General features: G+C 45.1%; 46 protein-coding genes (1 of these 46 cut by a window edge). 28 read left to right on the top strand and 18 right to left on the bottom strand.

Annotation, left to right across the window (positions count from 1 at the left end; translation table 11 throughout):
• Positions 1 to 249: 249 nt before the first annotated feature.
• On the bottom strand, positions 250 to 2223 hold the full coding sequence (locus tag KI743_RS07940) for a replication initiator protein RctB domain-containing protein (RefSeq protein ID WP_032553738.1): 1974 nt from the start codon (positions 2221 to 2223) through the stop codon (positions 250 to 252).
• A 1262-nt stretch (positions 2224 to 3485) separates the two neighbouring features.
• Here KI743_RS07940 and KI743_RS07935 point away from each other — a divergent pair.
• The 14 genes from KI743_RS07935 to KI743_RS07870 all read left to right on the top strand — a co-directional run bounded on the left by KI743_RS07935 (position 3486) and on the right by KI743_RS07870 (position 19663).
• The gene (locus tag KI743_RS07935) at positions 3486 to 4703 is read left to right on the top strand and encodes a ParA family protein (RefSeq protein ID WP_285465865.1); all 1218 of its coding nucleotides are present in this window, start codon (positions 3486 to 3488) and stop codon (positions 4701 to 4703) included.
• A 5-nt stretch (positions 4704 to 4708) separates the two neighbouring features.
• Positions 4709 to 5683 carry a ParB/RepB/Spo0J family partition protein gene (locus tag KI743_RS07930; RefSeq protein ID WP_285465864.1) on the top strand — a complete coding sequence of 325 codons (975 nt, stop codon included), beginning with the start codon at positions 4709 to 4711 and terminating at the stop codon, positions 5681 to 5683.
• Between the two features lie 87 nt (positions 5684 to 5770).
• Complete coding sequence (locus tag KI743_RS07925; RefSeq protein WP_285465863.1) at positions 5771 to 7837, top strand: tRNA(Met) cytidine acetyltransferase TmcA; 2067 nt, start codon at positions 5771 to 5773, stop codon at positions 7835 to 7837.
• Positions 7838 to 8098: 261 nt separating this feature from the next.
• Positions 8099 to 8374, top strand: a complete 276-nt coding sequence (locus KI743_RS07920; RefSeq protein WP_285465862.1) for a lipid asymmetry maintenance protein MlaB — start codon at positions 8099 to 8101, stop codon at positions 8372 to 8374.
• Between the two features lie 12 nt (positions 8375 to 8386).
• Complete coding sequence (locus KI743_RS07915) at positions 8387 to 8746, top strand: response regulator (protein ID WP_285465861.1); 360 nt, start codon at positions 8387 to 8389, stop codon at positions 8744 to 8746.
• A 55-nt stretch (positions 8747 to 8801) separates the two neighbouring features.
• Positions 8802 to 10952, top strand: coding sequence for a chemotaxis protein CheA (locus KI743_RS07910; protein ID WP_285465860.1), 2151 nt, complete (start codon positions 8802 to 8804; stop codon positions 10950 to 10952).
• Positions 10953 to 11119: 167 nt separating this feature from the next.
• The gene (locus KI743_RS07905; protein WP_285465880.1) at positions 11120 to 11584 is read left to right on the top strand and encodes a chemotaxis protein CheW; all 465 of its coding nucleotides are present in this window, start codon (positions 11120 to 11122) and stop codon (positions 11582 to 11584) included.
• Position 11585: 1 nt separating this feature from the next.
• A complete protein-coding gene (locus KI743_RS07900) occupies positions 11586 to 12050 on the top strand; it encodes a chemotaxis protein CheW (protein WP_285465859.1) in 465 nt (154 codons plus the stop codon).
• Positions 12051 to 12058: 8 nt separating this feature from the next.
• Complete coding sequence (locus KI743_RS07895; protein WP_285465858.1) at positions 12059 to 14095, top strand: methyl-accepting chemotaxis protein; 2037 nt, start codon at positions 12059 to 12061, stop codon at positions 14093 to 14095.
• Complete coding sequence (locus KI743_RS07890) at positions 14080 to 14937, top strand: protein-glutamate O-methyltransferase CheR (protein ID WP_285465857.1); 858 nt, start codon at positions 14080 to 14082, stop codon at positions 14935 to 14937. The genes KI743_RS07895 and KI743_RS07890 overlap by 16 nt, the downstream gene beginning before the upstream one ends.
• A gap of 27 nt (positions 14938 to 14964) precedes the next feature.
• Complete coding sequence (locus KI743_RS07885) at positions 14965 to 15585, top strand: chemotaxis protein CheD (protein WP_285465856.1); 621 nt, start codon at positions 14965 to 14967, stop codon at positions 15583 to 15585.
• Positions 15573 to 16613: a chemotaxis response regulator protein-glutamate methylesterase gene (locus KI743_RS07880; RefSeq protein WP_285465855.1), complete on the top strand. Its 1041-nt coding sequence runs from the start codon at positions 15573 to 15575 to the stop codon at positions 16611 to 16613. The genes KI743_RS07885 and KI743_RS07880 overlap by 13 nt, the downstream gene beginning before the upstream one ends.
• A gap of 47 nt (positions 16614 to 16660) precedes the next feature.
• Positions 16661 to 17824 (top strand): methyl-accepting chemotaxis protein, encoded by a 1164-nt coding sequence (locus tag KI743_RS07875; RefSeq protein ID WP_285465854.1) that lies wholly within the window; start codon positions 16661 to 16663, stop codon positions 17822 to 17824.
• Between the two features lie 162 nt (positions 17825 to 17986).
• Positions 17987 to 19663, top strand: coding sequence for a DUF342 domain-containing protein (locus tag KI743_RS07870; RefSeq protein ID WP_285465853.1), 1677 nt, complete (start codon positions 17987 to 17989; stop codon positions 19661 to 19663).
• A gap of 99 nt (positions 19664 to 19762) precedes the next feature.
• On the opposite strand, the gene KI743_RS07865 is transcribed toward KI743_RS07870, so the two are convergent.
• The 6 genes from KI743_RS07865 to KI743_RS07840 form a co-directional block, all read right to left on the bottom strand.
• Positions 19763 to 21877, bottom strand: a complete 2115-nt coding sequence (locus KI743_RS07865) for a type I secretion system permease/ATPase (protein WP_285465852.1) — start codon at positions 21875 to 21877, stop codon at positions 19763 to 19765.
• 15 nt (positions 21878 to 21892) lie between these two features.
• On the bottom strand, positions 21893 to 23803 hold the full coding sequence (locus KI743_RS07860) for an EAL domain-containing protein (RefSeq protein WP_032553746.1): 1911 nt from the start codon (positions 23801 to 23803) through the stop codon (positions 21893 to 21895).
• Positions 23804 to 23808: 5 nt separating this feature from the next.
• Positions 23809 to 24480 carry a transglutaminase-like cysteine peptidase gene (locus tag KI743_RS07855; protein ID WP_032553748.1) on the bottom strand — a complete coding sequence of 224 codons (672 nt, stop codon included), beginning with the start codon at positions 24478 to 24480 and terminating at the stop codon, positions 23809 to 23811.
• A gap of 62 nt (positions 24481 to 24542) precedes the next feature.
• Positions 24543 to 25934 (bottom strand): HlyD family type I secretion periplasmic adaptor subunit, encoded by a 1392-nt coding sequence (locus KI743_RS07850; protein WP_032553750.1) that lies wholly within the window; start codon positions 25932 to 25934, stop codon positions 24543 to 24545.
• 111 nt (positions 25935 to 26045) lie between these two features.
• On the bottom strand, positions 26046 to 27335 hold the full coding sequence (locus tag KI743_RS07845; protein ID WP_285465879.1) for a sigma-54 dependent transcriptional regulator: 1290 nt from the start codon (positions 27333 to 27335) through the stop codon (positions 26046 to 26048).
• Between the two features lie 48 nt (positions 27336 to 27383).
• Complete coding sequence (locus KI743_RS07840; RefSeq protein WP_285465851.1) at positions 27384 to 29201, bottom strand: ATP-binding protein; 1818 nt, start codon at positions 29199 to 29201, stop codon at positions 27384 to 27386.
• 167 nt (positions 29202 to 29368) lie between these two features.
• Here KI743_RS07840 and pdxH point away from each other — a divergent pair, with 167 nt between their 5' ends.
• Positions 29369 to 30004 carry a pyridoxamine 5'-phosphate oxidase gene (pdxH, locus tag KI743_RS07835; protein ID WP_032553753.1) on the top strand — a complete coding sequence of 212 codons (636 nt, stop codon included), beginning with the start codon at positions 29369 to 29371 and terminating at the stop codon, positions 30002 to 30004.
• A 166-nt stretch (positions 30005 to 30170) separates the two neighbouring features.
• On the opposite strand, the gene KI743_RS07830 is transcribed toward pdxH, so the two are convergent.
• Complete coding sequence (locus KI743_RS07830) at positions 30171 to 30905, bottom strand: PAS domain-containing protein (RefSeq protein ID WP_150896927.1); 735 nt, start codon at positions 30903 to 30905, stop codon at positions 30171 to 30173.
• Between the two features lie 443 nt (positions 30906 to 31348).
• On the bottom strand, positions 31349 to 33178 hold the full coding sequence (locus KI743_RS07825) for an SUMF1/EgtB/PvdO family nonheme iron enzyme (protein WP_285465850.1): 1830 nt from the start codon (positions 33176 to 33178) through the stop codon (positions 31349 to 31351).
• Here KI743_RS07825 and KI743_RS07820 point away from each other — a divergent pair.
• Positions 33069 to 33299 carry a hypothetical protein gene (locus tag KI743_RS07820; protein ID WP_172974273.1) on the top strand — a complete coding sequence of 77 codons (231 nt, stop codon included), beginning with the start codon at positions 33069 to 33071 and terminating at the stop codon, positions 33297 to 33299. The genes KI743_RS07825 and KI743_RS07820 overlap by 110 nt on opposite strands.
• A 22-nt stretch (positions 33300 to 33321) precedes the next feature.
• Here the strand turns inward: KI743_RS07820 and KI743_RS07815 are convergent, their stop codons facing one another.
• Entirely contained in the window at positions 33322 to 34425 is a 1104-nt protein-coding gene (locus tag KI743_RS07815) for a PEGA domain-containing protein (RefSeq protein ID WP_285465849.1), read from the bottom strand.
• A 469-nt stretch (positions 34426 to 34894) separates the two neighbouring features.
• Here KI743_RS07815 and KI743_RS07810 point away from each other — a divergent pair, with 469 nt between their 5' ends.
• The 5 genes from KI743_RS07810 (at position 34895) to KI743_RS07790 (ending at position 42345) form a co-directional block, all read left to right on the top strand.
• Positions 34895 to 35719, top strand: a complete 825-nt coding sequence (locus KI743_RS07810; RefSeq protein ID WP_285465848.1) for an AraC family transcriptional regulator — start codon at positions 34895 to 34897, stop codon at positions 35717 to 35719.
• Between the two features lie 185 nt (positions 35720 to 35904).
• On the top strand, positions 35905 to 39036 hold the full coding sequence (putA, locus tag KI743_RS07805; RefSeq protein WP_285465847.1) for a bifunctional proline dehydrogenase/L-glutamate gamma-semialdehyde dehydrogenase PutA: 3132 nt from the start codon (positions 35905 to 35907) through the stop codon (positions 39034 to 39036).
• A gap of 11 nt (positions 39037 to 39047) precedes the next feature.
• A complete protein-coding gene (locus KI743_RS07800; protein ID WP_285465846.1) occupies positions 39048 to 39752 on the top strand; it encodes a 1-pyrroline-5-carboxylate dehydrogenase in 705 nt (234 codons plus the stop codon).
• Between the two features lie 145 nt (positions 39753 to 39897).
• Entirely contained in the window at positions 39898 to 41388 is a 1491-nt protein-coding gene (gene putP / locus KI743_RS07795; RefSeq protein ID WP_150870339.1) for a sodium/proline symporter PutP, read from the top strand.
• A gap of 177 nt (positions 41389 to 41565) precedes the next feature.
• Positions 41566 to 42345, top strand: coding sequence for a hypothetical protein (locus KI743_RS07790; RefSeq protein WP_285465845.1), 780 nt, complete (start codon positions 41566 to 41568; stop codon positions 42343 to 42345).
• Positions 42346 to 42677: 332 nt separating this feature from the next.
• Here KI743_RS07790 and KI743_RS07785 read toward each other — a convergent pair whose 3' ends face one another.
• Positions 42678 to 44474: a hypothetical protein gene (locus KI743_RS07785; protein ID WP_285465844.1), complete on the bottom strand. Its 1797-nt coding sequence runs from the start codon at positions 44472 to 44474 to the stop codon at positions 42678 to 42680.
• A gap of 522 nt (positions 44475 to 44996) precedes the next feature.
• Here KI743_RS07785 and KI743_RS07780 point away from each other — a divergent pair.
• Positions 44997 to 45239 (top strand): hypothetical protein, encoded by a 243-nt coding sequence (locus tag KI743_RS07780; protein ID WP_032553764.1) that lies wholly within the window; start codon positions 44997 to 44999, stop codon positions 45237 to 45239.
• Positions 45240 to 45354: 115 nt separating this feature from the next.
• Here KI743_RS07780 and KI743_RS07775 read toward each other — a convergent pair whose 3' ends face one another.
• Complete coding sequence (locus tag KI743_RS07775; protein WP_167332363.1) at positions 45355 to 45525, bottom strand: hypothetical protein; 171 nt, start codon at positions 45523 to 45525, stop codon at positions 45355 to 45357.
• 283 nt (positions 45526 to 45808) lie between these two features.
• Here KI743_RS07775 and KI743_RS07770 point away from each other — a divergent pair, with 283 nt between their 5' ends.
• Entirely contained in the window at positions 45809 to 46297 is a 489-nt protein-coding gene (locus KI743_RS07770) for an Lrp/AsnC family transcriptional regulator (protein ID WP_032553765.1), read from the top strand.
• An 84-nt stretch (positions 46298 to 46381) separates the two neighbouring features.
• On the opposite strand, the gene KI743_RS07765 is transcribed toward KI743_RS07770, so the two are convergent.
• The gene (locus tag KI743_RS07765) at positions 46382 to 47089 is read right to left on the bottom strand and encodes a DUF445 domain-containing protein (protein ID WP_285465843.1); all 708 of its coding nucleotides are present in this window, start codon (positions 47087 to 47089) and stop codon (positions 46382 to 46384) included.
• 203 nt (positions 47090 to 47292) lie between these two features.
• Here KI743_RS07765 and dmeF point away from each other — a divergent pair, with 203 nt between their 5' ends.
• On the top strand, positions 47293 to 48189 hold the full coding sequence (gene dmeF / locus KI743_RS07760; RefSeq protein WP_285465842.1) for a CDF family Co(II)/Ni(II) efflux transporter DmeF: 897 nt from the start codon (positions 47293 to 47295) through the stop codon (positions 48187 to 48189).
• Positions 48190 to 48198: 9 nt separating this feature from the next.
• A complete protein-coding gene (locus KI743_RS07755) occupies positions 48199 to 48615 on the top strand; it encodes a MarR family winged helix-turn-helix transcriptional regulator (RefSeq protein ID WP_032553769.1) in 417 nt (138 codons plus the stop codon).
• 192 nt (positions 48616 to 48807) lie between these two features.
• Here KI743_RS07755 and KI743_RS07750 read toward each other — a convergent pair whose 3' ends face one another.
• Complete coding sequence (locus tag KI743_RS07750; RefSeq protein WP_150869802.1) at positions 48808 to 50658, bottom strand: ABC transporter ATP-binding protein; 1851 nt, start codon at positions 50656 to 50658, stop codon at positions 48808 to 48810.
• A 433-nt stretch (positions 50659 to 51091) separates the two neighbouring features.
• On the opposite strand from KI743_RS07750, the gene KI743_RS07745 reads away from it, so the two are divergent.
• Entirely contained in the window at positions 51092 to 52066 is a 975-nt protein-coding gene (locus KI743_RS07745; RefSeq protein ID WP_032553772.1) for an arginine deiminase-related protein, read from the top strand.
• A 58-nt stretch (positions 52067 to 52124) separates the two neighbouring features.
• Here the strand turns inward: KI743_RS07745 and KI743_RS07740 are convergent, their stop codons facing one another.
• Together KI743_RS07740 and KI743_RS07735 are read right to left on the bottom strand one after the other, a co-directional pair.
• Positions 52125 to 52748: a triacylglycerol lipase gene (locus tag KI743_RS07740; RefSeq protein ID WP_285465841.1), complete on the bottom strand. Its 624-nt coding sequence runs from the start codon at positions 52746 to 52748 to the stop codon at positions 52125 to 52127.
• Between the two features lie 140 nt (positions 52749 to 52888).
• On the bottom strand, positions 52889 to 53812 hold the full coding sequence (locus KI743_RS07735) for a LysR family transcriptional regulator (protein WP_150897399.1): 924 nt from the start codon (positions 53810 to 53812) through the stop codon (positions 52889 to 52891).
• Between the two features lie 114 nt (positions 53813 to 53926).
• Here KI743_RS07735 and KI743_RS07730 point away from each other — a divergent pair, with 114 nt between their 5' ends.
• The gene (locus KI743_RS07730; protein ID WP_285465840.1) at positions 53927 to 54868 is read left to right on the top strand and encodes an SDR family NAD(P)-dependent oxidoreductase; all 942 of its coding nucleotides are present in this window, start codon (positions 53927 to 53929) and stop codon (positions 54866 to 54868) included.
• A gap of 8 nt (positions 54869 to 54876) precedes the next feature.
• On the top strand, positions 54877 to 55260 hold the full coding sequence (locus KI743_RS07725; protein ID WP_285465839.1) for a DUF4345 family protein: 384 nt from the start codon (positions 54877 to 54879) through the stop codon (positions 55258 to 55260).
• An 81-nt stretch (positions 55261 to 55341) separates the two neighbouring features.
• Here KI743_RS07725 and KI743_RS07720 read toward each other — a convergent pair whose 3' ends face one another.
• Positions 55342 to 56817, bottom strand: a complete 1476-nt coding sequence (locus KI743_RS07720) for a Na+/H+ antiporter NhaC family protein (protein WP_150896917.1) — start codon at positions 56815 to 56817, stop codon at positions 55342 to 55344.
• A 17-nt stretch (positions 56818 to 56834) separates the two neighbouring features.
• Positions 56835 to 57671, bottom strand: the 3' portion of a protein-coding gene (locus tag KI743_RS07715; protein ID WP_032553783.1) for a glutamine synthetase family protein. The gene runs 507 nt beyond the window's last position; 837 of the gene's 1344 nt are visible here — the last part of the coding sequence; its start codon lies beyond the right edge, outside the window; its stop codon occupies positions 56835 to 56837.

Genomic DNA, 57671 nt, shown 5'->3' with positions numbered 1-57671 from the left:
AGTGGAACTCGCGAAAAATCTATTCAGTATGATGTAACAAAATATGAGCCAATCTATTAATCATAAGAAAGGACAAAAGGTTGTCTATTCGGGATAAATAATAACCAGCTTCCTCATGGCCAATGTCAGTGAATTGTCAGCGTTAGGTGGATTTACCATCAATATCCAATCAATTTCAGTGAACGATTCATTACGTCACTGTTTACTCAGCTCGTACTCTATCCATTCATGCCTGTTCCGCCCACAAATTTAGTGGCCGATAGCCATCTCATCCAGTGCTAAAAAGACGTTTTCGTCGAGGTGCCCTTCGTGGATCTGTTTACACACTTTGCGTCTTACCGCCAAACCAGAAATCAAACGTTCGATCGATAGATGTTTATTGGTATCACGATCGTTGTACAGCTCGATAGTACGACTCAGCGTTTCGTACGGAATCACTTCTTCCGCAACTCTCAACCAATCGAGCTTCTCTACGAGCTCTGAACACTCTTCTTTAATCGAGGCGTGTGAATGCCCTGTCATAGCGGAGAGAGCCGTTATACTGCGTTCTAGAGCCTCTGGAGAGGTATATTTTGAGAGAGTAATGGTAATTTCATCAGCATTGATCTCTACAGAGTGTTTACGCAGCTTAACTCGGCGCCCTAATTTACCACGAGGCGAAGGGGCTTTTCGTTGGATCGGTTCGAACTCACCATCGATGATCTCTGACAATTCTTCTAGTTTCTGTTTTGAAACCATTTCGTTACGCAGAGGGTTTGGTAGTGTCGGCGCCATATTACGTTTGCCCGCATTGGTGGTACGAGCGCGTGAATAGCGCAATACTTCTTCGACGTTACATTTAATATCCACCTGGTAATCGACGGTTTTGTCTTTTTCGATCATTGAGGTGATCGTTAAATGGTAACCCCATAAATTCACTAAGAAAGTATCGTCTTGATCGCTGACTTCACCCAGCTTTCTCAATTCTCGGATCAAATCCATCGAAAAACGACGCCAATCGATGTTTCTTGCGAGCTTCTGGTTAAGTTCGCTTAGCAACATACAATCTGAATGACGGCGTGCCATACGGCTTCTGAAGTAAGAGTAGAGCTGGAATACCAAGGTATGCTGCTTCAGGATCTCTGGTGGAAATAGGAAGAAGTAGTCTCGCGTGAGGAGTTCTTCGTAAAACGATGGCTCCCAAACAAGAATGTATAGATTCGGTTTAATACGGATTTCACCGTCAGCGCCTTCTGTCGGCGCTTCTTCCGATGCAGTGATTGTGCGTGCTAGGAAGCGGAATCGATCACTCTTGAAGCCCTCAGGCATATTTTCACTCAACCAACGGCCTGTCAGTTCATGCAATTGGAAATCGGTAAATTCGATACGATCAATACTATCGCGAATAGAATCGCGAGCAGGACCACTGTCCTTCTTACCGCGTAAAGAAAGAATGTCGGTAATGTATAACGGCGTCTTGTTTGGTGTTGATTTCGCATCAAGATGATAATCATCTTGGTGGTGGTCATGATATTGCACGGTCAGTGTAAACAGTGCAAAAAGAGTCATGAGATCATCAACAGTCATGATGTTTTTCGATGATCTTGTCTCGATCACAGCGCGTGTTCCAGAGATCGAAACCATCGATTTTTGGTAGCTTTTACGAGTACGCGGCGGCGCTAACGCTTGATCGATAATACCGGCCCAGTTCGTTGGTGAGACAATAAACTGATCCGCTTCATCTTTCATCGTTGGGGGAGTATTCAGACCGTGTTCATTCAGCAAACGCTTGTTGACTTGTGTTTGAGCCAACGCTTTAGAACGCTTCTGTTTTTCGTTCTGTTTAACGCTTTCAGTCACTAAGCTGGTGGCACCGAGTACTGAAATCAGTTGATTCGGATTAACAAAGCGATGAAGCATGGTTTTTCCAGCTAAACCTTCTTCAAAGCGAACAGGGATCTGCTTAAAGAGACCAATGTTAACGGCTGCTCTGAGTCGTTGTTGAAGAGCAGCACGAGTAACCTGACCATCTGTCGCATCGATGATCTCGGTCGTAGATACATAACCATCTTTACTGCTAAAGCCACGAAGGGAGATAAGATTAAGGAGCTCAACAATACTTTTAGTGACTCCCTTAAAGTGTTGATACTGCTCTATCCATTCTACTGCGCTTTCTGATACCTCAAATAAATGACCATCTTTATGGCTTCTTGCCTTAATCAGTAACTTTTCATCTGGTTTCATCTTTGATCCGTATCACACTAGCCGTAATTTCACTATAGTTCCTGAAGAATAAAGAAAAAATGATCATAAATAAAGAGAATTTATTATCTTTTAAATAACTGATCTTTTTGATTAATCTGATCTTAAATGATTAAGTGATCTAATGATCTGGCGCTCAAGTTGCTTGTAAGTTGCTGAATAATTGGAATAAAAATAAAACCCGTTGGAAAGCATGATCATAACAAGTCCGAAAACATGATCAAAGAGACTCGGAAAGCATGATCAATAAACCACAGAACAATGATCACTAAGTTCTTGTAACTATGATCATTATCGTTCCGAAAGCATGATCATTAGCATTCTACAGCTTATCCACAGACGTCGGTTAAACCATGAACGCTGAATATCGAATGTGAGTAATAATTTTGGTGTATTCGACGGAACAATGATCATGGAAAGGCCTGTTTTAATAACAACTAGCCACAATTGTTGAATATTTATACGGATTCCGCGCTTTAAATATAGATTAGTGGTGTAATGCTGGTTTGTATATTCTGTTGGAAGCATGATCAGGATATTCAATGACATTTGTATTTCAGTTGTGTGTCGATTGATTTATCAAGTAGAAACATGAGAATTGAGCTCAAAGCCCAGTCTGTCTACATTCTTCCGTAATTTAGCATTAAAATTACATGCTTCCGGAGTCGTATACTCTTGATCATTTTTCCGTAAATGGATCTTGTCCAAATTCATCTCGTCGCGATCCTATGTTTAGTCAACTCCCCTTGATCATGCTTCATAATACTGTGTTTGACGAAAGCATGAAAACTGAAGCCTCCTTGATCATCGTTCCGTTTTTAGAGACTGGTGAAACGCAAATAATGTCATTCTGATATTGGCCATCGGTAGATTCATGTTTGTTGTTAGCAGCTAGAATCGAATGTACTTTTTCTTTCTACTATTCATAAACTGTTTTTTCAGTAGAAATCACATTCACCGTAGTTTGTGCTTGAATTTCAATCGTTCCGAGAAAAACGGCCAATTTTTCATTTACATTGTAAATTGGTGACATTGTAACATTTTAAATTTATGTCTCTTCATCGGTAGTTGCAGCCATTGTTTTGAGCTATTTTTGTTCACCTAGGTAGGTCTCTTAACATAGAAAACAACATATACCATCAATTTTATGTGATTTTACTCATAAATGGATGTTCATGTTTTTGTTGGATTTATTGTTATTTGCTGTACAATTCTAACTAAGTTAACCATAACGGAAATTGGCAATGAAAAGAGAACAAACGATTGATAAGCTCTATCAACTAGCCGAACAGACTCAACAAGTTCAGGCTGACCGAATTGAGATCATCTTAGAAGAGCGAAGCGATGAACACTTTCCTCCAATGTCTAAGGCGATGATGGAGACACGCTCTGGCCTGACACGTCGTAAGTTGGACGAAGCGATCACAAAGCTTGAATCTGAAGGTCACCAGTTCACAAAGAATAACGCCAACCACTACTCAATTTCTCTTACCGAAGCACACATGCTAATGGATGCTGCGGGTGTTGCTAAGTTCCACGAACGCAAGAAACACGCAGATAATAAACCTTGGATAATCAACGTTCAGAACCAGAAGGGTGGTACCGGTAAATCGATGACAGCTGTACATTTGGCTGCTTGTCTCTCTCTTAACTTGGATAAGCGCTACCGCATCTGTCTAATTGACCTTGACCCACAGGGCTCTTTACGTTTGTTTTTGAACCCTCAAATTAGTGGTGCAGAGCACGACAGCATCTATTCAGCGGTTGATATCATGCTGGACAACGTTCCTGAAGGGCAAGAAGTTGACGCTGAGTTCTTACATAAGAACGTACTACTTCCTACGCAATACCCAAATTTGAAGACTGTGTCAGCATTCCCGGAAGACGCAATGTTCAATGCGGAAGCTTGGCAAAGCCTTTCTCAAGATCAGTCTTTGGACATTGTTCGTCTATTGAAAGAGAAGTTGATTGATAAAATCGCTGACGACTTCGATGTCATTATGATCGATACAGGTCCTCACGTTGACCCGCTGGTATGGAATGCAATGTACGCATCGAACGCACTATTGATCCCATGTGCAGCAAAACGTCTGGACTGGGCATCAACAGTTAACTTTTTCCAGCACCTACCAACAGTTTACGAGATGTTCCCAGACGACTGGAAAGGGCTTGAGTTCATTCGCTTGATGCCAACAATGTTTGAAGATGACAACAAGAAACAGGTTTCTGTACTAACTGAGATGAATTACCTGTTGAATGACCAAGTTATGATGGCAACCATTCCTCGTAGTCGTGCATTTGAAACTTGTGCCGATACCTACAGTACGGTTTTCGACTTAACGACAAGTGATTTTGAGGGTGGTAAGAAGACACTTGCTGTCGCTCAAGATGCCGTTCAAAAGAGTGCGCTTGAACTAGAGCGTGTATTACACAGCAACTGGTCTTCACTTAATCAGGGATAATTAAAATGGCAATTAAAACATCTGATCTAAATGCAAAGCTATTTGGTAAAGCGAATAAGCGCCGAGTAGCGACTCCTCAAGAAGCTCAAACCGCAGCAAAAGAGCAGGCTCAAGTTATCGAACTGGCTGTTGCTGGTGAACAAATGGTTTCTTTTGAACTGGTTCGTATTCCTGCTGATCAAGTTGCAACGCAAACTGTCGTATTCGAAGATAATGCTCGTGAGCAATCTTTCCTAAACGAACATGCACTTTCTGACGTTTTGACCACTCTTAAAGAGCGCGGACAACAATATCCTGCTGTTGGTCGTAAGAACAAAGATGGCAAGATTGAGGTTCTAGACGGTAGCCGTCGTCGTATGTCTTGTATTCTTGCTGACAAAGAATTTCTTATCTATGTAGCAGAGAACATTAACGGTGAACATGCTAAATTCCTTTCTGATGTGGCTAACGCACATAAACCTCTATCTCTTTATGAGAAAGGTAAAGAGATGCAAGCTAAGCTAGATAAAGGCGAAGCTGAGGACCAAAAAGCATTGGCGAAAATGTTCCAGTGCAGTGAAGCATTAGTGAGTGGCGCATTGAAAGCCGCATCACTTCCGTTAGAGCTGTTACAAGCATACCCAAATGTGAGCGATTTAGGTCGTCCAACAATCGTTAAACTGCACAAGCAATTTGGTGCCCTTAACGAAGAACAGCAACAAAGCTTGCTAACTAAATGCGATGCAACAGATGGTTTTGTTTGGCAGCGCAGCGACGCTCAAGGTGTTACTCGTTTGACTAAAGATGTGACAGAAACACTAGAGAACTGGATTTCTGAACTTGCGCCAGCACCAGCGAAAAAGACAACGCCAAAAGTTGAACTTGTTAAGGGCCGTGCTTCTTACAGTCGTAAAGGCGCTAATCTGGCATTGAATCTTAAAAAAGTTGATGATGCGACTATGGAAGAAATTCTCGCTTTTGTTCAATCTAAACTGAACTAAGCTCCTCACTTACCGATTAAAAGCCGCTTGATGCGGCTTTTTATTCACCTGTGATAAACTGTGTTTAGACGAATTTGGACGCAATTTATGACAACTCTCCCTTTCTTAACTCAACTCTCCGCATTAGCCCTAAATAATAACCACCGCTATGGTGTCCTACTTGAAGGCGATCAAGCATGGCAATCTCAAGAGCTTGAGTTTTATCTCTCTCATTTAGACAGCCCCACAGCTTTTGTTTTGGGTGAACTGGATGTAGCCAACGCAAAAAATATCGCCTTCAATAAAGGCCAACAATTGTTAGGGCAAGAGTGCCAAGTTCTGATTTGCGATTTTAGAATAGGGTTTGATGCAAACAGTTTTACCGCGGCATTAGGTGCGCTAGTTGGGGGAGGGGTGTTATTTGTCATCCCGCCAGCAGGCCATGAAACTACTTTATCGCAAGTTTGGCTAAGACGTCAGTTTGATAAGCTAATCTGTTTATCGCAAAAGGCGCTGTCAGAAGGTTCTGAAGTGGGTGGCGTATCTGAAATGCCAGCGCTACCTGAAGTGGTTGTCACACCAGATGGTTTCGATAAGTATGAGCAGCAAAAGCTCGCTATCGAAGCGATTGAAAAAGTAATGTTTGGTCACCGCAAGCGCCCACTTGTTTTAACTGCTGACCGTGGGCGTGGTAAAAGCTCCGCGCTGGGTATCGCTTCAGCTAATATTATTAAGGCTAAAAGCTCAGTCACGATTGTAGTCACTGCGCCGAACGTCAAAGCGATACAGCCTCTGTTTGAACATGCGCAGAAGTTGCTTCCTAACTCTTCTATGGCGAATCGACATACGCTCGTCAATGAGCAAAGCAAAATTGTCTTTGTTGCTCCGGACGAAGTATTGAGAACACAACCCGATTGTGACCTGTTGTTGGTTGATGAAGCCGCAGCAATTCCGTTGCCAATGTTGCAACGTATGGTTGAAAGCTATCATCGTATGGTTTTCTCAACCACGGTTCACGGATATGAGGGCAGTGGACGAGGTTTTGGTATCAAGTTTGAAAAGTGGCTGTCTGAGCAACGCCCTAATTGGCGCTCGTTTAAACTTGAACAACCAATACGCTGGAACGTACACGACCCGTTGGAAAGTTGGTTGTTTGATACTTTCTTGTTGGATTCTGATATCGAGGCTCTACCAAAGGATGTTGAGCTTGATGGGTTGTCTTGGTATCAGTTTGATAAACAAACGCTACTCGACAACCCTAAAGTCTTGACTCAGTGTTTTGGTTTACTAGTCAGCGCTCATTATCAAACGTCGCCTAATGACTTGATTCAACTTTTGAATAACCCTCAAATGTCACTGCACGCACTGTTTTCAGACCAGCATTGCTTGGGGTGCATTCTAACGGTTGAAGAGGGCGCATTGTCACATGAACTTATTCAAGATGTTCAGCTTGGTAAGCGTCGCCCTCGCGGCCATTTGGCTCCGACACTTCTCGCTAACCATTTAGGTCTTGATAAAGCTGCAGTGCAGAAATGCCTCCGAATTATGAGAATTGCTGTTCACCCTGATATCCAAGGGCAGGGCTTAGGACATCGAATGATTGGCTACTTGGTCAAAGCAAACGCGGAGTTCGATTATTTGGCAACGAGCTTTGGCGCGACCGACGAGCTAGTCGACTTCTGGTGCAGTAATGGCTTCGTCTCAGTACACCTTGGCCACCAGCGAGATCAGTCGAGCGGTTGTCATTCATTGTTGATGTGTCGAACTTTGAATGAACAAAGTCGTCATTGGGTTGAGGAAGGTAGTCTCTATTTTTACTCCGGCCTTCGTTATCTGTTGTCCACGACATACCGCTCGCTTGAGCCAGCCATTGTGCGTTCATTACTATCCTCTCAACCACGCCAGCTTTTGGTTGAGGATATTAATCCTCTACTCGGTTATTACGTCGAAGGGGGGAACAGCTTTGATAGCGTTGGTTTCATGCTAGAGAACTTAATCTTTAACTTGAGTAAAGTGCAGTTAGAGCAAACGAGTGATTTACTGCTTTGGAAAGTTGTTCAGAAAAGAACTTGGACAGAGTGCAGTGAGTTAGCCAATCTTGCCGGTCGCAAGCAAACCGAATCAACCCTTCGTCACGATCTTGGATTACTGCTCTCCAATTTACAGTGTAAATAGAGCCTTCATTTAACCCGCCTCAATTATCGATTTACAGTGTAAACTGAATGACAACTCAATTTACACTGTAAACTCCGGTCGTATTAGTCTGTACTGGTTCATGAATGACTCAACCACGTTGAATTTCTTGAAAATTATGCTATGAGTCGTTAATGCATAAAACTAGCTCCGCTACCTTGACTATTCTCGTATGCTTCCTAGACTGAATATATGCAATATCGTCATATTGGCTGAATTAATATATAAGTAGCGGGAAGTTACATGGAATGTTTGTTAGAAGATTCACTAGAAATCTCGACAACGCTAAATAAAAAACAGCAGTATCTAGACTGGTTAAAATTGGGAAGCCCAATCAAAGTGGATGCATCTCAGGTTAGCCGCGTAGATACCGCAGGCTTACAACTCTTAGTTTCTCTATTCCAAACAGCCAGACGTGACGGCGTCGACATACAACTTTGTAACCCATCTCAAACGTTTTGTGATGCGATTGCGTTGTTAGGTGTCGATATGCAGCTCAACTTCAAAATGGATATTTGAGGGTCACAATTTATGAAAAAAATACTCGCTGTAGACGATTCGGTATCGATTCGTCAGATGGTAAGTCATACCTTGTCTGATGCTGGTTATGAAGTCGAAACAGCTAATGATGGTAGTGATGCACTCCGTAAATCCCAATCTCAGAAATTCGATCTCGTTATTTCTGACGTCAATATGCCCATAATGGGTGGCTTTGATTTAGTTAGAGCCATTCGTGGCATCCCCCAATATAAATTCATTCCGATACTCATGCTAACGACTGAAACTAGTGCTGAAAAAAAGCAAGAAGGTAAGTCGGCAGGTGCAACAGGTTGGCTGGTGAAGCCATTTAATCCGGAGACATTGTTGAAAACACTCAAGCGAGTGCTTTAGCGATCCTTCACGTTTTATAGATTTATGAGAAATGCTCGAATGGGTAGGGAGAACTATGGCTTTAGATATGGATCAGCTTCGCCGAATATTTTACGAAGAGTGCCGTGAAAATCTTGAAGTATTAGAAGAGATGTTGCTTACCCTGAATCCCAGCGCGCTCGACGATGAAGACATTAATACGGTTTTCCGTGCCGCTCATTCTATCAAAGGTGGAGCTGCTACATTTAACTTGAATGATATTACGGAGTTCACGCATATTGCTGAAGCTTATCTTGATAAGGTTCGTAATGGGGAGCGACAGCTAACCAAAGAAAGTATTGATGTTCTTCTAAGAAGTAGTGATTGCATTGCCGCAATGTTGGCGGGACATGAAACAAATACCGACGTTGATTTGTCTGAGAAGACACAAGTTGCCAATGAATTAGTAGCCTTACTTGGTAATACAGAGGCTTCAGATAACAACTCAGGTGAAAAGATACCACCCCCCAATCCGATGGAGAGTCGTCCTAGTATTGAACCACCCCTAAGCAAGGAGAGTTGCAATGAAGGAACATGGAACGTTAGTTTTATCCCTCATCCAGAAATCTTTTTTAGCGGTAATGACCCTTTACGAATTATCAGAGAGATTCGAGACCTTGACCCCGATGCTACCATTGTCTGTGAGTCGGATAATGTACCGGAACTAGAGGCAATTGAGTCTGAATTGTGTTATCTCAGTTGGACAATTACGGTGTCAGGTAAAGTCACTGAGTCAGAGCTGAGAGAAGTCTTTGAATGGGTTGAAGATGAATGCGAACTTACAGTCTCAAAGGAATCAATTAAAGAACCAAGCTCCTCAAATTCAATAGATCCAAATCCCCCTCTTAATTCAACGAGTGACACATCTCCTCAAAATACGTGCGAAGAATCGCAAGCAGAACTCCCTTCAAACTATAAACCATCTAACCAACCCCGTACTAAGTCCGTGAAAGCAGATGCTTCTGTATCCTCTATTCGCGTTGATATAGAGAAAGTCGATGGATTGATAAACCTGGTTGGAGAACTTGTTATAACGCAATCAATGTTAACGGAGATTGGTAACGACTTTACTTTGGATAAGCTCGATAAATTGAAAGCAGGGTTGGAGCAGCTTCTACAGAATAGTCGCGACCTTCAAGAAAACGTATTGAATATTCGGATGTTACCAATGAGCTTCGCGTTCAGCCGTTTTCCTCGGCTAGTTAGAGACCTAAGTTCGCGCTTAGGTAAACAGGTTTGTCTGAATATTTCTGGCGAAAATACTGAGCTCGATAAAACCGTACTTGAGCGAATGGTCGATCCGTTAGTGCATCTGGTTCGAAACTGTATTGATCATGGTATTGAGTCTCCAGAAAAGAGGTTAAATGCGAGCAAATCTGAAACAGGAACCGTGACGCTGAATGCTTACCATCAAGGCGGAACCATCATCATAGAGATATCTGACGATGGAGCGGGTATTGATTGCAACCATTTGTGGGAAAAAGCAGTGCAAAAAGGTGTTGTTGAGGTTGGCAGTCGCCAAGATGAACTGAGTCAGCAACAAATATTGAATCTCATCTTTGCTCCAGGTTTTTCAACGGCCGAACAGGTGTCTGATATCTCGGGACGAGGTGTTGGAATGGATGTAGTGAAAAGAAACATTGAAGAACTTGGTGGTCATATCGAGGTGGAATCAGAAGTCAACAAAGGAAGTCGGTTCACCATCAATTTACCTCTAACACTTTCAATCCTAGATGGGCAGTTGGTTCGAGTTGCTGACCAAGTGTTTGTCATTCCTTTGCTGAGTATTGTTGAGTCTATTCAGATCGATGTTAGCTGCATTAATCATGCAGCAGGCGGTGTCGAGCTTTACCGACTTCGAGATGAAAACCTACCTATTTTACGACTTCAGGATGAATTCGATATGGGCATCAGTAGCTCGCTTGATGGTCACATCCTCTGTTTTGTTGAATCTGCCGGCCGACGGGTAGGGCTATTGATCGACGAGTTGCTCGACCAGCAGCAAGTAGTCATTAAAAGTCTTGAGTCCAATTATTGCAAAGTGTCTGGTTTCTCTGGTGCGACGATCCTAGGAGACGGCTCTGTGTCGTTGATTTTAGATATACAAGGGATGTTGACCTCATATTTGGAGCGCTCCGCATTTGCTCGAAGTCAGCTGCAGATATCTCAGGAGGCTTACGTATCATGATGAATGCGAATCTATGGGAGGAAGGCCTTATTAACAAGGCTTCGCGGGTGAGTGGCTCAGTAGGCAATGAACCGCAGATCGTTCCTGATAACCAAGTTGTCAACGATGAGCCTAACTATGTCAGTGGTCATACATCAGAACAGCTATCAGGCTCACCCACATCAACGATGGAAAATGATCTTAATCAGAGTGCTGACTTTCTGAGCTTCTATCTTGGCAATGAGCTTTATGGTGTCGCGATACATGATGTTGAGGAAATACGAGTATGGGAAGCGCCTACTCCAATTCCTTGTTCTCCGAATTTTGTGAAGGGAGTAATTAACTTACGAGGAATGATTGTTCCGGTTGTTGATCTGAGAGCACGATTCAGTATCGGAAATTGTGAGTATTTGCCTACAACGGTGGTGTTGGTGCTGCGACATAAGCTGGATGACAAGCATCGATTAATGGGCGTTGTTGTCGACTCTGTCTCTGATGTCGTTATACAAGGTAATCAAGAGTTCGAATCGTGCGTTGGAGACTCATCAATCACGCCATATTTATTTGGCATGTTGAACGTGGGCGAGCTTCTAATGGCGGTTTTAGATACTCAGTTATTGCTTGATATCAATTTGATATTTGGGGAGGAGTAGCATGAAAGAGCAAGAGTATTTGAGTTTTATGCTCGAACAAGAAGAGTACGCGGTTCCTATTTTATTAGTGCGAGAGGTCCGAGGCTGGACGCCGGTAAGAAGTGTTCCTAATTCACCCCCATTTGTTGTTGGTGTACTTGAGATTCGGGGAGAGTACGTTCCGATTGTTGACCTGCGCGCTCGATTCAATCTGTCAAATACGGAAATAGCGCCCACAACTGTAGTGATAGTGCTCAATAACAGTCAACATCAGCCATTTGGCATTATTGTCGATGCGGTATCTGAGGTTTATGCCTTAACATCTCAAGCGATTAAATCAATACCAACTATATCAGCAGCTATGGATGACCGTTTTATAGAGGGAATCGCTCCAGGCCAATCTGGACATCTCATCATCATTAATCTTGAGGCGCTTTTCGATATGCAAGAGCTCTCTCCACTGTCCATTCAACAAGCGTTAGCGTGAGGTAAATTATGCCGTTCTGGAATCGTAGAAAGGAATCTGTGTCTGGAGCTGAGGCTCTCAAAGAAAAGGCGTCACATCAAGAAGAACATGGAATCACTAAGGAACAATTGTTATCAGCATTGGGCGCAGCACAAACTGCCTTGATGATGGTGGATCGTGATTTCAAGATAACATACGTGAATCAACGTTCCATTGAGTTACTGAAGAAGCACGAGGCGTTGTTTCAAAGCGTGTGGCCAGACTTTAAAGCCGAGAAATCCTATTTGGAGGGGTTCTGTATCGATGGCTTTCACGCTCATCCAGAACATCAACGAAAACTTCTTTCTACTCCCTCAAACTTGCCTTACAAAACCACGATCAATATCAGGGGCGTGTTACTAGAATTGAACGTTGGTGCGATTATTGATGCCGGTGGTCAATACACAGGTAATACGTTGGAATGGAACGACGTTACTGCAGAGAGAGCGAAGGAAGAGGAGATAGGTCGGTTAGCATCCGCTGTTGCGGGAATGACGACAAATCTGATGATGGCTGACAAAGATGGCGTTATTCAATATTTAAACCCAGCGCTTATGACATTGCTGACGACACGCGAGAAAGATATTCAGAGTGCACTCCCGCATTTTGATGCTAATAATCTTATTGGCCAGAACATTGATGTATTTCATAAGAATCCAACTCATCAGCGTAGCATCATTGCCAATCCAGATAGATTGCCTTTTTCCGCCGACATTAAGGTCGGTAATTTAGAGTTCAACCTAACATGTATCGCAATGCGTGATGGTAATGGCAATTATATGGGACCGGCTTTGCAATGGGTTGATATTACCGAGCAACAAGATGGGCAACGTCAAGTGGAAAACCTGATAAAAAACGCTACGTCAGGCAAGTTAGATGAGCGTATTGATACTTCGGTTTACAGTGGTTTCATGAAAGAGTTGGGGGATGGCATTAATGGCTTACTCGACACTTTAGTTTCTCCTTTAGATCAATGTATCGGTGTTATGAGTAAGGTCGCTGATGGGGATCTAAAGAGCACAATGTCCGATCAGCATCATGGTGAATTTGGTCGCCTCGCTCAAGCAGTGAACACTTCCATTTTAAATCTCAGAAACATGGTTGATAAGATCACAACTTCTTCCGCGCGCGTGGCAACGGCATCTACAGAGATCGCTGATGGCAATAATGATCTCAGTCAGCGTGTTGAGGCTCAGGCGTCAAATCTCGAAGAAACCGCTGCTAGCATGGAGCAGATGACTTCTACGGTGAAACAGAACGCTGACAACGCAAAAGGGGCCAACGCGCTTTCTGACGATGCGGCTGATAAAGCGGCAAAAGGAGGTCAAGTTGTTGGTCGTGCAGTGGAAGCGATGGGCGAGATCAACAGTGCAAGTAAGAAGATTGCAGATATCATTGGCGTTATTGACGAAATCGCTTTTCAAACTAACTTATTAGCGTTAAATGCAGCTGTTGAAGCTGCGAGAGCTGGAGAGCAAGGTAGAGGTTTTGCGGTAGTGGCTGGGGAAGTTCGTAACCTTGCTCAGCGTAGTGCTGCGGCTGCGAAAGAGATCAAAGGGCTCATTAACGATAGTGTAGAAAAAGTCGATGAAGGATCTCGTTTAGTGGATGAATCAGGCGCGACGCTGAATGAAATTGTCGAGGCAGTCGCTAAGGTTTCGAGTCTTATTCAACAAATTGCCAAATCGAGTGAAGAGCAGTCGACAGGCATTGATGAGATTAACCGAGCTGTGACGACGATGGACGAAATGACTCAACAGAATGCTTCATTAGTCGAGCAAACGTCTGCAGCAAGTCAATCGTTGCGCTCTGAAGGCAAAGAGCTACTTAATCTCATGAACTTTTTCAGTACTGACAGTAACGTCGCCGCGTATACATCGACATCTGTAACTCCACAAATGACTTCAACTCAAGGTCGTGTTTCATCCATTGCGCCCCATTCAAACGTAAGTGAATTGAAGAAAACACGTGTCGCAAATTCTGGATTGAAATTATCAGAGGAAGGTGACGAATGGGAAGAGTTTTAGCGGCTACCGAGATGGATATGAGCGAACAAGAGTTTGAGTTTTCGCGTCAAGACTTCAAGTTTGTGCAGTGGTTTATTCATAAGAGCGTTGGTATTCATCTCACTGACCAGAAGTTTGCCATGGTTTATGGACGTGTGAGCCGTAAATTACGTGAACGAAGGCTTGAGAGATTTACTGATTATCGTGCATTAATTGAGAACTCTGAGGATGAACAAAGTGCTTTCATCAATGCATTGACGACAAATAAAACCGCTTTTTTTCGCGAGAAACATCATTTTGACTATTTAGAGTCGATACTTATCCCGCGTTGGAAACAGCTAAGAAAACGGGAAATTCGAATTTGGTCCGCAGGGTGCTCCACCGGTGAAGAGGCTTATAGTTATTTAGCCTCACTCAATCATGCAGGAGCTTTTGATTGTTTTGAGCGCGTGTCATTGTTGGCGACAGATTTAGATACAAATGTCTTGGCTCATGCTCGGCGTGGTATTTATGACAAAGAAGCACTGCGTGCAATTCCAAGCCATTATCTCAAGCATAGTTTTGTTAAGGGGAAAGGGGACAATCAAGGGAAGATCAAGCCCACTAGGTGGTTGACCGATCACGTTACTTTTAATCAATTAAACCTGTTGGGTGATTGGCCAATGAGACGATCCTTTGATTTGATCTCGTGTCGAAACGTGATGATCTATTTTGATAAACCGACTCAGAGGGTATTGTTGGAACGTTTTTACGAACAGCTTGATCCAAACGGGACTTTATTCATTGGACACTCGGAAAGTGTTGGTAATGATAGTACTTTATTTCGCCACTTAGGTAATACGGTTTACTCAAAGCAAATATAGTTGAGCTAGAGGTGACAGGGAGAGTCAATGATGCAAAGCAATTTATATTACATCCGATTCTATCATCAGTATCAACAGCATCATGTCGTTAAGGTGTTACCAGGTGGTGTCTATAGCACCAGTGAACCCGAAATGTTGAGTACTGGGTTGGGCTCGTGTGTTGCTGCGTGTATATGGGATCCTATTGAGAGGGTAGGTGGAATGAACCACTTCCTTTTACCGAATGATGGAGATATTTGTAAAGAAGGTGACATAGGTGCCAGCGTGAATGAGACCCGCTATGGATGTCATGCAATGGAGCAGCTGATTAGTCAGTTATTAGCAAAAGGGGCAAGTCTAGAGCAGTTGCAGGTGAAGGTATTTGGCGGCGCTCAGATGTTCGGCAAGCAAAGCGCAATTGGTGAAAAGAACGTGCAATTTATTCTCGATTACGCGGAACAAGAGAAGCTGTCGGTCGCTTCGTACGATTTAGGTGGATTGGAGCCAAGAAAGATATTATTTGATCCAATGTCGGGGCGTGTGTTGTTAAAACGGATACCTTTTGCAGAGTTACAGCAGGTTGAAATGCGGTATACAGATCCGTTGATGCAGGATGTCCAATACTCCACCTCCAAGGAGAAAGAGTGGTTTGAAACATGCGAAAAATAAAGGTCTTAATCGTCGATGACTCGCCCGTATTTCGGTCATTACTCACAGAGCTCATATCTTCTCATCCCGATCTTGAGGTTGTCGCTGCGGTTGAGGATCCATATCAAGCGCGATCAGCAATAAAACAATTAAAACCCGATGTACTCACTTTAGATATCGAAATGCCAAAGATGAATGGTGTGCAATTTCTCAAGAACCTTATGAGGCTTCGGCCAATGCCCGTGGTGATGATATCCACTTTAACTCAGCACGGTGCCCAAGCGACATTAGAGGCTTTGGAAATCGGTGCCGTTGATTATTTTCCTAAACCTGCTTTTGACAACACTTCGGATATGCTTAATTACAAGCAGTTGATCAATGAAAAAATAATAATTGCGGCAACAGCAAATGTGGCCGGCATTAAGTCTTCTGAGGTGTCTGCTTCTGAAATCAAACTAAATGGAAAGTCCCAAGTAGAAGTTATCGCGATTGGTGCTTCTACAGGTGGAACTGAAGCAATACGTCAATTGATTTCGAAGTTACCAAGCGGTCTGCCACCAATCATCATTACCCAACATATCAGTGCATTGTTCACGCGTTCGTTTGCTGAACGGCTTGATAGTGTGACTCCAATTAAAGTTGAAGAATTGAGTGAAGGGGTTGTGCCGTTGGTGACAAGCCATGCTTATGTTGCTCCTGGTGACAAACATATGGTTGTTCATCGTCAAGGTAATAGGCTGTATGCACAGGTTGATGACAGACCACCAGTCAATCGTCATAAACCGTCTGTTGATGTGATGTTTGATTCACTCGTGCAAGCGGCACCTAATCGTTCTATGGCGGTGATATTAACGGGCATGGGGCGTGATGGCGCCAATGGTATGTTGAACATGAAACAACATGGTGCGATTACGCTTGCACAAGATCAATACAGCTGTGTGGTATGGGGAATGCCTAGAGTCGCAGTTGAAGTAGGGGCCGCACAGTACGTAAAACCACTCGATCAAATGGCAACACAAATGATGGTGTGTCTGAATCGCGCGAATTAGCTTGAATAATACAACTCATAATAATCCTTAAACGTCAGGAAATGGATATGGATAATCAACATGCAGTGAGTGATAAATGGAAAACCGTACTCATCATTTTTTTTCAGGTGTTGTCACTTGGAGGGACCGTGTTTTATGTTAGTGATGTTGTTCCGATATTATTTATGGTGGTTGCGGCCGCACTACCTTGGATCGTACGTTCATCTAAAAGAGTATCGGTTGAGAGTGAAATGAGCGAAGTTGACGCCACTCGCCTAGATTACTCAACGTTAAAACCGCTTAACGAGTTGTATCGTGAAAAATTACCCAACATCCATGACTCGCTTAGCAAACAGCACAGTGTGATTGATGATTCAGTTGAGACGCTAAACCAAAGCTTCTTTGGATTGCAGGAAGTGAGCCAGCAACAAAACCAAATCTCAAAATCTTTGGTCGAAGAGATCTTGTCCAATCAAAACAATGAATTCAGCCTGTCTCATGTGGTGCCGCAAACTGAACAAATTATCAATCAGTTTATAGATACACTTGATAATGTTTCTCAAAAAAGCGTTTCAGCTGTGCAAAGCATTCGCGATATGTCGGAAAAATTGGATACTGTATTTAAATTACTGGAGAAGGTGCGAGGGTTATCTGAGCAAACAAACCTTTTGGCATTGAATGCTGCCATTGAGGCTGCTCGCGCTGGGGAAGCTGGGCGAGGTTTTGCAGTGGTAGCTCAAGAGGTGAGAGACTTATCAGTGAAAGCTGAAGCGTTAAATAACCAGATTGAGAGTGAAATTCATGTGGCGCAGGATACTGTAAAGCAGGCTAGCCAAACCGTAGGTGAGATGGCGTCAATCGACATGAGTATTGCCATTGACTCAAAGCAGCAAATTGACGGCATGTTGACTGGTGTGCAGACAGTAAATGAGGCTGTCGAACTTGAAGTGAAAAAGCTTCGTGATTTGGGTAATGAGCTTACTGCGCAAGTCAGCAATGGTATTCGTGCACTGCAGTTTGCTGATATTGTTAGTCAACAAGGGGATTACGCCAACAAAACACTCTACTTGTTTGATGAAACTAGCGCACTATTGACCCAACTAACTCAACAGAAAATAACCGAGCATGAGTTTGTAGAACAACTTTATGTTTTGTTAGATAGCAATCGTAGTCAACAAACTTTATCGGCAGGCCAAGAGACTTTAGACGAGGGTGAAGTTGAGTTGTTTTGATATTCTAAGTCAATGACTTGATTAGCAATGTGTAGTAGAGCGCTACTGAGTAACTCACCAGTAAAGTGACATATCCCCTGTTATTACAAAAGGAGTATTTTCACAAAACAGTATATTCTATAAACTGAAATCATACTCTTTTGCTAAGGAAGTGGCAGTCGTATGTGGGACAACATAGTTACATTGTCTGAGGACGGAAATGAAGTGATTGCTCGTTTGCAATCTGGTTTTGTCGTGGACAGCAGTTTTGACCAGAAAGAGCTTCCTGCATCATTAGAGAAATTGGAAGCTAGCCAATTCTATCCTTTAGACGATGAAATCATTCGCTTCGTGAACCTAGCAAAAGAGGGGAAGGGTGAAGCGTATGAAGGCGTGGCTGTCGCTGAAGTACGTAATGCAAGTATGGTCGTAGAGCTATCTGACGATGAGATGCTTGCAAGTATTACTGTTACTGGTGCTTATGCAGGGCGTGGGTTAAGAGGTGCTGAAATTGTACATGCACTTGCTCAGGCTCATGTAACTAAAGGCATTAATAAACTGGCATTGAAAAAGGTGCTAGTGATGAGTAACAAACTTAAAGCGGGGGAGAAGTTCACCCAAGCCGTTGCTCAAGGTAAACAACCCGTAAAAGGGAAAGACGCAAAATTTGAAGCGCTCGTTCCTGACATTACTCACCAAGTCCTTAAACCACGTAGCAAAGAGTCTGGCAAAATCGATATGCGAGACTTGGGTGAAACCATTACCGTCGGAGAAAACGATCCTGTTATGAGGCGAACGCCAGCAACCAAAGGTACTGCTGGTTTTACTGTTCAAGGAAAACTCCTACCGCCACTGCCTGGTAAAGATAGCCTGCTCAAACCGGGAAAAGGAACAGCCATCTCTTCTGACGATCCGAATCTTCTTGTTGCTAACTGTTCTGGACTCCCACTTATTAAAGAGCGCACCATCGAAGTAGATGAAGCGTTGTGCCTAAACAGCGTTAGTGTCGCAACTGGTCACGTTAAGTTTAAGGGGAATGTGTTTGTGTCTGGCAACATCGACCCGGGTATGGTGGTGAAGGCGACGGGCAGTGTTACGGTTGGCGGCTTTATTGAGTCAGCCGAAGTGCAAGCACAAGGAGATATAAAAGTCGCGAAAGGCATCATTGGCCACACGGTTAAAGAGGGAGAGAGCAAAAGCTGTAAGGTGCTGACTAAGGGAGCAATTGAAGCGAGCTATGCTCAGTACTCAGAGCTGCAAGCAGGTACTGATATTAGGCTGACAGTACACAGTATGAGTAATGAAATACGCTGCGGTCACGATTTGATTGTGGTTGATGGAATGAAGAGGCACGGCACGTTAAGCGGCGGTGAGGCGAAAGTCGGTGGTAAAGTAGAGTGTGTCTTCCTTGGCGTTGAGGGCGATACGGCAACTAAGGTTCACTGCTTTGCTCGCTATGACAGCTACAAGCAGAAGATGGGTGAGTTGAGAGATGTTTATAAAGCAGCTCAAGAGAAAACCATGGATGTGATTCGCCAAGAGTTGGAATTCAAAAAGCGACCTAAAGCGGAGCGTACAGACGAAGAGGCGCAGCGCATAGAGTCAATGAAGGAGCAGAACAACCAAGCGATTGAATCGACTAAGCAGCAGATTGATAGCCTTGAGGCTGAGTTTGACACGTTACTTGAAGAGTGTACTGTCGAGGCGCATGAGAAGGTCTATACCCGTGTGACGATTCAATATGGCGATGAAACCGTAACGACTAAGCGCACTCATGGTGGCAGTGTGTTCTCGTTTAACCAATATGAGATTCAATGTTCGTTCAAGATGGAAAAAGAAGACATTGGGGAACAGCTGTAGCCACGTCATTAATTCTTATGAGCAGAGAACGATAGAAATAAAAAAGGAGCCAGTGGCTCCTTTTTACATTTAGGTTGAAGGGTTAATCCTTGTTTGGACTTAGCTGACTGCTCTCACTTTCCCTTGTTTAAGGTCGGACAGTACTTTGGCTTTTGGTCCATCGGCAATGATGCAGCCTTTCTCCATTACAATCACACGGTCTACAACATCTAACATCGACGTCTTGTGAGTGATAAGGATGAGTGTCTCGCTCGGCAGCAACTGATTAAGTTGGTGTTTGATGTGCATCTCTGAGCGGTTATCCATCGCACTGGTTGGCTCATCCATCAACAGCACAGGAGGGCGGCCTAGGAAAGCGCGAGCGATAGCCACAGCTTGACGTTGGCCACCTGACAGCAACCCGCCACCTTCACCAACTTGGCGCTCTAAGCCAGCAGGATCTTGCTGAGTGAAGTTCGTTACACCTGCTCGGTTGGCTGCGTCCATCACATCGCGGTCATCCACTAACGGACGGCCTAGAGTGATATTGTCACGAACAGAACCGTAGAAGAGGTTACTGTCTTGTGGAACACAGCCTATATTGCGACGTACGTCGACGTGATGCAGTTGCTCCATATCGGTATCATCAATGCGTACATGGCCCTCTGTAGGCTTGTATAGGCCCATAATGAGGCGCTCTAGTGTTGTCTTGCCTGAGCCAATACGACCGATGATGGCAACTTTCTCACCTGGGGTAATCGTGAGGCTGAGGTCGCGCACTGATGCAATTGGTGAATCAGGGTAATGGAAAGTCACTTTATCCAGTGCAATGTGGCCTTGAATGATTGGGCGGTGGATATAGCGTTTACCTTCTTCTTGCTCATCAGGCATATCCATAACCTGCTCGATCAACGTCATCGATGACTTGGCTTGGTTGTAGCGAGTAGAAAGAATAGAGAGCTGAACTAGTGGACCAATCGCACGACCACTCAACATGGTTGCAGCAATCAAACCACCCATGGTGAGATCGCCTTCAGCAATCAAGTACACACCAAAGATGATCATACCTACATTAGTACTTTGTTGAACAAACCCGGCTGTATTCTGAATACTGTCAGTAATTCTGCGACTCTTAATATTCCAGTTCGCCATGTGAGCAACTGCTTCTTCCCAACGGAATTGAAACTGACTTTGCGCACTGAAGAGTTTAACCGTTTCTAGACCCGCCAAGCTTTCGATAAGGTTCGCATACTTCTGCGAAGCAAGACGAGAACCCTCTTCGATAGTGCGGCGCAGAGGCCCTTGAATGATGATTGCGTAGATCACTAGAATCACGACACCGACAATCGGTACATACACCAGATCGCCAGCCATCAACCAAATCAGAGTTAGGAACAGAATCGCGAAAGGGAGATCAATCAGAGAGCCAATCGTAGCGGAAGTGAAAAACTCTCGGATTGATTCGAACTCTTGTAAGTTCTTGGCGAAAGCACCCACCGAGGCTGGTTTCGCTTCCATACGAATCCCGAGAACCTTACTAAATAGCTTCGAAGAGATCAGAATGTCAGACTTTTTACCGGCAATGTCGATGAAGTAGCTGCGCATTAATTTGAGCAGTAGATCGAAAGTGAACACCACAAAGATGCCGCTCGCCAATACCCACAGTGTCTCAAAAGCTAGGTTGGGAACCACTTTGTCATACACCAAGCGCGTAAACATCGGTGCAGCAATCGCGAACAGGTTGATTAGAATCGAGGCGATTAACACATCACGGTAGATCTTTTTCGACTCCCAGATGGTGCCCCAGAACCAGTGGCCATGACGTGTTTTCAGAATCTCAGGTGAGCGTTCATCATAGCGGAACTGTTTTTTAACCAAGAAGTAGCGGCCAATAAACTGTGCTTTTAGCTCTTCTAACGGAATGAGAATCGGCACCATGCCACTTTCAGCGGTAATGATCTCCGCTTCTTGTTTCTGAAAATCAATTCGGTTGAGAACACACGCTTCACCCTGCTTAAGTAGCAGCACTGCTGGCAGAATCAGTTCTGGAATACTCTCTAGGTTTGAGCGGTTCTCTTTGGCAACTAACCCTGCACGCTCTGCTGAACGAGGAAACAAGAAAGGGGTAAGTTTACCATCCGCAAGAGGCAGCCCATTGACGAGCGCCTCTGGAGAGTTTGCTAGACCGTAGTATCGGCTGACGTATATCAGCGAATTCAGTAATGGATCTTGCATTAAATAACCACCTTACTACTTATCAACGATGAAGCCTTGGAACACTTCAACGTAGTTGTCTGACAATGTATCAAGCTGCGTTTGAGTCTCGATACGTGAGGCGATGGTGGTGATACCCAAGTTATGTGCCGTTCTAGAGATCGACGTTAGAGTGAATTTCTGTTTCTCATCATCCAAGTTGTGGGTGTAGAGGTAATCCAACTTAACGTAACCTGGGCGGAACTCATTGATGTATTCCAGAGACTGGAAGTTACGACCGTAATTATCAACACCAAATACTGCGTTGGTGTTGCGTATTGCGGTACACAGTAGTGCCGTGTAGTGCGGTTCATTAACGAAGCAGTTCTCAGGGATTTCAAAATGCAGCATGTCACAGATAGATGCATTTTTGCTTAGTGTCTCACCAACCCAGCGGATGAAGCTTGGTTCTGAGATACTGCTTGCTGAGATGTTGATAGCCACTGGCGTAGTGATCTCTTTAGCGTGTAGCTTCTCAATCATTTTCTCGATCACGTACTGATCAAGTTCATGGCTGGCGCCGAGTTGTTCAAGTGCAAATAGGTACTGAGCCGCGCTGTAGCGAACGCCATCTTTTTCAATCGCTGAGAACACCTCTTGGTGGAAGGTCTTGCCGAAGCTGTTATTCGCCGCCTGCAGACGGAAGGTGAAGAGATCATTGATGATTGCTTCTTCAACCAGTGTACGCCACTGCTGTTTACCCATTACTGCGCCGTGATCATCGGCAGTAATGTAGCCATAGCTCATTTCACGGTTCGCTTTTGCTACAGAGAGCGCGTTATCCACCAGCGACATGATTTCTGTGCTGGTCTTGCTTTGGCTACTGTGAGTCACACCAAGTGAAATGTTAGCGCGAGCCGTCCCAGTTGGATCGGAGCCTAACCCTTGAACACAGTTAACGATGCTGTCTGCGATGAGTTTGAGTTCGCTTTCATCGATATTTGGCAAGATAAAGCCGAACTCATCTTTTGAAATACGAGCCATGGTTAGATCTGGTGATGAGATAGAGGCTTGTAAGTGCTCTGCTAAATCGTGGACAAGTGCATCGCCCTCTTGGTAACCCTTATCATCGTATTCGTCAGCAATGAACTGTGCTTGCAGAACCGCTAAGCCACCGACGCTAGATTCCGCCAACCATTGATTGAGTTGAGACATGTAGTAAGCACGGTTGCCGAGTTGTGATACTGGGTCGATGTAGGCACGTTCACGCAGGCGCTGAGCTTCTTGAGCTTGATTCTTAAAGGCTTGTTCAACTTGCGTCGACATATGGTTAATACCATCAACGACTAAGATCAGATCCTTTGTTTTCGGGCGTGCAAGGGGTTCACCAAATTGGTTCTTCGCAATCTGGTTCATTTTGGCGATGATCAAGTCGAGTGGTTTCAACGATCGTTTTACGATCCATGAAATGGCCAATAAACCAATCACAAAAATAAGCGCAAATACGGTTGCTAGGCGAGTAAAAGATTGCCAAAGCTGTGAGTATGCTGGACCTGGGTGGCTAACAATTTCCACTTCGGCCAACTGCATCCAACCACTAGTGATAACACGGCGGTCATGAATCGGCTCAAACAGGTCAAGCGAAGTAAACCAACTAGGCACTGTGCTCGGCTTTACCGGGTATGAACGCAGGATGTCGTCACCACTATCAAGGAAGATGAGCCTTACTACCGAATAGGAGCTGCCATCAAACAATGCATTGATGACCGACTCAACCGCGATTGGGTCTTTGTCCTCTAGGTAAGGAGCTAGCGCTAAACCAACGGTATTGATGGTATTGCTTACCTCTGAGCGTTGCTGCGCTTCTAGGTGGCCTCGAGTGGTATTAAATTCGATCATAAATACTGACGTCATCAGTAATATAAAGACCGCTACCATCCCGACTACAAGCTGTTTATATAAAGTCATTGTACCTACTCATCGTAATTGATAATGGGTTTGTTTAATTTTAGAGAGCGCTCGCGTGAACGAAGATCGTTCCACAAGCTCAATCTGGATGATTTACCTGCAAGCTGTCCGTTTCCTGCTGAAGACTTCATTAGCCATAGGTTCTTACCGTTAAAACTGTATATCGGCAGCAAGTCTCTGCGAGTTGACGCTCGTTTAATCTCTGGATTCAAGTTATCCAAAATGACGGGTTCTGCGCTGGGCGTGGAGTAGTAAGCCAGTACCATGTGGAACTGATTCAGCTCCAACGCTTTTACGTAGACCAGTCTCAATTTTTTGTCGGGTACACCGAGTTCCAGTAGCGAGAAGTATTTAGCGATGGTGAAGTCTTCACAGTCGCCTGCATTACTTCCTAGAAACTCGAGTGGTGTAGCCCAATAATCTTTTTTACCCCACAGCACGATATCGTCGACGAAGTAGAGTTGATTAAAGAATCGATTTACCGACTCCAGTTTTTGCGTCTCACTTTGAGTGCTGAACTGGTCGATATTCGATCGCCATGTCTCCACGCGTTTAGCGGCCCTTTGACCATAGGTTTCAGAAACCGCACTCACCCAGCGCTGCTCAGTGGTGTTCAGTGCAAATGATGCACAAGACGATATCAATGCCAGCAACGCAACTGCGGAACGAATCTTCATTGGCAAACTGCCTTGTTGCTGTGGCAGTTATCTGTGTAGAAAGGGGAAAACATCACTCACCCTTACTCTTTCAATGCGTTGTTTTGAGCGCTAAGTATCGGCTTTAACATGTAATCTAGAACGGTTCTCTTACCCGTAATAATGTCAACCGATGCTGTCATGCCTGGAATGATTGGCAGCTCTTCGTTGTGCCCAAAGCTGTACTTTTCGGTGCGCACACGCACGATGTAAAAGCTGTTACCTTCTTCATCTTGAGTCGTATCGGCACTAATGTGCTCCAACACGCCCTCTAGACCACCATATTTGGTGAAGTCATAAGCACTGAACTTAACAATCGCTGGCAGCTCTGGACGCAAAAAAGCGATGTCTTGTGGCGCAATCTTGGCTTCTACAAGCAACGAATCTTCGGTGGGTACAATCTCAACAATATCCATACCTGGCTGGATAACACCGCCAACGGTATTGATGCCTAAGGTTTTGACGGTACCTGTCACAGGAGAGATAACTACGGTTCGATTAACTCGGTCTTCTAGGCCAACAGCAGATTCGGTAAGAGCGGAGAGTTTATCTTGCGCTTGGTTGAGCTTCTCTTGCTGTTCTGAACGGAATTTAAGTGCTGCATCTACGCGGCTGAGCATAGACTCTTTGATCGCCGAGCGTAGTACAGGGATTTTTAGCTCGCTAGAGGTCAGCTCACGGCGCGTATCGTTCACTTGTCTCTGCAGTTTAAGAAGTTCGATACGCGGTACCACACCCTCATCAGCAAGCGGTTTGGTGATATCCAGCTCTTTGCGAGCAAAGTTATAGCTTTGGCGCAGGTTATCAACACGGGCTCTCACCTCAACCAAGTCTTGCTGCTTCTGTTCAACTTGTTGTTCAAAAACAGAGAGTTGGTTACGGAGATTATTAAGGTCTTGGCGGTATTCGGCTTTCTGGCGTTGAATCAGATTAGGCTGTCTCTCAATAAACTGTGGTGGGAATGCCAGTTTGCCGTAGTTAAGTGTGACGCTCTGTTGCCAATTGTCGACAGAGAAGTTTTCATCAATCACCACACTGGTCAAAGACGCAGAAAGCATTAGTACGCTTGCCGTCAGGTTGGCCACTTGTTGTTCGCGTTCGCGGAAGTCGGAACGGAAACGAGTATCATCGATAAGGAGCAGTTGCTGGCCTTTTTGTACCTGTTGGCCTTCTTTTACAAGGATCTCTTTCACCAAGCCGCCCTCAAGGTTCTGGACTACTTGAATTTGAGAAGAGGGGATGACTTTGCCTTGGCCGACCGTGACTTTGTCAATCTCAGCCCAAGCCGCCCATCCGATCGCAGCAACAAAGAATAGAACGATAACCCACAGCATGATACGCGCGCTGGTTGGCGTATTGAGTAGCAGTGCCGCTGTTTTATCATCGACGTACTCAAGTTCGGTATCGTTCAGCTTGTTGTAACTTTTTTGGCTCATAACAATCCTTGTCTGCGAAATTTGGTGCAAGCCTATTGAGTGTATTCTTAGTTTTAAGAAATGTTAAGATCTTGTTCCCATAAAGCGTTGTATTTATATATGTTTACTCACTCATCGGTTTTTGAAATCTGTTTTATCTAGTTGGTGCTTACGCAGTTTGTCGTAAAGCGTTTTACGAGAGACTTGAAGCTCTTGTTGAACCTCTTTGAGCATACCTTGATGACGATGTAAGGCTTCTATCAAAATGATTTGCTCAAAGTTGTCGGTACGTTCGCTAAGCGAGAGCTGTTTAATCGTCGTATCGGACGCGCCTTCATCTGCGCTACTTTTATCTTGTTCTTGATCCTCAGGCTGCTTTGCTTGTGTGAGTACTCTAAGCTCCGCTTCTTGGCGCAGTTGACGCAAGTTCTCAGGCCAAGGCTTGGCGACGAGCCTCTCAACATCCTGTTTGGTGATGATTGGGGGCGGCAGTTGATATCGACTTGCCGCACCTCGCGCGAAATGTTTAAACAGCGAACCAATGTCTTCGGGTCTTTTTACGAGTGGTAACAGCTCAAACTGACGAAACTCCCCTTTAATTGTAGCGGGTACAGTCGTGGATGCGATAATGATACAAGTTGCATTTGAATTGCATTCGTTTTCATGAAGCAGCGTTGACTTTACTTGCTTAAACCACTCCCATTGCTGAGACATTAACACTTCTGTTTCATGTATATAGAGAGTTCCTCCACGGTGCTTAATGCACAGTTGCTTGAGGAACTCGCAAAAAGTCTCTTGATTCGATTTAGGTAGGTTGAACGCAGCGACAGGGTAGAGTTCCCCTCTCTGGTGACTGTGTAAATCGTGAGTGTATTGTGCGGTAATCCGTTTCCCCGTTCCGATGTCGCCTTTGAGAATGACCATCGGGTCTTTGCGGATGTCGAGAGTGATTAAATCTCGTCTTAACGCCACCATCGATGGGGACTGGCCAATCAGCTTAGGCCCGACATGGGTCTGCATCGCCAGCTCTTTGCGCAGTAGGTTGTTTTCTTCAACCAGTGCTAATTTGTCTGCGGCTTTGTGAACCGCAGCCATTAAAGCGTCCACAACGAATGGCTTTTCAAGAAAATCACAAGCACCTACCTTCATGGCGGTAACGGCTGTTTGAACGTCGCCATGACCCGTTAATACAATCACTTGAAAGTGCGGATTGTGTTTTAAGAGTTGTTCGGTAAATTGAATACCGTCCATCACCGGCATATGTATATCAGTGATGACGACGCCCGCTTGGGTCAAAGGGATTTGCTTTAGCGCTTCTACAGCGTTAGGAAAACAGCGAATTTCAATGCCTTCAATGAGCATTGCTTGTTCTACGGAATCTCGAATCGCAGGTTCGTCGTCAATAAAATAGAGTGCAGGCATGGTTGTCAAAGCGACATTCCTTGTTATCAGTCATTATCATCAGCACGTTTAATCAGTGCTTGAGGTGTTATTGCATGCATTGTGCAAGGGAATTCTTAGTGAGAATACCATGCCACAAGGCTCGCGCCGCGTTGCGGTGATCGTGCCGTGATACGCTTCAATAATCCGTTTTGAGATCGATAGGCCAAGCCCTAGTCCCTCCGGTTTGGTAGTGAAGAAGGGATCAAAGAGTTGAGATAATTTTGATTCTGGTAGGCCGACGCCGTTGTCCCAAATATCCAGGACACAGGTTTCAGATTCCAACCGCCAATCTAGGCCAATCTGAGGGCTAGGCTGCTGGTGTAGAGCTTGGGCGGCGTTGTGGATTAAATTCACCAACACCTGCTCTAGCTCAGTCGGATGAATCGCGATCTGGATATCGTCACTGATTGAGGTCATGCGCAGCGTAATACCGTGTTTAATCAGTAGTGCACTTAAGATTCCCGTGGCATTGTTGACCGCTTGGTGAAGGTTGGCGGTATGATTCTCTTGCTTAGTCACCTTACGGGTAAAAACTTTTAAACGTGCAATGATGTCGGTGATGGATAGGTTAAGCGCTAGCATCTTTTCTAAGTTGCCTTTCACTATATCATCACGCCCCATTTCAAGTAGCTTGAGGCAGTTTTCGCTGTAAGTTCTCAAGGCGGCTAGCGGTTGATTGATCTCGTGGTTGATGCTCGCGGAGAGTTCTCCCAATACCGCGAGTTTGGCGGTTTGTGTCAGCTCTTGTTCCGTCTGCTTGAGCTTACTTTGCGACTCTTGATACTGGTGTATGGTCTGCTGCAGCTGTTGGTTTGATTGCTGTAGGTAAAGAGTACGCTTATTAACCGTCTCTTCGAGCTTATGGTTGAGTGTAGTCAGCGCGACTTTGGCTTTGTAGGTTTGACGCCATGACCAAGCGATCAACAGTACTAGGCTATATATCACCAAGAATATCACGTCGATCTGCATGACTTTTTTCATCTCTGTGTCACGACCTTTAAGCGCGACGACTTGGTACTGCTGACTACTGGCCGCAGCAGGGTAGATGTTAAATGTCCCCATCCTGCTTAATTTCTCACTCGGCAAAGCGTTGTCGGCTTGTGGTAAATCGAGGAAATCGTCAATCAATGTGATCTTATCTAACCCATACTGACGCTGTTCGGCAATCTGTTGTTGCTGAATTGGAGTGAGAGGTTGAAGAGAGTGATAGAGCCAATGTGGCTGGCTTGATAAGAACACCACTTGGTTGTTGTCGAGCACCACAATATCGAACCCATCACTGGTTAGGATTTCTTCGATGTTTTCTAGGCTTACTTTTACCGTTAATACGCCAACAATCTCTTGCTTCACGTATAAAGGAGATGAGAGAAAGTAGCCGCGCACATTCGATCTTGCGCCAAGCCCGACGTATTGCGAGCTGAGGCCGTTTATCGCTTGACTGAAGTAGGGACGAAACGCAAAGTTCTCACCAACAAAGGTTTTTGGATCTTGATAGTTGCTTGATGCGACTACGGTACCGCTATCGTCATGGATGTAGATCGTGTCGGCTAAGCTCTGGTTGGCCCACTCTTCTAACAACAGGTTGAGCTGCTGAGCCGAGGTCTGCTCTGAAAAGTACCCAAGGATTCGAGGGTCGTGACTCAGGATTGCGGGCACCTGTTTGAATTTTGCGATCTCAGAGTCGAGCTGAAGATTGGCTTTGTTGGCGGCTTCTTGCAGCTGCTCACCAACCAGACGTTGCTGATATTGCTCTGCCAATAAGTGAGTAGCAGCAAAGCCCGCTGCACCCAATGACAGTGAAGCGATAACAAAAGGGGTGAAGAAACGGGATATTTTGTTGGCCAAGGTGAACTCAGAGCAGGTTGAAAGTGTATATAGATTAGCAACATGGCTATCAAAGTACCGAGATCTTGTTAACACCGAATCCAAGAGATAGCACAATCGGCTACCACAGACTTGTATTTCCCTATGCGAAAGCGCAGAATCACAAAAAAATGAAAAGGAGCAACGAAATGGAACTGAAAGATATTCGCCGTGAATATGCTCAGGGTGGATTGAGACGCAAAGACTTAGCGGCTGATCCGATTGACCAATTTAATCTTTGGCTTGAGCAGGCTATTGAAGCCAAACTTACCGACCCAACTGCAATGACAGTTGCGACGGTCGATAAGGACGGCCAACCTTTTCAGCGCATTGTGTTGCTTAAGAATGTCGATCAACAAGGTTTCGTTTTCTACACAAACCTTGGCAGCCGTAAAGCGCAGCAGCTTGAGCACAACAGTAAGATCAGCTTGCACTTCCCGTGGCACCCACTAGAGCGCCAAGTGCACATCACTGGTACCGCAGAGAAGTTGAGTGCTGTGGAGAACATGAAGTACTTCTCTTCTCGTCCAAAAGAGAGCCAACTGGCGGCAATCGCAAGTAAGCAAAGCAGCCGCATTTCTGCACGTGGCATCTTGGAAGGTAAATACCTAGAACTTAAACAGAAGTTTGCTAAGGGTGAGATCCCAGTACCGAGCTTCTGGGGTGGTTTCCGTGTTCGAGTAGACAGCATTGAGTTCTGGCAAGGTGGTGAACATCGCTTACACGACCGTTTCTTGTTCTCGCGTCAAGATAACCGTTGGGATATCGATCGACTTGCGCCGTAGTTAGGCGTTCCGAGTTTACCAAGGCTAAATACTTAAACACCGCGCTGTAATCTTCAAAGATTGGCGCGGTGTTTTTTTATGGCTTTTGAAATGAGGTAGAAGAGAGATAAAAGCCAGTGATCATTAACCGTTGTGAGTCATATCGGGTGCTTGATGAGTATCATGGTTAATTGGTTGTCGTCACTTCACTGTGCAGCACCACTGAAATCTGCCGATTGAGCAAGCTCTCTGGAATGACGGAACCAAGACCAGAGTCTAGTGCAAACTCAATCAATTGGCTTTTACTGTTGGCATCGAACTTTTGTTTAAGGCGTGCCACGTGACCCTCTACGGTTTTGATCGAAATCGTCAGAATCTGCGCAATGTACTGAGGCTTCTTTCCAAACAGCAGCAAAAATAGCACTTCGGATTCGCGAGCTGTGAGCTTCTTATTGAGCTTTGATTGTCTGGGCTCTGAACCAGCAATCGAGCCATCACTCTTTTTGGCACTGGTCGCTTGGCAAACCCAGTGACCCACCTCCAAAATGGCAGTATCAGTCAGCTCTTGGCCATAGAATATCGTTCCCTGCACCTCGCCATCATCATCTAACCAAGGCGTTTTGGTAAAAATATGGGCGTGCCAACGGCCGTCAGGATATGGGTGAATATCTAGAATTTTTAAAGTCTTACGTGTTTCCATCACGTATTTATCTTGCGCTCTGAAGTCTTGCGCACATTCCGTTGTTTGGCTTGGCATATCGAAGTCTGTCAAACCTGCGCTGTTTTGGTTGTCGGTCAAACCGATCAGTCGATTGTAGGCTTGGTTAGCATAAACAAAGACAGAGTCAGTATCTTTGCATCCCCAGCAGCCCGGCAACTGTTCAAACAGAGAGCGTTGTATTGAGTTAAGTGTTTTCGACAAAATATTATCTCAGTTTCGGAACTAAGCTAATGATATCAGTTTCTTATAACGCTGTATTGTAAATTCATGGAAGCGTCCCGAAACGATGATCAAGGGAAGAATGATCAAGGATAGGGAGGGGGATGAGTGTCTGGATATCGCGAGTTGATCCGCCACAGCATATTTTAAGCAAAAAAAAGCCAGCCTGAAGACGGGCTGGCTAAAGACAAGATCTGCCTTGTCGACGTGTAGAAGATTTCAGATTAATTCACGAGGGTCATACAAATTAACCTGAGGTATCAGTGAGATACCCAGAGTGACTTACTACTCTGTCGACAAATTTACTCCTAGGAGTGCGAATGCATAAGGGGGGAATTCCCCTATAAACAAGACTCAACACGACAAATGAGAAGTGAGAGCCCTGTTTTGTGAGAGGGGGAATCGAGAAGTTAGTAATCGAGAGCCTATAACTCTCGTAATACTCTGAAGCCTAAGTGGTTGGCTGCTGTTGTCGGTGGAACGTAGAGTTCATTGAAAACTTTAGCTTCTTCAGGAGAGAAGCTCCATGCGCCACCCTTCGCGATGCCTTTGTGATTGGTTGTCCACTCCCATACATTGCCTACCATGTCGTAGAACCCAGTTGGGGTCGGTAAGAATGATTTCACTGGCGAAGTGCTGACGTTTGACCATGGTGTTCCTGCCCAGCCAGTATTCGCTTTGCCTGAGCGGAACTCGTTACCCCACCAGAAGTTGGTGTCTTGGCCTGCACGTGCTGCCGCTTCCCACTCCTGTGGTGTAGGTAGACGATAGGTAAAGCCTGTTTTTTTAGATAACCAACGCGTGTAGGCCTTGGCGTCGTTTTGACTAACGCATACCACAGGTGAGCTATCAGTTTGCTTAAAGCCAGGGTTTCGCCAGTAACTATTCGATACGGCAGTGATCTCGGTATTAACGAAGGTATCACAGGTGTTCATCAGCTCGGCATCTGTTTGGTAGCCAGTACTGTCGATGAAGGCTTTGAAATCTTGCACTCGGGTTGGTGTCGCCGCTAACGCAAATGGCTTTTTGATCGTCACTTGCTTAGCATTGTTCTCACCTAGCAGGTAACGACCCGCACCGACAACGATCATCTCTGGGCTCTGGCTATCATCACCCATAGGATCAGCAAACTTACTACCGACGTTGAGTGTGTTTTGCTTGGCTTGCAATACAGCTCTTAGGTTGTGGTCGCGAGCAATTTTAAGTTCTTGATGGAAAGAGAGGTACCCCTCTTTTTCAATCGTCACCATATGCTGGCCAGTCGGTAACATTACTTCAACGGGTGTACTGCCGTAGTTAACACCATTGATTGATACCTTGTCGTTGTACTGGTTTGAACGGACCACCAAGTTAACCCAAGCCACCTCTTTTTGCTGATCATCGGCTTTCTGGTCAGTTTCTGTAAAGCAGTGCGATGATTGAATCCCAAGTAGGCGACAAGGGGTGTTCTTGTCTGGGCGAGTTTCTAGGCTTGCCGTGATGTTTGCTTGGTAGCGGTTTTCGGCACCAAAACCTGAACTTGTCACTTTGTGTTGTAGAACGTGAATGTTTAGCGATGTCGATGCCAAATGCTCTTTTGCTGTCTTTGATTCTGTCGCGTTGTCGATCACACTGTTTTGGAACTGTTCGACGGCTTTTTGAAGCGCCAATGTCACCGTTTGCTCCGAGCATTGCGCTAGTGTCATGTCGTCGCTGCAGCGATTGGTAAAGCTAACCGTCTTCTCTTCGGTTTTGGTGATCTCACTTCTGAGTCGATCGGCTCTCGCTCTTAGTTTTCCTTTGTCCAGATCCGCAATTGAAGCTTCAATCGCACTCTTTTCGGCTTGGAAAGCCTCTAGCTCCATCATTAACGCTTGTTGCTTTTGCTCAGAATCAGAAACAGCCAGTTTTCCCTCTTTCACCGATTTCCAAGCATCTTGAAATCGGTTTTGAGCTGGCGATATATCGAAGTCAGGCTCATCAATCATGCGGCTGTAATCTTGCTCTAAGCTTGCTTTCGCTGTCGCAAGCTTTTGCTGTGATTGTTCAGATAACTTGGTAAGGCGGACCACTTGCTCTGTTTGATTGTCAACTTGGTTCTGTTTGTCGGCAATCTTCTTTTCGACTGCTGCCAAATCGGCATGTTTTTCGAAAAGTGAGCTTTCTATGTCGATAACAGATGTAGTGACAGCGGGTGATGTCGCTTCTGCCAAAATAGCGGGTGCCATTAAGCTAGGAGCGAGTGCAAACAGTAGAGTGGGTAAACCTTGGCGCATGATGGGCTACTTCATTCGTAAAATGGGTGAATCAAATGTTTTAGCGAAAGCCATGTTGGCTGCAGTTGAGTCGTATCACTATCAACACAATGGAGAGTTTTACATCGGCTTAGCTCTATAAAGCGCTAAGCCGATAGGCAGGTTTAGCTTTCCTTGTTTGGAAGAAGCTTAACCCAGATAGTATCGCTGCCGTTGATCGTCACTGTGCGGTTGTAAGACTCGTAACCTTGCTTTGAAACTGTTACTTGGTGACGACCGCTTGGTAGCGCAACTTGCAGTGGTGTGCTGCCATACTTGATGCCATTAATCGTAACAGAGTCGTTGTACTGGTCAGAACGAACGGTCACGTTAGCCCATTGCTTATTGTTCTTGTTAGTCACAGCTGCGTCGCTGCCTGTTAAACAGTAGCGTGTTGATACGTTCAACAGGTTACATGCAGCAATTGCTTTAGGTTTAGCTTGTAGTTGAGCCTGCATCTGCATGAAGTACGAGTTGTTACCAGAGAAGCCACTCTTGATTGGTTGGCTGTCTTGAACATGGATATTGAGTTGAACACCTTGCAAGTTCTGTTTCGCTAATGTGCTTTCTGTGAGCTGCTCAAGCAACTGGCTCTTGAACGTTTGCACCGCTTTTTGGTTGGTTAGGTATTTACCCTGAGCAGTACACTCACCTAGCGTCATTGTTGAGGCACAAGTCGTGGTGTAGCTAGTTTCTAAAACTGCGCTTTCGCGTAGCTCTGTTGCAATACGTTTTACACGTGCTTCAACTTTTAGCTCTTTTAGATTGGCCAACTCATTGTTCAGGCGAGCTTGCTTCTGCTTAATCTGAGAGAGGTGAATTTCGCTCTCGTTGATCGCTTGTTGGTTGTCTAGCTGAGCCGATTGATTTTCTTTAACGGCTGCCCACGCATCTTGGTAGCTTTTCTGGAAAGAAATAAGATCGGTTTCTGGGTCTTCAAGTAGACGGCTGTACTGTTTATCAAGTGCAGACTTGGCTCTGTTACGTTTTGCCTTGAGTTCTTCACCCTCACGCACCAATTTGCTGTTGTTGTTTTGTAGCTCTTTTAGCTTCTCAGCAGCCGATACTTGGGTTTCTGAAATTCGCTCAATATCTGAGTTTTTCTCAGTGAGTTTTGCATCGATAGCTGAAACGGGATCGACTTGATTCAGTTCTTCAGCTGATACCGATGCAGATACCCAAAGAGGGGATAGCGCAAGCAAAAGCGCTGAAATTCGAAAGTTAGTCATAGGTCCCTGCAACTTATAGATTGAAATTGGCTCGTTGATACGGTGTCTACTTCCTAGTTGTAAGTCACTAGATTATTAGCAATTAACACAGTACCCGACTTTATACCGTTTTATTTCCTTTCAATCTACCGAAATGGGTAGACTTATTACTAATTTTTATAAACTGAAGGTGATTTATTTGAGCTATATACGAAAATCTCTTGCGATGTCCTATCGATTAGATTCTCAATGATGAGTCACACCAAGAAGCGCTGGTGGCTTGTTTTACATAAGTCGCTCAAAGTTGGTTTTACACTCCCCGTAGTTTGTACACTCTTGATCATCTTTCCGGAGGCATGATCACCGTGATCGCAAGAATGATCTTGTGGCGATTACCTGTGCTAAATGACTCTCATGATCATTTACAAATTCATCTTGAGCTAAAATCAGAGTATTATCCCCGATCTGTGACTATCAAAACTGTTTCGACATGCCAAAATTACCCATCATGCCCAACCTCGATCTTTCACCGCTAGGCTTATCAGGCCCTCGTCCTGCTGAGATCGTGACTTTGCCATCTCATATGGATTGTCACGAGCACCAATATTCGCAAGTGGTGATCGGGCTTAAAGGCCAAGCTGAGTTCGAAGTTAGCGGTAAGGGTAATCTAGTCGGGCCTGGTCAAGGTTGTGTAGTAACGGCTTGCTCTGATCATGCTTTCGGTGGCGTGGTGGGGCAGTCTGATATCTTAGTGCTGAACATGCCTATGCCAAGTAATGATGACCCATTGATGTTAGAGAAGATCAATCAGCTCGCGACATCTAACGTTTACTTCCAGTTGGACGGGCAGATCCAAAAGCTGATTCAGATGCTGGTACAGGAGATGCAAGCAAGTCCGGACGATCTGCTACTAAGCCGAGCTTGTAATGACACGGTGATCGCGCTTCTACAACGCCATATCTCTGAGTTTGAAACATCTATTAAAGAATCACGCTTTGATCTTGAGGCGCTGGATCGCTACATCGAACAGCATTTAGCAAATAAAATCTCAGTGGCGCAATTGGCTGGTAGTGTGTTCTTAGGTGAAAGTCAGTTCCATATGCTGTTTAAAGAGCAGATGGGCATCACTCCACACCAGTACGTATTAGGTAAGCGAATCGACCGCGCTCGCCGTTTAATTGAGCAAGGCAACCTCAGCCTTGGTCAGGTAGCAGAGCTGGCAGGCTTCTCTGGTCAGTCGGCATTTACCCATACTTTTTCCCGCCTTCAAGGGATGTCACCATCTCAATACAAAAAGCAAATAACTGTTAAATAGTGAAACAAAACGGCACATTCGTTTGAAGTTTCATATGTGATGATGTTTTTGTTTTGTTAATAAACCCAGTTTTTAGCAAAAAACTCGGAGTTTTTGACAAGTATTCCTTATATACTCTCAATACACTGCAGCCATTGTAGAAATCTCGGACGTTTTTTGTTCGGGTGTGAGATTAAGGAAAACGCATGTTTACAGCTACTGATGTGTTAAAACCAGAGTTCAACGAGCAATCGCTTGGTGAACTGTGGTCGCTTATCTCACCATTATATATGGTGGATGAAACCCAATGGCTAGAGCAGCTTCTGCCGCTAGCTACGCCTTCTGAGTCTGAAAAGCAACAAATCGCGGACAAGACAACCTCGCTTATCGAAACGATTCGTGCAGACAAAACATCGATTCAAATGATCGATGCACTGCTGCTTGAATACAGTCTAGATACGCAAGAAGGTATTTTGTTGATGTGTCTTGCTGAAGCACTGATGCGTATCCCTGATGCTGCAACTGCTGATGCATTGATTCGTGACAAGCTAAGCGTTGCTGACTGGAAATCTCACCTGAAGAATTCTGACTCTGTGTTTGTGAATGCATCCACTTGGGGTCTAATGCTAACGGGCAAGGTTGTGGGTCTTTCATCAAATGAGCAGAGCCCAACTCAGGCGGTAAACCGTCTAGTTAACAAGCTTTCTGAGCCGGTGATTCGTAAAGCGATGCACCAAGCGATGAAGGTAATGGGTCATCAGTTTGTTTTGGGTCGCAGCATCGCTGAGGCACAAAAAAACGGCAAACCTATGCGTGACAAAGGCTTTACCTATTCATACGACATGTTAGGCGAAGCGGCATTGACGACTGCAGACGCAAACAAGTACTTCAAAGATTACCTAATGGCGATTGAAGCTGTAGGTCGAGACACTTATGTTTCATCAAAATCTAGCCCTGCGCCATCAGTATCTATCAAGCTTTCTGCACTGCACCCACGTTACGAAGTAGCGAATGAAGAGCGTGTTCTGACAGAGCTTTGCGACACGCTAGAGCAGTTACTGCGCCGCGCGATCGAGCTTGATGTTGCGATTACCATCGATGCTGAAGAAGCGGACCGTTTAGAGCTTTCTCTAAAACTGTTCGAGAAACTTTACCGCAGCGAACTAGTAAAAGGCTGGGGTAAATTTGGTCTGGTTATTCAAGCGTACTCTAAGCGTGCACTTCCGGTATTGGTGTGGCTGAACCGCTTAGCAAAAGAGCAGGGCGATCTGATCCCACTGCGTTTGGTAAAAGGTGCGTACTGGGATAGCGAAATCAAATGGTCGCAACAAGCTGGCTTTGATAACTACCCAGTTTACACACGCAAAGAAGCAACCGATGTTGCTTACCTAGCTTGTGCACGTTACCTACTGAGCCCAAGTGTTCGTGGCAACATCTTCCCGCAGTTTGCGAGCCACAACGCACACACTGTGTCTGCTATTGCTGTAATGGCTGACCACAAAGATTTTGAATTCCAACGCCTGCACGGTATGGGGGATTCCCTGTACAACCATGCGATGGAAGCTTACCAACAGTCAGTGCGTATTTACGCGCCAGTTGGTAGCCATAAGGATCTACTTCCTTACCTAGTTCGTCGTCTGCTAGAAAATGGTGCGAACAGCTCGTTTGTACACCGCTTGGTGGATGCACGCTGCCCTGTGGCAGAGCTAACGCAACACCCAGTGGACATGCTTCTAGCGTTCGATACGCTGAACAACACTAAGATTCCACTGCCACCATCTGTGTTCCCAGAGCGTAAAAACTCTTACGGTGTCAACATTGATATCGAAAGTGAAGCGCACAGTTTTGAAGAGCAAGTAAAAGGCTTCTTGGATAAACAGTGGACGGCTGGCCCGATCATCAACGGTGAAGCTCTTGCCGAAAGCATGATCAAGGCTGATCAAAATGTTGAGCAAGTAACAGCACCTTACGATCGTCGTATCAATGTTGGTCAGGTGGCTTTCGCAAACCTTGATCATGTTTCCGAAGCGATCAGCGGCGCAGATATGGCGTTCGCAGATTGGAATGCGACTTCTGTTGAAGTTAAAGCCGCGGCTCTTGAGAAGTTGGCTGACTTGATGGAAGAGAACCTTGCTGAGCTGGTGGCAATCTGTCATCAAGAAGCGGGTAAGACAATTCACGACAGCATTGATGAAGTGCGTGAAGCGGTCGACTTCTGTCGTTACTACGCAAAGCAGGCAGACAATCTACAAGAATTTGAACTGAAAGGCTTTGATGGCCAAGTTCGTTTGGCATCTCGCCAAGGTCGTGGCGTGTTTGTATGTATCAGCCCTTGGAACTTCCCACTGGCGATCTTCCTTGGTCAAATCACAGCAGCATTGGTTGCAGGTAACACTGTCGTTGCAAAACCAGCAGAGCAAACCAGCTTAATCGCTGCTCGCGCAGTTGAGTTGATGCAACAAGCTGGCTTCCCGGCAGGCACAATTCAGCTTCTACCGGGTCGCGGTGCAGAAATCGGTAGCGCACTAACTAGTCACGATGCGATTGCAGGTGTGGCGTTTACAGGCTCTACACCAACTGCTCAGCGTATCAACGTGTCATTGGCAAGTCGTACAGCTAAACCTGTTCCATTTATCGCGGAAACAGGCGGCCAGAATGCGATGATCGTCGACAGTACGGCGCTTCCAGAGCAGGTAGTACGTGATGTTATTCGTTCAGCGTTTGCTTCTGCAGGTCAGCGTTGTTCAGCACTACGTGTGCTTTACATCCAAGAAGACATTGCTGATCGCGTTGTTGCTCTTATCCAAGGTGCGATGAACGAGTTGAGTGTTGGTATTCCACACCTACACAAGACTGACGTTGGCCCTGTTATCGACAGCAATGCGAAACAGAAGCTAATGGCTCACCTTGAGAACATGACTCAAACGCAGAAGCGTGTTGCTCAACTCACCCTAGGTGACGCGTGCGAACACGGTGACTTCGTGCCACCAAGCGCTTTTGAGATAAACGATATTAGCTGCCTAACTGAAGAGCAGTTTGGCCCTGTGCTGCACATTGTTCGTTACAAAGCGAGCGAGCTGGCGCAAGTGGTTGAACAGATAAACCAAACAGGCTTCGGACTGACTATGGGTATTCATAGCCGTAACGAAACTACTTACCGTTGGATAGAAAAACACGTTCGCGTGGGTAACTGCTACATCAACCGTGACCAAGTTGGTGCGGTGGTAGGTGTTCAACCATTCGGTGGTCAAGGTTTATCAGGAACAGGACCGAAAGCGGGTGGACCACACTACCTATACCGCTTTACCGATGTTCACTTTTCTCAAGCGCAGGCATAAGGAGCGATATCATGGTTCATCAAGTGACAGGTTTTTCCGATGCATTTCAAGCGTGGGAACAGTGGAACCTAACCGATTTTGATCACAAGAGTGCTCAAATTCTGGCATTAAAATCTGAGATCGAGAGTCAATCAGCGCCACTAGCGTCGGTTGCTGGCTATCACATCGAACAGGCTTCTTCTCTGTTAGCTGAAGAGCACCTACTTGTAGGTCCTACGGGCGAAACGAATGAGCTATATGCGGCAGGCCGTGGTGTAGCTTTGGTTATCGTTGATGAGACTCAAGATTCATTACCAAAGCTGCAAACGGCAACGGCAATGCTGACGGCTGCGCTTGTTGCAGGTAACAGCGTGATTGTGTGTAGTGATGATACTCAGTTCAATACTCTGATTGCGGATGCAGCAAAACAAGCGAATCTGCCATCAAACCTTGTTCAAACGACATCGTTCGATGCGTATCAGCAACTGCTTGCTTGCGATGTTCGTAGCGTGGCGTATGTGGGCAATCCACAAACTGAACAAGCGATTAATTTACAACTTGCTAAGCGAGACGGCGCTATCGTCGGTTTAGTGTCTGAAACGGATCTGACGGCAATGCATGTTGCTCACGATCCACACCTATCGTTGCGCTTTATTACTGAGCGTACACGAACCATAAATATAACAGCCGTGGGTGGTAATGCGACCTTGCTTGAGCTTGGGAGCGAAGCCCACTAACCTTCAACACCACTGATGACTGGAGGCAGCTTCGGTTGCGCCGTGATATCAGGAACCCTATCTGACTAAACTTGGCCAACATTGTGTTGGCTAAGTTTTATTGGCTAGGCATGGAAGGATTTTTCTAAATGAGGACTATCAAATGATAGAAAACAGTTTTGCAATAACATCAACGTTCATTGCGTATCTAATTATGATGCTGGCAATCGGGGTTATTGCTTACAAACGTACATCTAACTCAACTGACTACTTTCTTGGTGGTCGTGCACTAGGCCCTTGGCCTGCAGCACTTTCTGCTGGTGCGTCGGATATGAGTGGTTGGCTACTACTAGGTCTGCCTGGCTACGCGTATGCAGCAGGTTTTGAAGCTTTCTGGTTGGCTGGTGGCCTACTAGTTGGTACTTGGGCTAACTGGTTAATCAGTGCTAAGCGTCTGCGTACTTACAGCATTACAACAGATGCATTGACTCTGCCTGAGTTCCTAGCTCGTCGTTTCAATGATACGTCTAAGCTGATCCAAACAATTTCTGCTTTCTTCATTCTTCTCTTCTTCCTTTTCTACACGAGCTCAGGCTTGGTAGCGGGCGGTAAGTTGTTTGAAACAGTATTTGGCTTAGACTACACCACAGCGGTTATCATCGGCACAGTATGTGTTGTGTCATACACGCTATTTGGTGGCTTCCTTGCGGTATCTTGGACTGACCTTGTTCAGGGCCTATTGATGTCTGCAGCGCTACTTATCGTGCCTATCGCAGCGATGAACGGCGGCCTTGGTCAACTGTCTAGCGACCTACACAACATCAACCCAGAGCTGCTAACGCTATGGAATGATGCGAAAGGTGAGCCTCTATCTGCGATTGCAATCATCTCTCTAGCGGCATGGGGTCTAGGTTACTTCGGTCAACCCCACATCCTAGCGCGTTTCAAAGCAACACGTACTAACAAAGACCTAGGCACTGCGCGTCGTATCGCAGTGGTATGGACTGCACTATCTATGGCTGGTGCGATGCTAGTAGGTCTAGTGGGTCTAATCTACGTAACCAACTCTGGTGCACCTAAACTGGATGACGGCGAGAAGATCTTCATGCTTCTTGTGAACGCAATGTTCCACCCAGTAATCGCAGGTATTCTACTGGCAGCTATCCTAGCGGCAATCATGAGTACTGCGGATTCACAACTTCTTGTATCTTCATCTGCAATGGCAGAAGACTTGTACAAGCAAGTACTGAAGAAAGACGCGACATCTGAAGAGATTGTACGTGTGGGTCGTTTTGCTGTTGTGATTATCTCACTTATCGCACTGTTCCTAGCGATGACACCAGACAGCTCTGTACTTGGTCTTGTATCTTACGCATGGGCAGGCTTCGGTGCTGCATTTGGCCCAGCTATCGTACTTAGCCTGTACTGGTCTCGTATGAACCGTAACGGCGCTCTAGCGGGTATCGTTGTGGGTGGTGTGACTATCGTAATGTGGAAACAGCTAACAGGTGGTTGGTTCGACGTGTACGAAATCGTACCGGGTATCATCTTCTCTGCAATCTCTATCGTAGTTGTGAGCCTAATTACTGGTGAGCCAGAAGAGTCAGTTAAGAAGCAACACGAGAAGTTTGAAAAGCAATTAGTTGAACTAGACTAATTCTTCACACGCCAATCTATTGAAACAAAGAGTCACTTCGGTGGCAAGCCATTACGCTTTCGTGGTGCTTGTGATTGGTTTCTCACTTAGATAACTAAAAAAGGCTAGAAATCTTGATATTTTCTAGCCTTTTCTTTATGTATCATATTCTTATGTTGCTTTTTTAGTGAGTGCCTTATGGCTGATTTGGTTGAGTTAGGATTAGAGCTTGTCGATTTCTATAAATCTGAAGGGTTATTCTCGAAAAGCCAAGCAATCTCAAACGACGTTCGTGGGGCTGCTGACTATTTAGCTTTAGTTGCTTATCCCGCAGAGGAAGATAACCATCATCGCATCAAGTTCAGAGATGCAATGCTAAGTGCTGCACTAAAGGAATACACTAAAAACAAAGGGATAAGTGCCAAAGAAAGGAATAGTCTTGAGAAGCACCTTTGTATACAAGAAAACATGATTTGGAGGGATATTGACCGAGCCATCACTGGCGGCCCCAATAAAGTCGGCGGCGGTACGAAAAAGCTGTTAGATAGATTCCATGCATATCATGTGTTCAGAGCCTATGATAACGCTCTGTCTGATGATGCAGGCTTAACCTTTGAGCACGTTCTTGGGCATATATCTACCGTGTACGAAAGTAAGCAATCTAAAGTATCCCAGCCAGAGACAAGAATAGAAAACCTAAAACGAACTTTCAGGCAGTCTCGCCCTGTTTTGCACTTAACTTGGGGAATAGTCGATAGCTTCCAATCAAAAGGATGGTCTAACGAGAATAACCAACTTAGCCTTGGGGTAAAGCCCGCAATATTTGATCCGTCATGGATAGCTAAAGCTCTTGAGCTTTCTAAAGTCGTCTTAGGTTTACAGTTAGTTGAACATGAGGCTCATAAGTGCAATGGCAGAAAGTATCGAGGACACAAGTTTGCGCCTGACGAAATCATCCACCTCTTCCCAGAGCGATAGATGATCCATTTTTGATGTGCGAAGACATTTGGTAAACATGACATCATCTCCTTATGACTTAAAACGGAGATGGTTCAATGACAAAATCAAGCAATATCAACAAACTAGATGTAGTTAACTGCCAGCATCTATCATTAATCAAACGCATCAATGATCTTGAACTAGATTGCTTAACCTCCAGAGATATCAATGAAATATCTTTAAATTCTCAGTTAATAGCAAGGTTAGAGCGTGACTTACTAGTCCTCGAAGTTAAGTTAGATAAAACCAGTTCCTTAAGTACTAAATTGGACTACTGATTTAACTAGATTCGTTGTTGCTCTAGTTAATAGCTACCAAGGGTAAAGGATCTTACGTATTTCTACTGCACCTTTAGCAAGACCAATCCTTTCAGCCGCAGTCAGGCCATCGGTTTTACTGATGTAGCAGTAGTTATAAAATACTCTGAGTATTTGGAGTAACTTATTGATCATTGCTGGGTTGTAAGGACTTTTGCCTGTCCACACTCTGCCAGCATTTGAACTGGTGCTTATTGGCCTCTCCAAAGAGGAGAGCCTTCGCCTTACTATCTGAAAAAAATTATCAATGGGGTGTAATGATGCATCTAAGAGCATCATTGCCAATTGTTCGTGTTTTACTGACTGAATTGGTGTGAGAAATGATACGTACTTTTGGCACTCATATATTTTATCTATGGGAAGCGTATACCAATTATCACTTTTTCCCTTGAAAGTTATAGGATTTTCTATCGAATGTAGAGCTATGATCTTTCGAGCCTCTTCCTCATCAACACAATTTTCTTCTTGGACTTGTTTAACGAAAATTTGCGAAGCATTTACTAAAGCTCTGCGTTGATCAACCGTGAGGTTCTTGTTTATTTTGACGTACAAGCTATGCGCTGTCCCCTCTAAAACGTTATCAGCAAAAGCTAGATGACAAGCTCTGTTTATAGCTGGCTCTTTGTCCAAATAAAAGCGAAGCCCTTCAGCATGACCTATTAATGATGCTAGTTTTAGGAAGTGAGCATACATGGTGTATTCAGAGTGAACCAAAACTCCATTTTGAGGGAGCTTCGTCGAAGAGTTATGCCCAAAGGCATCCAGTCCGTAGTCAACAGATAGTTGTTCTTTGAAGTAATCGAATCCAATATCGCTTAGAGGCAACGGTTGAGATGAAAAGCGAATAATAAGGTCTTTTTGCTTTGCCGCTAACTCACCAGAAAGGTTTTTACTTAGCTGGTAATCATTGGTTGTCCAAACCCTTGCAAACTCCCGATTATAGTCCTTCAGCAAGGTATCCAGTTCAAATTCAGCAGTACTTTCAATTTCATCAAGACTCATACATGGGTCATAGTTAACATCCATGCCAAACACATATCGGCTAGCCTTATCAGCAGTGCCAATAGCATTTAAGATTATGTTCTTCTTGTCTTTTCGGTTAGACCAGTTGACGTGATACTCTTGGCGATCAGTGGAGAGCCTCATAAACTCCAGCTTCATCTGTCGTAAGTTTCGCTCCCTGTGATAGGCGAAGCTAATACACCTCTCATAGAACATATCGATTTTACGGTAAATCGTTGGAGCGCTTAGCTCAGTGACTTCCATGATTCGATTGATGCTCATATCATTGACCAACAAGCGAAATAGCGTGACATTCTGATGACTTTTACTATCAGGATGGCTTTTCCGTTTGTCTGATTGGTGAGTGAAACTTGTCTTACAGCATAGGCACTTGAGGCGCTGCTTCCCTTTGCTTGTCTTTCCGTTAAGTTTGTATAAGTCAGGGTGAGCTGTGAACCTTTTGCCAAAGTTCGGGCAATCTAGCTTGTGACAAGCGGTTCCATCTTGGCGATATATGGTACTTCTCTCTTTCAAAGCCTCCATGCGCTCAAGCTCTTCAGCTATTGCTTTATTGCTCTTGATCGAGTTAAATCCACCACACTTTTTACATCGTAAAGATGAACCATTCCTCTTATTACCACTGACAGAGTAGTTGACGTCTGTTCTAGACGTTGAAGCCTCTATATCAAAATTCACGCATGACGGATTAGAGCATCGATTAACATCGATCCCTTCGATAGTTAGTGGAATTCTTGGTTGAGATGGTCGTTGGACAGATTTTTGTCTCATGAAAGCCCCTAGTATACTGTCTGTATAAACAGTATACTAGGGGCTTAGCTAGATTAGCGCCAGCCTTTTAGCACCACGAAAGCGTAATGGCTTGCTTCGGTGGCTCTTTTTTTATGCCTAAACATCATCATGTCACCACAACCTTGTTCCCTAAGACATCGTTCGCAGAGAGTTCCTAGAAAGCGGTAATTGGTTTATAGCTCTGAGCTCATTGTCTTTTCTTAAAAGCTCAATAAAAGAATGCATGGCAGATGTCTCAAACTAACAGAATGGCTATTTAGAATTGTCTTTGCGATGACTTTCTGAGCAAGTTTACATTGTAAATTATCGCCGCTTTGTGACTGAGTTTTTCATAGGATTGAATGAAGACTAAGCTCGCCTTGCTTCAAAAAACCGTTTACCGATACGGTGTTTTTTTGAACTTAGCCCTCATTTTTATAAATCATACGGTGAATGTTTGAACTGAATTGGACATGATATGTCAATTGTCAGTAATGAGGACAAGCCGGATAGGATAAAGGTATGCCAGATCTATATTGCAAAACGTGTAAGAAAACCACTCACCACAAGTCGATCATGAAGCGCTGTGAGATCGCACCGGAAACCTTATCAGGTCGTATGTTATTGCTTACCTCAAAACTGTTCAGTGGCACTCAGTACTATGATATGGAAGTTCAACACTTCTGCAGAACGTGCAACAGCCGAGCAGAAGAGCTTCCCAAGAAAGAGAGCGAAAGTGTCGCTCCGCAAGTCGGGTTAGCTTAGCTTTTCGCTGTAGATACCTAGCTGAACGGAAAATCTTAAAAGAAGCATGAAGCTAAAGACGAAGAAAGTAGCGAGATTAGCAATAAAAAACCTCCAAGATGGAGGTTTGATGTGCTTAAGCGGCTTGCTTGATGCCTTCTGGTTCAACGAGAAAGCCATCTAATTTTACTTCCCAGCCGTAGCTTGAATATTCGTTTGCAAGTGCTTGAGCGACGTCTTTAGATACGGTTGCTCGAGTCCATAAGCCAATGCCGTAAGGTTTGTATGCGATTTCTTGTGTTTTCATATATAGAGTCATCCTTTCTCTCTGTGCAATCTATTATTCACACAGCCCTCAATAGATACTTTTCTCTATAGCTCAACTTATTTGTTAAAAAGGTCAAATTTATAACATTATATTAACAGTCTGAAACTGAATTTATAAGTTATCAATATGGCTAATTCTCTTTATATCTTCTTTGTAAATATGGTGTTGTCGACCTGTTTTTAATTCTGTGAGCCGTGCTCTGCAGGTTTTGGTCAAGCATGGAATATACTCACCCTATATTGAGACTGTTTATAGAGATGTTATGCCTCAACACCAATTGGATCGTATCGACAAAGAGATACTACGAATCTTGCACATGAAGGGCCGACTACCGGTCGTTGAACTGGCTAAGCAGGTAAACCTCACCACTTCTCCATGTTCGGATCGTTTAAAGCGTCTCGAGAAAGAGGGCTACATTACTGGCTATCACGCTGAGTTATGTTCAGAGAAATTAGGCCTCGATGTACAGGTGTTCATTCATATCCGTTTAGACCAGACCAGCTTTTCGATTTTCGATAAGTTTGCACAGGCCGTAGAGATGATGCCTGAAATTGAAGAGTGCTATTCGCTCTCTGGTGACTTCGACACCATGATCAAAGTACGAGTTAAAGATATGAAGGCGTATCAGTCGTTTATGTCGACTAAGCTTGGTACGCTACCTGGAGTGATACAGACAAGAAGTGAAGTGGTTATTGAAGAGCACAAAAAGGGCTTTGGCGTGAACCCTGAATTGCTCTCTACCTTGGGCTAGTTCTGTTTTCGCTCTGATTATGGGATATAAAAAATGGAAGCCACATGGCTTCCATTTTGCGTTCTAAAGGAGAGAGTTTACGGTTTATAGAGTGATAGCCGCTGAGATAACGCCAATTACGCCACCGAAAACACCACCCCATACCACAAGCCAGCCAAGGTGCTCTTTGATCATTTTCTGCACCATCTCTTTTACCAATTTTGGTGTCAGCTCGCTCAAGCGCTGGTCGATGATCGCTTCTATGTTCTCTTTGATTTCGTCCATCATTGCAGGAGACTCAAACTGCTCTTTGAGGGCATTTTTCACAGTGTCACTTTGGCCAATCTCAATGATAGAAGTCTGCATTTTCTCTACAAATGGTTCTTTCAGCGGTTGAAGTGCTTCTGTGCCACCAAGCATTGCGAGCATCCCGCCAAATTGAGAGTTGGCGATCACTTCGACCAAGGAATCGAACGCAGGGTTAAGGTCAATCTTCTTGATCACTGGCTCTAAGTTCAGCGACTGGCCGCCAGCCATTTCGCTGCTCAAGAAGCGGTCGATGTTACTTTCGGTAAAGAACTGTTCCATCATCAACTGCTTGATGGCCGCTTTAAACTGTTCGAAACGAGCTGGAATCACACCTGAGCCATACAATCCCGGCACTTTTTCAAACAGCATGTGAATGGCAAGCCAGTTGGTAATCGCGCCAGAAAATGCGAATAGGCCCGCATAAAGTAAGTATTGGCTAGCCGTAAAGTAACCCGAAGCCAGCAGAGCTAAAGCCACCGCGTTAGTGATAACACTCTTGTTCATAGTTGTTCTCTAGATTAAGTCTTGCGCGCATTTTAAAAAAAATCAGGAAAGAAACAAATAGAAAGCAGCAAGCTTATTTATGGATCTAGACTAATCATGAAATTTAGCTTGCCGTGGATCATAGCTTGATCGTTGACTTTGTTTGATAGTCAAACTACATTGATAGGCAAGTATTTTGATTATCAAACTAAAATGGAATAACGATGAACCCTCAAGTTAAGCATTCACACCACTTTTCTGCCCGTAACCAAACGGGTGAAAGAAGGACTTTTTATGTCTTGTTGTTAACCGTAGTCACTATGGTGGTGGAGATCGGGGCAGGGACGGTATATGGCTCTATGGCGTTGTTGGCCGATGGTTGGCATATGGGGACCCACGCTGCCGCATTTTGTATCACGCTATTTGCGTATCGCTATGCGAAGAAGCATGAAAACAGTGATCGGTTTTCATTTGGTACGGGGAAAGTGAGTGTGTTGGGTGGCTACACCAGTGCTATTGCGCTGGGTATTGTTGCTTTGTTGATGTTTACTGAGTCGGTGCATCGCTTGCTAAATCCTCAAGCTATCCAGTTCAATGAAGCGATAGTGGTGGCTTGTATCGGTTTGGCTGTGAATGTGGCGAGTATGTTCTTATTGGGTGATCATCATCACGAACATCACGAACATCACGACCATGACCACAGCCACCATCATCATGATCACAACCTCAGAGCTGCTTATATGCATGTGTTGGCTGATGCGCTCACCTCTTTGTTGGCGATCGTCGCGTTGTTGTTTGGCAAATTCTACGGTTGGAACTGGTTAGATGCGATTATGGGTATGGTCGGTGCCGTCGTTATCTTAAAGTGGACAATGAACCTGCTTAAACAAACGAGCCCGATCCTGCTAGACGAAAGCATTGACTCAAACTATCGCCAGCAGATTATTGAAGAGCTTGCGCCGGATGCAGAGGTGATCGATTTGCACATATGGAGAATCAGCGGTCATCACTATTCGGCAGCCATTGCGCTGCGATCAAATGGTGATTTGAGCGTGAATGACTTTAGGCAACGACTGGCGAAGTTTGATAAGATTAATCATCTTACTCTTGAATTAAATTAGTCATTTGTCATGCAAAACCTTGAACACCTAAGTCAGCTTATTACCGAATTCTACGACAAGATGTCTTCTTGGGAGCAATCGGTTGTGAAAGAGACGGGCTATTCGCTAGCTCAGGTACACACCATCGAAGTGTTGGGTGTTCATGGTGCTCTGCGTATGAAAGAGCTGTCCGAAAAGCTTGGAATTACGACGGGAACGTTGACGGTTCAGATTGAAAAGTTAGTGAAAGCAGAGTTAGTGAAGCGCTGCGAGCATCCCACAGACAGACGCGCCATCGTGGTTGACTTAACGCCAGCAGGGCAAGCGATTCATACCCAGCATAACCAGTTACACCTAGAGCTAGTGAATGACTTAACCAGTGGCATCTCTTCGGAAGAGACACAGGTTTTGACAGCATGCTTAGAGAAAATGAATCGCAAGTTCTAGTTAATAAAAAGCCAGCCAATAAAAAAGGCTAGCCTCCCCCCGAAGTCTAGCCTTATTCCAGAACGCGCAAGCGAAGCGTCTTTGTCTGTTAGTCATATTATATAATTACGACATAACATTCTGCTACGCCCAATTTACGACTATCTAACAAATTAGTGTGAATCGCCCCGCATATTTAAAATTGCATACAATTTAAGCGTTGGATGCCTGTTCCAGATCATCTCCGATAAAGCCACCTGTTTGATGATTCCACAGTTGAGCATAGATGCCGTCTTGTGAAATGAGCTCTTGGTGCGTGCCCTCTTCAACGATATTGCCCTGATCTAGCACGATCAAGCGATCCATTGCTGCGATAGTCGACAAGCGGTGCGCAATCGCAATCACCGTTTTACCTTCCATCAGCTCAATCAAGCTCTCTTGAATTGCTGCTTCTACCTCAGAATCGAGTGCAGATGTCGCTTCATCAAGTACTAATAGCGGTGCATTCTTCAGAAGTACACGAGAGATCGCGATACGCTGACGCTGACCTCCTGACAGTTTCACACCACGCTCACCCACTTGTGCATCGTAACCTAAGTTGCCGAACGGGTCGGTTAGAGTTTCGATGAACTCATGAGCATGCGCTTGCTTGGTCGCTGCATACAACTCTTCGTCAGTCGCATCTGGGCGACCGTAAAGGATGTTGTCTTTGATTGAGCGGTGAAGTAGTGAGGTGTCTTGTGTCACCATACCGATGTTGCTACGCAGCGAGTCCTGCGTAACCTCTGCGATCTCTTGCCCATCAATCAGAATGCGACCTTTTTCAACGTCATGGAAGCGAAGCAGCAAGTTAACCAGCGTTGATTTACCAGCACCTGAGCGACCCACGAGACCTACTTTTTCACCCGGTTTGATGTTGAGGTTAAGGTTGTTGATGACCCCTTTGTTCTCACCGTAGTTGAAACTCACGTTATCAAAGTGAATGCCACCTTGAGGCACTTGCAATGGCTCCGCGTTCGGCTTGTCTTCGATAGCGATTGGTTTAGCTAGCGTTTTCATGCCGTCAATAACGGTACCCAAGTTTTCAAATAGGCCACCGATTTCCCACATGATCCACTTAGACATACCATTGATACGCAGTGCTAAGCTGACCGCGATAGCGATCGCACCAACGGTGATCGCGTCATCTAACCATAGATAAATCGAGATACCTGCGATGGCGAAAACCAGTAGGTAGTTAGCAAACTCAACCCACACGTTAAAGCCAGTCACTAAACGCATTTGACGGTAAACCGTGTCTAGAAAACCTTCCATTCCCTCTTCAGCGTATTCCGTTTCACGCTTGCTGTGTGAGAACAGCTTAACCGTCGCAATATTGGTGTAGCTATCCACGATTCGACCTGTCATCAATGAACGCGCATCGGCTTGTTCAGAAGAGACATCTTTTAGCTTAGGTACAAAATGCAACTGAATACCGACGTAGACGAATAGCCAGATCAGCATTGGAGCCATTAAGCGCCAATCGGATTCGGCCAACATGAATAGCATTGCCGTAAAGTAGACTGTCACATAGACGAATACATCGACCATTTTGGTCACGGTTTCGCGAACGGCCAATGATGTTTGCATCACCTTAGTTGCGACACGTCCTGCAAAGTCATCTTGATAGAAAGAGAGGCTCTGCTTGAGAAGGTAGCGGTGGGCAAGCCAACGAATCGACATTGGGTAGTTGCCCAGCAAAGTTTGGTGAAGCAACAGAGAGTATATCGCGATCATGACTGGCATGATGACCAATAACAGAACCCCTAAACCAATCAATGTTGATTGATTGTCCGCAAGGAAGGTCTCTTTATTACTGGTCGACAACCAATCCACGAGCTGGCCCATGTAGCCAAACAGGGCAACCTCGATGATTGCGATAGTCATGCTCATTAAGCCGAGAAGCAGTAATGGTTTTTCAAAGCCACGTGTGTAATGTCGACAAAAAGCCAATATGCCGCTTGGGGGCTGTATTGGTTCGTCTTTTGGGAAGGCCTCGGTAAAGCCTTCAAATTTCTTAAACATAGATTTCCCTTAGTCAACCTCTGCATCTGTGTGCAAAGTTGTAATTATTGTGGTGATTTTAGATCACGAGTAAAACAAGTCCATGACAACGCGATAAGCGAAATCATAGTTATTTTTTAATGAGTTAGGGTTGATGTGAAATGAGACGTTGACTGACTGCCGCGGGATCAACGTGTTATGCAACAGGGCTATCCTAACGCTAATTGGATTAAATTGTAACCAAAACTGACACTTAGCGTAATATTACTGTTCGAATAGGATGCGATAAGTGAGTAGAGGGCGGCGCTCAAGTTGGTGCAGTAAAAATTAGGGAGAATCGGACATTTGACAGGAATTATTGAGGTTAGCTAATGAAATTATCAATAATTCAGTGATTTTTCTCGTAACAACCTGTTTACAATTAGCGGGTAAATTCCAGATAGGGACAGTTGAGATGTTAAACCTACATGAAAAATCACTACAAACAACGAATGTACAAAATGCAAACTGTGTAGTGATGGTGCCACCTAAAGAGTTTCGTTTTAACGAAGAGACCGCGCGTGACAATGAATTTCAGCAGCGCGTTAACTTGACTCAAGAAGAAGTAAAGTCGCAAACCATGGCTGAGTTTAAGGCAATGGTGAAGGTACTTCGCAAAGAAGGCGTGCAAGTAGTCGAGTTTGATTATCCTGAGCTTGGTGTTGAAACACCGGATGCGGTTTTCCCAAATAACTGGTTTAGTACTGTTAGTGATGGCAGCCTATATACATTCCCAATGGCGTGTGAAAACCGCCAACATGAAGTGAAGCCTAACGCTCTCATCGAAGCGCTTGAAGCATCTGGTCGTATCGTAAACCATGTGGACACGCTTGAATCTTACTTACAGCAGGGTGCTTACCTTGAAAGTACGGGCGTAATGGTGATCGACCACATCAACAAGACCATCTATGCAGCCCTTTCTCAACGCTGTGATAGAGAAGTACTGGAAGACTACGCCAAGCGTATCGGTTATTCGCGAGTGGTTTCTTTCCAAACAGCTCTGCCTTCAGGCCACCCGATTTACCATACCAATGTGATGATGGCGATTGGTGATAACTTCTGCGTGATCTGTGATGAAGTGATCCCAGAGTTCGAGCGTCGCTTTGTCGTGAAGTCCCTTGCGAAAGACAAACAAGTGATCTCGATTTCAATTGATCAGATGAACCGCTTCTGTGGCAACATCCTTCAACTTGAAACTGTGAATGGCGATAAAGTGATTGCGATGTCGCAGTCAGCTTTTGACGCGTTTTCTCCTGCACAACGCGCTCAGCTAGCGACGCACGGTAAACTGCTACCATTCAACGTGAAGACAATCGAAGATATCGGCGGTGGCTCAGTACGTTGCATGCTTGGTGAGGTGTTCCTACCTACCAGAGTGAATCGCCTGTAACTTGCAAACAATTAAAAAACCACTTCATGATGAAGTGGTTTTTTGTATCTGAACTCTCTTAACGAAAGCTTTTATGCTCAATGAAGTAGCTGGATCGCTGCACCACTTCTTTCGAATACACCAAAGCGGTGTGATTGAGGTTGAGTGCGCAGGTGTCGGTTGCCCCTTTTAGGTTGGCATCTGCCAGTGTGACCGTTCCATCGCCATGATTCTTTCCGAGTACGATTCTACCTACGCCCGCATCATAAGTGCCAGTGATAACCCCGATCGGCACGTCGTTATCATAGTCGCCAAGCCCATCATTGAGGATATGTTTGGTTGAACCAAAAATGAATCCGAGTCCATGATTCGAGAGTGTCTTGGCTATAGTTGCGCCATTGTGTGGCGTGCCCGCGGTAATGATGCAAGTATCGGCAAATTTGGGCTGATAATGTTTGAAGTAGTGACGAATCAGTAAACCACCGAGTGAGTGTCCAAAGAAGTAGACCTCATCATTTTCGTCAAAGCGAGCAGTGACAAATCGATTCAATCGTTTGGAAGCGGATGGAAAGCGCAAAGAGTTATAGGCAAACTTGTGAGTTTGAAAGCCGCGCTTTTTAAAGTTTCTATCTAGATACTGCATGATCAATGCAGGCATATAGAGGCCGTGAATTAATATTATGTGCTTGTTTTTATTGTTCATTTCACCTCCGAGTAATGCTCTCTTCAGTGTATTTATTTGCCTAAATAAACTCAATATAAATCGACTGCAACAGAGTGAAGATCGAGTATGAAAAAAGCCACTACGTGAGTGTCTTTATTGGGGAGTTATTCATGATTTGCCTAATCAGCTTTTGCCACGGTTCCCGTCACCCAAAACTCGTTCTCACGTGATTGAATCTGTTCGCCGAGAAAGTCGACAAAGCGACGAATCCTTGCAGTCCGGCGTAGGTCTGTGTGCAGCAACAACCAGATGCTTCGATAGGGCAGCGGCTTTTGAAATGGAGCGCGCACAAGGTTTGGGTGTCTGTCACCTAAATTGCATGCCAGATAAGCCATCCCAAGTCCTGAAGCGGCTAAGTTTATCAACGGGACTAGCTCCGAAACTCGGTGTTTAAGTGTGGCTTTTGGGTAGAAGCTCTCTTTTAACCACTGAGCACTGACATCCCCCTCTGGTTCGTGCCATCCAATAAAGTGTAGCCCTTCGCCAGCGTTGTCTTTTACTTTCTCTGCGTATTCTCGGGTGCAGTAAGCCGCTTGCGACATCTGAACCAAGCGTCGACCTACGGCGTCGTCGTAAACTTCATTGGCTATGCGAATCGAGACGTCTGATTCACGACGGCTCAAGTTAGCGATGTCGTTACCGAAATTGAGATTAAGTGTGATATCTGGATAACGCTCAGCAAAGAGTGCTAGGTCATCCATGATCGAGGTCATCGCTAATCCATGAGGCATAGAGACATAAACGGTGCCAACAGGCTCACTGTCTTTGCCAATGATCATGCGTGATGCTGCGACCATCTCCTCTTCGACGCGCTCAGCGTATGGGAGCAGTTCTTCTCCTATCTGAGTGAGCTGTAAGCCTTGCTTGGAGCGGTCAAACAGTCGACTACCAATCTGCTCTTCCATGACTGACAGGCGACGGGTGAGCGTGGTGTGATTGATCTTGATGCTCTCGGCTCCCCCACGCAGTGTTCCGCTGCGTACCACCGCGAGAAAGATCTTCAGGTCATCCCAGTTAAAGGTGTAAGTCTCATTGTTCAGCATAATTCTGCCTATGGTTCATTTTTGAAACACAGTGTCCACTTTTACCTATATACAGTCCATTTTTCAATCATGTTAGCTTAATTACACGTTAAACATCACCGAGAAGGGAACATGATGAACTCAATAACAAGTGTATTAATTACCGGTGCCAACGCTGGCTTAGGCTTTGAAGCAGCGCGCCAGTTGGCTCAACAAAGTGGCATAAAGAAGATTTACTTGGGTTGCAGAAACCAACAGAAAGCGAACGAAGCGAAGAGAAAGCTGGTTGAAGCAACAGGCAAAGATTTGTTCGAGATTCTGCTACTTGATGTCTCCGAGTCATATTCTGTGCAACAGGCGGTCTCGCAAATGAAATCCCCAGTTGATGCAGTGATTCTGAATGCAGGCGGTACGGGGGGAAGAACACCACATCAACTGACCGAAGATGGCGTGACCACTATCTTTGCCGCGAATGTTCTGGGCCATGTAGTACTTGTAGAAGAGCTAGTGAAAAAGCAGTTGGTTACGTCGACCATTCTTTATGCGGGCTCAGAGACGGCGCGCGGTGTACCAAGAATGGGTGTTGCTAAGCCTGAGCTAAAGGACACCTCGGTACAGGAATTCTCGTCAATTGCAGACGGCAGCAAATTTGGTTCAAACGCGGATCCGCTGGATGTTTACGGCACCATTAAACTGACTGGTACTCTGTGGATGTCCTCGATGGCGAGACAGCACCCGCACCTTCGTTTTGTAACCATCAGCCCTGGTGGCACGACAGGCACCAATGGTATGGATGATTTGCCACTGTTGAAAAAGGTGTTCTTTAAGTACGTCGGCGGAACCATTATGCCGTTGTTTGGCATGATGCACAGTGTTGAGAAAGGGGCGAAACGCTACGTAGAGGGGCTGTTTAACGCGAGTTTTGAGAGTGGCCGATTTTATGCGAGCCGAGCCGGCTCACCGACAGGGGCTGTGATCGACCAAGTGACACTGGAACCACTATTTAACAATAGTTCTGCGCAAGACAACGCGTATCAAGCGATTCAACAGTTTTTAACAGCGAAAACACCAGCATAAGGAGAGATATGATGGATACAGTAATGAATACATTGGTTGGCGTGATTGCGTTGATGTTGACTGGGCTTGGCATGATGTCGATGTTTGCACCTAAGAAAATGTTGGCAAATTTCGCTTTGGAGCCGATTGGTAAGGCGGGTATGAACACGATTCGTTCAGTAATGGGCGGCCTATTTTTGGCAAGCGTTTATATTATCGCGACTGGACTTCTTAATAACGACACCGATGGCTACTTCTTTGTTGCCGTGGTGATGTTGGCTGTCGCGGCCGGGCGAGTGGTCGGTCTGGTTCTGGACGGATTCGATAAAGCGGTCGTCCCGCCATTGGTTCTAGAGCTGGTGATCGCCTCTATCTTGCTTTTTGTGCACATGAAACATGGCGGCTTTTACTGAGCGAGTTTCTGGAGACGAGTAATGTAAAAAATCCGAGTGTCGTTAAACACTCGGATTTTTTAATTAAGCTTGTTTTGCTTCTTAGCCAATCACTAAGAAGAAGATAGCAGTTGCGATGATACCGATCAGTGCGTACGGGAACTGAGTCGTAGCGTGCTGCATTGATGTACAACCTGAGCCTTGTGCTGACAGAACCGTTGAATCACTGAAGAAACAAGAGTGGCTGCCCGCTGCTGATGCTGATAGTAGCGCCGCTACAGTAAGGTGCAGTGGTACGCCAAGCTGCTCACCAAGTGGCAATACGATTGGCATTGCTACAGCGAATGTACCCCATGATGATGCAGTCGCGAATACCAGCGCGCCAGTGATCATGAAGATGATCGCAGGGAAGTAAGATGCAGATAGGTAAGGGCTCACCGTTTCGATTACATATTGAGTTACACCCAGAGAATCGTTAACCGATTTCAGCATAAAGCCGCCGATTACCGTTGCTAGTGGCAACAACATCACCTTGATACCGTCGTAGACCGCTTCGAACATGTCGTTCATCGAGATCAGACGCTGCACACCGTAGAAACAGATAGTGAAGATGATTGCGACAAACACACCGGCTAGTAGATCGATACCGAAGTACCAGCTCGCTGCAACTAATACCACCATTGGTAGTAGGAAGTTGATTAGGCCCATGGTTGGGTTAGTGTGTGCTGAGATGTCTGCGCCAAAGTCGATATCTGTTGCGCCATCTGGGCGAACTTGACCCTTCTTCGCGCGCTCTTCAGCGACTTTCATTGCGCCTAGGTCAGGCAGTTTTTCCATTGCAACGAGAAGTACAATTGCCAGTGTTACCCAGCCGTAAGCCATGTAAGGAATCGCTTCGATGTAGGCTTTGATGCCTTGGCCAGCTTCAGCAACGCCGTTTGCTTCAAGCAGTGAGCTAAAGAAGATTGCCCAAGTTGAAATCGGAACCAGAATACAGATAGGTGCCGCGGTCGAATCCACTAGGTAAGAGAGTTTCTCACGCGAAATGTTGTAGCCATCCGTGATCTTTTTCATTGAAGAGGAGATAGCAATCGCGTTGAGATAATCATCAATGAAGATCAGAATACCGAGGAAGAAGGTCATCAACATAGATTGCTTGCGGCTTTTAACCTTAGTCACCAGCATATCAGAGAAGCTTAAGATACTGCCGCCCTTCTCTAGAATCGCAATTAAGCCGCCCATCAGACCACAAACAAGCACGATCCATGCAATGGTCTCGTTCATCATCACATCCATTGAGATGCCAACGATCTGCTCCACTGCTTCTGTTGGGTTCAGTAGCAACACACCAGCAATCGTGCCACTAAATAGCGCTTCTACGGTGCGGTGCGTTGTCAGTGCGAACACCAACACCAGAGCAGTCGGAAGCAAACTCATCCACCCGTAAGCTTCCCCTTCTTGGTGGTTCAATCCGATTGAAGTGAAGAACACAAACGTCGCCACCACCAATAGGGATACCATGATGTGTTGAGTGTTGATCTTCAGCGGCGCGTCCAACGCCTTGGTTTGCGTAGTCATACGTATATTTCCTTTATTTATGCTGAGTGCAACATCCATTCGATTTCTAATGGGGTGATTTCGCGTTCAAAGTCGGCGAGTTCACTCCGTTTGCAAGCTAAATATAAATCGATAAAGTCTCTAGAGATGTACGGAGCCAGCTCACTGCGTTCTAGCTGGTCGAGTGCCTCTGACATACGCAGCGGTAGGTCAATTGCATCATCACTGAGGGCTTTAGGACATTGGTCTTTGGTATAGTTTTCACTCGCTAATACCGCGGAAAGTACTACTGCAGCGAGAATATAAGGGTTAACGTCAGCTCCTGCTATACGATGTTCAATTCGGCGATTTTTGCTATCGCTGATGGGCACACGCATCGCAACACCACGGTGGTTTTCTCCCCAATCGGCTTTCGTAGGTACGTAAGCGCCAGGAACAAAACGGCGGTAAGAGTTTACGTTAGGACAAATCAATGCCATGGAATCGGATGTCTGAGCCAACATCGCGGCCATGGTTTGATAAAAGAGGTCACTGGCTTCGCCATCGGCTTGGCTAAAATGATTGTTGCCGAGAGCATCCACCAAGCTAAGGTGAATGTGCATGCCATTACCGGCTTGGTCACCAAACGGCTTAGCCATAAACGTGGCATCAAAACCGTGCTGGTGGGCAATCTGGCGGATAAGACGCTTAGCGATGATCACTTCATCACACGCTTTGAGCACGTCTTTTGAGTGGTTGAAGTTAATCTCAAACTGCCCCGGTGCGGATTCAGAGAGTGCACCAGAGGTATTTAACCCTTGTTCTTGGGCGACCTTGTTAAGATCGGAGAGAAAATCTGCGTAGTCATCGAGGCCGTCTAGGTCATACACCTCGGT

The sequence above is a fragment of the Vibrio sp. D420a genome (assembly GCF_030248625.1).
In the GTDB taxonomy this organism is placed as follows: Bacteria; Pseudomonadota; Gammaproteobacteria; order Enterobacterales; family Vibrionaceae; genus Vibrio; species Vibrio fortis_A.
This window is presented reverse-complemented; position numbering and strand designations above follow the sequence as displayed.

Bases quoted from the DNA above. Each gene is read 5' to 3' on its own strand.
- KI743_RS07940 (WP_032553738.1), bottom strand. From the start codon at position 2,223: ATGAAACCAGATGAAAAGTTACTGATTAAGGCAAGAAGCCATAAAGAT.
- KI743_RS07935 (WP_285465865.1), top strand. From the start codon at position 3,486: ATGAAAAGAGAACAAACGATTGATAAGCTCTATCAACTAGCCGAACAG.
- KI743_RS07930 (WP_285465864.1), top strand. From the start codon at position 4,709: ATGGCAATTAAAACATCTGATCTAAATGCAAAGCTATTTGGTAAAGCG.
- KI743_RS07925 (WP_285465863.1), top strand. From the start codon at position 5,771: ATGACAACTCTCCCTTTCTTAACTCAACTCTCCGCATTAGCCCTAAAT.
- KI743_RS07920 (WP_285465862.1), top strand. From the start codon at position 8,099: ATGGAATGTTTGTTAGAAGATTCACTAGAAATCTCGACAACGCTAAAT.
- KI743_RS07915 (WP_285465861.1), top strand. From the start codon at position 8,387: ATGAAAAAAATACTCGCTGTAGACGATTCGGTATCGATTCGTCAGATG.
- KI743_RS07910 (WP_285465860.1), top strand. From the start codon at position 8,802: ATGGCTTTAGATATGGATCAGCTTCGCCGAATATTTTACGAAGAGTGC.
- KI743_RS07905 (WP_285465880.1), top strand. From the start codon at position 11,120: ATGGAAAATGATCTTAATCAGAGTGCTGACTTTCTGAGCTTCTATCTT.
- KI743_RS07900 (WP_285465859.1), top strand. From the start codon at position 11,586: ATGAAAGAGCAAGAGTATTTGAGTTTTATGCTCGAACAAGAAGAGTAC.
- KI743_RS07895 (WP_285465858.1), top strand. From the start codon at position 12,059: ATGCCGTTCTGGAATCGTAGAAAGGAATCTGTGTCTGGAGCTGAGGCT.
- KI743_RS07890 (WP_285465857.1), top strand. From the start codon at position 14,080: ATGGGAAGAGTTTTAGCGGCTACCGAGATGGATATGAGCGAACAAGAG.
- KI743_RS07885 (WP_285465856.1), top strand. From the start codon at position 14,965: ATGATGCAAAGCAATTTATATTACATCCGATTCTATCATCAGTATCAA.
- KI743_RS07880 (WP_285465855.1), top strand. From the start codon at position 15,573: ATGCGAAAAATAAAGGTCTTAATCGTCGATGACTCGCCCGTATTTCGG.
- KI743_RS07875 (WP_285465854.1), top strand. From the start codon at position 16,661: ATGGATAATCAACATGCAGTGAGTGATAAATGGAAAACCGTACTCATC.
- KI743_RS07870 (WP_285465853.1), top strand. From the start codon at position 17,987: ATGTGGGACAACATAGTTACATTGTCTGAGGACGGAAATGAAGTGATT.
- KI743_RS07865 (WP_285465852.1), bottom strand. From the start codon at position 21,877: ATGCAAGATCCATTACTGAATTCGCTGATATACGTCAGCCGATACTAC.
- KI743_RS07860 (WP_032553746.1), bottom strand. From the start codon at position 23,803: ATGACTTTATATAAACAGCTTGTAGTCGGGATGGTAGCGGTCTTTATA.
- KI743_RS07855 (WP_032553748.1), bottom strand. From the start codon at position 24,480: ATGAAGATTCGTTCCGCAGTTGCGTTGCTGGCATTGATATCGTCTTGT.
- KI743_RS07850 (WP_032553750.1), bottom strand. From the start codon at position 25,934: ATGAGCCAAAAAAGTTACAACAAGCTGAACGATACCGAACTTGAGTAC.
- KI743_RS07845 (WP_285465879.1), bottom strand. From the start codon at position 27,335: ATGCCTGCACTCTATTTTATTGACGACGAACCTGCGATTCGAGATTCC.
- pdxH (WP_032553753.1), top strand. From the start codon at position 29,369: ATGGAACTGAAAGATATTCGCCGTGAATATGCTCAGGGTGGATTGAGA.
- KI743_RS07820 (WP_172974273.1), top strand. From the start codon at position 33,069: ATGTCGATAACAGATGTAGTGACAGCGGGTGATGTCGCTTCTGCCAAA.
- KI743_RS07825 (WP_285465850.1), bottom strand. From the start codon at position 33,178: ATGCGCCAAGGTTTACCCACTCTACTGTTTGCACTCGCTCCTAGCTTA.
- KI743_RS07815 (WP_285465849.1), bottom strand. From the start codon at position 34,425: ATGACTAACTTTCGAATTTCAGCGCTTTTGCTTGCGCTATCCCCTCTT.
- KI743_RS07810 (WP_285465848.1), top strand. From the start codon at position 34,895: ATGCCAAAATTACCCATCATGCCCAACCTCGATCTTTCACCGCTAGGC.
- putA (WP_285465847.1), top strand. From the start codon at position 35,905: ATGTTTACAGCTACTGATGTGTTAAAACCAGAGTTCAACGAGCAATCG.
- KI743_RS07800 (WP_285465846.1), top strand. From the start codon at position 39,048: ATGGTTCATCAAGTGACAGGTTTTTCCGATGCATTTCAAGCGTGGGAA.
- KI743_RS07790 (WP_285465845.1), top strand. From the start codon at position 41,566: ATGGCTGATTTGGTTGAGTTAGGATTAGAGCTTGTCGATTTCTATAAA.
- KI743_RS07785 (WP_285465844.1), bottom strand. From the start codon at position 44,474: ATGAGACAAAAATCTGTCCAACGACCATCTCAACCAAGAATTCCACTA.
- KI743_RS07780 (WP_032553764.1), top strand. From the start codon at position 44,997: ATGCCAGATCTATATTGCAAAACGTGTAAGAAAACCACTCACCACAAG.
- KI743_RS07775 (WP_167332363.1), bottom strand. From the start codon at position 45,525: ATGAAAACACAAGAAATCGCATACAAACCTTACGGCATTGGCTTATGG.
- KI743_RS07770 (WP_032553765.1), top strand. From the start codon at position 45,809: ATGCCTCAACACCAATTGGATCGTATCGACAAAGAGATACTACGAATC.
- KI743_RS07765 (WP_285465843.1), bottom strand. From the start codon at position 47,089: ATGAACAAGAGTGTTATCACTAACGCGGTGGCTTTAGCTCTGCTGGCT.
- dmeF (WP_285465842.1), top strand. From the start codon at position 47,293: ATGAACCCTCAAGTTAAGCATTCACACCACTTTTCTGCCCGTAACCAA.
- KI743_RS07755 (WP_032553769.1), top strand. From the start codon at position 48,199: ATGCAAAACCTTGAACACCTAAGTCAGCTTATTACCGAATTCTACGAC.
- KI743_RS07750 (WP_150869802.1), bottom strand. From the start codon at position 50,658: ATGTTTAAGAAATTTGAAGGCTTTACCGAGGCCTTCCCAAAAGACGAA.
- KI743_RS07745 (WP_032553772.1), top strand. From the start codon at position 51,092: ATGTTAAACCTACATGAAAAATCACTACAAACAACGAATGTACAAAAT.
- KI743_RS07740 (WP_285465841.1), bottom strand. From the start codon at position 52,748: ATGAACAATAAAAACAAGCACATAATATTAATTCACGGCCTCTATATG.
- KI743_RS07735 (WP_150897399.1), bottom strand. From the start codon at position 53,812: ATGCTGAACAATGAGACTTACACCTTTAACTGGGATGACCTGAAGATC.
- KI743_RS07730 (WP_285465840.1), top strand. From the start codon at position 53,927: ATGAACTCAATAACAAGTGTATTAATTACCGGTGCCAACGCTGGCTTA.
- KI743_RS07725 (WP_285465839.1), top strand. From the start codon at position 54,877: ATGATGGATACAGTAATGAATACATTGGTTGGCGTGATTGCGTTGATG.
- KI743_RS07720 (WP_150896917.1), bottom strand. From the start codon at position 56,817: ATGACTACGCAAACCAAGGCGTTGGACGCGCCGCTGAAGATCAACACT.